54 protein-coding genes and 2 pseudogenes (1 of these 56 cut by a window edge) are annotated in these 57,671 nt (G+C 43.9%); 36 read left to right on the plus strand and 20 right to left on the minus strand.

Annotated elements, in window-relative coordinates:
• Window positions 1–658 precede the first annotated feature (658 nt).
• Together OYT88_RS14635 and OYT88_RS14640 are read left to right on the plus strand one after the other, a co-directional pair.
• A complete protein-coding gene (locus tag OYT88_RS14635; protein ID WP_274401067.1) occupies window positions 659–1,135 on the plus strand; it encodes a flavin reductase family protein in 477 nt (158 codons plus the stop codon).
• 69 nt (window positions 1,136–1,204) lie between these two features.
• Entirely contained in the window at window positions 1,205–2,251 is a 1,047-nt protein-coding gene (locus OYT88_RS14640; protein WP_274401068.1) for a threonine aldolase family protein, read from the plus strand.
• Between the two features lie 147 nt (window positions 2,252–2,398).
• Here OYT88_RS14640 and OYT88_RS14645 read toward each other — a convergent pair whose 3' ends face one another.
• Window positions 2,399–3,655, minus strand: a complete 1,257-nt coding sequence (locus OYT88_RS14645; protein WP_274401069.1) for an MFS transporter — start codon at window positions 3,653–3,655, stop codon at window positions 2,399–2,401.
• 120 nt (window positions 3,656–3,775) lie between these two features.
• On the opposite strand from OYT88_RS14645, the gene OYT88_RS14650 reads away from it, so the two are divergent.
• The 3 genes from OYT88_RS14650 to OYT88_RS14660 all read left to right on the plus strand — a co-directional run bounded on the left by OYT88_RS14650 (window position 3,776) and on the right by OYT88_RS14660 (window position 6,747).
• Window positions 3,776–4,735 carry a helix-turn-helix transcriptional regulator gene (locus OYT88_RS14650; RefSeq protein WP_274401070.1) on the plus strand — a complete coding sequence of 320 codons (960 nt, stop codon included), beginning with the start codon at window positions 3,776–3,778 and terminating at the stop codon, window positions 4,733–4,735.
• A 723-nt stretch (window positions 4,736–5,458) separates the two neighbouring features.
• On the plus strand, window positions 5,459–6,184 hold the full coding sequence (locus tag OYT88_RS14655) for an MBL fold metallo-hydrolase (RefSeq protein ID WP_274401071.1): 726 nt from the start codon (window positions 5,459–5,461) through the stop codon (window positions 6,182–6,184).
• The gene (locus OYT88_RS14660) at window positions 6,181–6,747 is read left to right on the plus strand and encodes a TetR/AcrR family transcriptional regulator (RefSeq protein ID WP_274401072.1); all 567 of its coding nucleotides are present in this window, start codon (window positions 6,181–6,183) and stop codon (window positions 6,745–6,747) included. Before OYT88_RS14655 ends, OYT88_RS14660 begins: the two co-directional genes overlap by 4 nt.
• Window positions 6,748–7,247: 500 nt before the next feature.
• On the opposite strand, the pseudogene OYT88_RS14665 reads toward OYT88_RS14660, so the two are convergent.
• The 3 genes and pseudogenes from OYT88_RS14665 to OYT88_RS14675 all read right to left on the minus strand — a co-directional run bounded on the left by OYT88_RS14665 (window position 7,248) and on the right by OYT88_RS14675 (window position 9,248).
• A pseudogene (locus OYT88_RS14665) lies at window positions 7,248–8,113 on the minus strand (pentapeptide repeat-containing protein).
• A 17-nt stretch (window positions 8,114–8,130) separates the two neighbouring features.
• Entirely contained in the window at window positions 8,131–8,658 is a 528-nt protein-coding gene (locus OYT88_RS14670; RefSeq protein ID WP_274401073.1) for an isochorismatase family protein, read from the minus strand.
• A 38-nt stretch (window positions 8,659–8,696) separates the two neighbouring features.
• Window positions 8,697–9,248 (minus strand): cysteine hydrolase family protein, encoded by a 552-nt coding sequence (locus tag OYT88_RS14675; RefSeq protein ID WP_274401074.1) that lies wholly within the window; start codon window positions 9,246–9,248, stop codon window positions 8,697–8,699.
• Between the two features lie 148 nt (window positions 9,249–9,396).
• Here OYT88_RS14675 and OYT88_RS20955 point away from each other — a divergent pair, with 148 nt between their 5' ends.
• The 7 genes from OYT88_RS20955 (at window position 9,397) to OYT88_RS14705 (ending at window position 13,124) form a co-directional block, all read left to right on the plus strand.
• Window positions 9,397–9,564, plus strand: coding sequence for an AsnC family transcriptional regulator (locus OYT88_RS20955; protein WP_443217519.1), 168 nt, complete (start codon window positions 9,397–9,399; stop codon window positions 9,562–9,564).
• Window positions 9,521–9,769 (plus strand): hypothetical protein, encoded by a 249-nt coding sequence (locus OYT88_RS14680; RefSeq protein ID WP_274401075.1) that lies wholly within the window; start codon window positions 9,521–9,523, stop codon window positions 9,767–9,769. Before OYT88_RS20955 ends, OYT88_RS14680 begins: the two co-directional genes overlap by 44 nt.
• A gap of 38 nt (window positions 9,770–9,807) precedes the next feature.
• Window positions 9,808–10,251: an aminoacyl-tRNA deacylase gene (locus OYT88_RS14685; protein ID WP_274401076.1), complete on the plus strand. Its 444-nt coding sequence runs from the start codon at window positions 9,808–9,810 to the stop codon at window positions 10,249–10,251.
• 121 nt (window positions 10,252–10,372) lie between these two features.
• On the plus strand, window positions 10,373–11,266 hold the full coding sequence (locus OYT88_RS14690; protein ID WP_274401078.1) for a carbon-nitrogen hydrolase family protein: 894 nt from the start codon (window positions 10,373–10,375) through the stop codon (window positions 11,264–11,266).
• Window positions 11,266–11,691, plus strand: coding sequence for a hypothetical protein (locus tag OYT88_RS14695; protein ID WP_274401080.1), 426 nt, complete (start codon window positions 11,266–11,268; stop codon window positions 11,689–11,691). Before OYT88_RS14690 ends, OYT88_RS14695 begins: the two co-directional genes overlap by 1 nt.
• Window positions 11,692–11,704: 13 nt before the next feature.
• Window positions 11,705–11,917: a hypothetical protein gene (locus OYT88_RS14700; RefSeq protein WP_274401082.1), complete on the plus strand. Its 213-nt coding sequence runs from the start codon at window positions 11,705–11,707 to the stop codon at window positions 11,915–11,917.
• Window positions 11,918–12,224: 307 nt separating this feature from the next.
• Window positions 12,225–13,124 (plus strand): DMT family transporter, encoded by a 900-nt coding sequence (locus tag OYT88_RS14705; RefSeq protein WP_274401084.1) that lies wholly within the window; start codon window positions 12,225–12,227, stop codon window positions 13,122–13,124.
• Window positions 13,125–14,121: 997 nt separating this feature from the next.
• Here OYT88_RS14705 and OYT88_RS14710 read toward each other — a convergent pair.
• Entirely contained in the window at window positions 14,122–14,526 is a 405-nt protein-coding gene (locus OYT88_RS14710) for a hypothetical protein (RefSeq protein WP_274401086.1), read from the minus strand.
• Window positions 14,527–14,900: 374 nt separating this feature from the next.
• Here OYT88_RS14710 and OYT88_RS14715 point away from each other — a divergent pair, with 374 nt between their 5' ends.
• Genes OYT88_RS14715 through OYT88_RS14730 form a run of 4 tightly spaced genes read left to right on the plus strand, consistent with a single transcriptional unit; the run spans window position 14,901 to window position 18,151 of the window.
• Window positions 14,901–15,284 carry a GntR family transcriptional regulator gene (locus OYT88_RS14715; RefSeq protein ID WP_274401087.1) on the plus strand — a complete coding sequence of 128 codons (384 nt, stop codon included), beginning with the start codon at window positions 14,901–14,903 and terminating at the stop codon, window positions 15,282–15,284.
• Window positions 15,277–16,140, plus strand: a complete 864-nt coding sequence (locus OYT88_RS14720) for an ABC transporter ATP-binding protein (protein WP_274401088.1) — start codon at window positions 15,277–15,279, stop codon at window positions 16,138–16,140. The genes OYT88_RS14715 and OYT88_RS14720 overlap by 8 nt, the downstream gene beginning before the upstream one ends.
• On the plus strand, window positions 16,133–17,923 hold the full coding sequence (locus OYT88_RS14725; RefSeq protein ID WP_274401090.1) for an acyltransferase family protein: 1,791 nt from the start codon (window positions 16,133–16,135) through the stop codon (window positions 17,921–17,923). Before OYT88_RS14720 ends, OYT88_RS14725 begins: the two co-directional genes overlap by 8 nt.
• 39 nt (window positions 17,924–17,962) lie before the next feature.
• Window positions 17,963–18,151, plus strand: a complete 189-nt coding sequence (locus OYT88_RS14730) for a hypothetical protein (RefSeq protein ID WP_274401092.1) — start codon at window positions 17,963–17,965, stop codon at window positions 18,149–18,151.
• Window positions 18,152–18,198: 47 nt separating this feature from the next.
• Here OYT88_RS14730 and OYT88_RS14735 read toward each other — a convergent pair whose 3' ends face one another.
• Both OYT88_RS14735 and OYT88_RS14740 read right to left on the minus strand, forming a co-directional pair.
• Window positions 18,199–19,401, minus strand: a complete 1,203-nt coding sequence (locus tag OYT88_RS14735) for a PrsW family glutamic-type intramembrane protease (RefSeq protein ID WP_274401094.1) — start codon at window positions 19,399–19,401, stop codon at window positions 18,199–18,201.
• Between the two features lie 69 nt (window positions 19,402–19,470).
• A complete protein-coding gene (locus tag OYT88_RS14740) occupies window positions 19,471–19,824 on the minus strand; it encodes a hypothetical protein (protein WP_274401096.1) in 354 nt (117 codons plus the stop codon).
• A 115-nt stretch (window positions 19,825–19,939) separates the two neighbouring features.
• On the opposite strand from OYT88_RS14740, the gene OYT88_RS14745 reads away from it, so the two are divergent.
• Window positions 19,940–20,257, plus strand: a complete 318-nt coding sequence (locus OYT88_RS14745) for a YqfO family protein (protein WP_274401098.1) — start codon at window positions 19,940–19,942, stop codon at window positions 20,255–20,257.
• A 39-nt stretch (window positions 20,258–20,296) separates the two neighbouring features.
• Window positions 20,297–20,746, plus strand: a complete 450-nt coding sequence (locus OYT88_RS14750) for a GNAT family N-acetyltransferase (RefSeq protein ID WP_274401099.1) — start codon at window positions 20,297–20,299, stop codon at window positions 20,744–20,746.
• A 31-nt stretch (window positions 20,747–20,777) separates the two neighbouring features.
• On the opposite strand, the gene OYT88_RS14755 is transcribed toward OYT88_RS14750, so the two are convergent.
• Window positions 20,778–21,671 carry an AraC family transcriptional regulator gene (locus tag OYT88_RS14755; RefSeq protein WP_274401101.1) on the minus strand — a complete coding sequence of 298 codons (894 nt, stop codon included), beginning with the start codon at window positions 21,669–21,671 and terminating at the stop codon, window positions 20,778–20,780.
• Window positions 21,672–21,801: 130 nt separating this feature from the next.
• On the opposite strand from OYT88_RS14755, the gene OYT88_RS14760 reads away from it, so the two are divergent.
• Window positions 21,802–23,007 carry an MFS transporter gene (locus OYT88_RS14760; RefSeq protein WP_274401103.1) on the plus strand — a complete coding sequence of 402 codons (1,206 nt, stop codon included), beginning with the start codon at window positions 21,802–21,804 and terminating at the stop codon, window positions 23,005–23,007.
• A 595-nt stretch (window positions 23,008–23,602) separates the two neighbouring features.
• Here OYT88_RS14760 and OYT88_RS14765 read toward each other — a convergent pair.
• Complete coding sequence (locus OYT88_RS14765; RefSeq protein WP_274401104.1) at window positions 23,603–24,850, minus strand: MFS transporter; 1,248 nt, start codon at window positions 24,848–24,850, stop codon at window positions 23,603–23,605.
• 232 nt (window positions 24,851–25,082) lie between these two features.
• On the opposite strand from OYT88_RS14765, the gene OYT88_RS14770 reads away from it, so the two are divergent.
• Complete coding sequence (locus OYT88_RS14770; RefSeq protein ID WP_274401105.1) at window positions 25,083–25,679, plus strand: winged helix-turn-helix domain-containing protein; 597 nt, start codon at window positions 25,083–25,085, stop codon at window positions 25,677–25,679.
• 285 nt (window positions 25,680–25,964) lie between these two features.
• On the opposite strand, the pseudogene OYT88_RS20960 reads toward OYT88_RS14770, so the two are convergent.
• The 5 genes and pseudogenes from OYT88_RS20960 to OYT88_RS14790 form a co-directional block, all read right to left on the minus strand.
• Window positions 25,965–26,270 (minus strand): annotated as a pseudogene (locus tag OYT88_RS20960) (transposase); the annotation flags it as partial.
• A gap of 124 nt (window positions 26,271–26,394) precedes the next feature.
• Window positions 26,395–26,574: a hypothetical protein gene (locus OYT88_RS14775; protein WP_274401106.1), complete on the minus strand. Its 180-nt coding sequence runs from the start codon at window positions 26,572–26,574 to the stop codon at window positions 26,395–26,397.
• Window positions 26,575–26,669: 95 nt separating this feature from the next.
• Window positions 26,670–27,578, minus strand: a complete 909-nt coding sequence (locus OYT88_RS14780; protein WP_274401107.1) for a carbon-nitrogen hydrolase family protein — start codon at window positions 27,576–27,578, stop codon at window positions 26,670–26,672.
• 171 nt (window positions 27,579–27,749) lie between these two features.
• On the minus strand, window positions 27,750–28,085 hold the full coding sequence (locus OYT88_RS14785; RefSeq protein ID WP_274401108.1) for a GlpM family protein: 336 nt from the start codon (window positions 28,083–28,085) through the stop codon (window positions 27,750–27,752).
• A 184-nt stretch (window positions 28,086–28,269) separates the two neighbouring features.
• Complete coding sequence (locus OYT88_RS14790) at window positions 28,270–28,776, minus strand: O-acetyl-ADP-ribose deacetylase (RefSeq protein ID WP_274401109.1); 507 nt, start codon at window positions 28,774–28,776, stop codon at window positions 28,270–28,272.
• Window positions 28,777–29,668: 892 nt separating this feature from the next.
• Here OYT88_RS14790 and OYT88_RS14795 point away from each other — a divergent pair.
• The 4 genes from OYT88_RS14795 to OYT88_RS14810 are packed head-to-tail and all read left to right on the plus strand — an operon-like array spanning window position 29,669 to window position 31,614.
• A complete protein-coding gene (locus OYT88_RS14795) occupies window positions 29,669–29,821 on the plus strand; it encodes a hypothetical protein (RefSeq protein ID WP_274401110.1) in 153 nt (50 codons plus the stop codon).
• Window positions 29,818–30,447, plus strand: a complete 630-nt coding sequence (locus tag OYT88_RS14800) for a cytochrome b N-terminal domain-containing protein (protein ID WP_274401113.1) — start codon at window positions 29,818–29,820, stop codon at window positions 30,445–30,447. The genes OYT88_RS14795 and OYT88_RS14800 overlap by 4 nt, the downstream gene beginning before the upstream one ends.
• Window positions 30,428–31,393: a hypothetical protein gene (locus OYT88_RS14805; RefSeq protein WP_274401114.1), complete on the plus strand. Its 966-nt coding sequence runs from the start codon at window positions 30,428–30,430 to the stop codon at window positions 31,391–31,393. Before OYT88_RS14800 ends, OYT88_RS14805 begins: the two co-directional genes overlap by 20 nt.
• Window positions 31,390–31,614: a hypothetical protein gene (locus OYT88_RS14810; RefSeq protein ID WP_274401115.1), complete on the plus strand. Its 225-nt coding sequence runs from the start codon at window positions 31,390–31,392 to the stop codon at window positions 31,612–31,614. Before OYT88_RS14805 ends, OYT88_RS14810 begins: the two co-directional genes overlap by 4 nt.
• Window positions 31,615–33,029: 1,415 nt before the next feature.
• On the opposite strand, the gene OYT88_RS14815 is transcribed toward OYT88_RS14810, so the two are convergent.
• Window positions 33,030–34,787, minus strand: coding sequence for a GGDEF domain-containing protein (locus OYT88_RS14815; protein ID WP_274401116.1), 1,758 nt, complete (start codon window positions 34,785–34,787; stop codon window positions 33,030–33,032).
• 519 nt (window positions 34,788–35,306) lie between these two features.
• Between OYT88_RS14815 and OYT88_RS14820 the strand changes: the two genes are divergently transcribed.
• Complete coding sequence (locus tag OYT88_RS14820) at window positions 35,307–36,218, plus strand: proline-specific peptidase family protein (protein ID WP_274401117.1); 912 nt, start codon at window positions 35,307–35,309, stop codon at window positions 36,216–36,218.
• A gap of 417 nt (window positions 36,219–36,635) precedes the next feature.
• Here the strand turns inward: OYT88_RS14820 and OYT88_RS14825 are convergent, their stop codons facing one another.
• The gene (locus OYT88_RS14825; RefSeq protein ID WP_274401119.1) at window positions 36,636–37,337 is read right to left on the minus strand and encodes a hypothetical protein; all 702 of its coding nucleotides are present in this window, start codon (window positions 37,335–37,337) and stop codon (window positions 36,636–36,638) included.
• 409 nt (window positions 37,338–37,746) lie between these two features.
• Window positions 37,747–38,058, minus strand: coding sequence for a hypothetical protein (locus OYT88_RS14830; protein WP_274401121.1), 312 nt, complete (start codon window positions 38,056–38,058; stop codon window positions 37,747–37,749).
• A 219-nt stretch (window positions 38,059–38,277) separates the two neighbouring features.
• Here OYT88_RS14830 and OYT88_RS14835 point away from each other — a divergent pair, with 219 nt between their 5' ends.
• Window positions 38,278–38,580, plus strand: a complete 303-nt coding sequence (locus tag OYT88_RS14835; protein WP_274401124.1) for a hypothetical protein — start codon at window positions 38,278–38,280, stop codon at window positions 38,578–38,580.
• Window positions 38,581–38,643: 63 nt separating this feature from the next.
• Here OYT88_RS14835 and OYT88_RS14840 read toward each other — a convergent pair whose 3' ends face one another.
• The 3 genes from OYT88_RS14840 to OYT88_RS14850 are packed head-to-tail and all read right to left on the minus strand — an operon-like array spanning window position 38,644 to window position 39,897.
• On the minus strand, window positions 38,644–39,018 hold the full coding sequence (locus OYT88_RS14840; RefSeq protein ID WP_274401126.1) for a transporter: 375 nt from the start codon (window positions 39,016–39,018) through the stop codon (window positions 38,644–38,646).
• Window positions 39,019–39,035: 17 nt separating this feature from the next.
• Window positions 39,036–39,614 carry a hypothetical protein gene (locus OYT88_RS14845; protein WP_274401127.1) on the minus strand — a complete coding sequence of 193 codons (579 nt, stop codon included), beginning with the start codon at window positions 39,612–39,614 and terminating at the stop codon, window positions 39,036–39,038.
• 49 nt (window positions 39,615–39,663) lie between these two features.
• Complete coding sequence (locus OYT88_RS14850; RefSeq protein WP_274401128.1) at window positions 39,664–39,897, minus strand: hypothetical protein; 234 nt, start codon at window positions 39,895–39,897, stop codon at window positions 39,664–39,666.
• A 367-nt stretch (window positions 39,898–40,264) separates the two neighbouring features.
• Between OYT88_RS14850 and OYT88_RS14855 the strand changes: the two genes are divergently transcribed.
• From OYT88_RS14855 to OYT88_RS14900, 10 genes are all read left to right on the plus strand, one after another.
• Complete coding sequence (locus OYT88_RS14855) at window positions 40,265–40,855, plus strand: YdaS family helix-turn-helix protein (RefSeq protein WP_274401129.1); 591 nt, start codon at window positions 40,265–40,267, stop codon at window positions 40,853–40,855.
• Between the two features lie 15 nt (window positions 40,856–40,870).
• The gene (locus OYT88_RS14860; RefSeq protein ID WP_274401130.1) at window positions 40,871–42,394 is read left to right on the plus strand and encodes a class I SAM-dependent DNA methyltransferase; all 1,524 of its coding nucleotides are present in this window, start codon (window positions 40,871–40,873) and stop codon (window positions 42,392–42,394) included.
• The gene (locus tag OYT88_RS14865; RefSeq protein WP_274401132.1) at window positions 42,384–42,980 is read left to right on the plus strand and encodes a restriction endonuclease subunit S; all 597 of its coding nucleotides are present in this window, start codon (window positions 42,384–42,386) and stop codon (window positions 42,978–42,980) included. The genes OYT88_RS14860 and OYT88_RS14865 overlap by 11 nt, the downstream gene beginning before the upstream one ends.
• A 17-nt stretch (window positions 42,981–42,997) precedes the next feature.
• Window positions 42,998–43,729 (plus strand): restriction endonuclease subunit S, encoded by a 732-nt coding sequence (locus OYT88_RS14870; protein WP_274401133.1) that lies wholly within the window; start codon window positions 42,998–43,000, stop codon window positions 43,727–43,729.
• 68 nt (window positions 43,730–43,797) lie between these two features.
• Window positions 43,798–44,793 (plus strand): site-specific tyrosine recombinase/integron integrase, encoded by a 996-nt coding sequence (gene xerA / locus OYT88_RS14875; RefSeq protein ID WP_274401134.1) that lies wholly within the window; start codon window positions 43,798–43,800, stop codon window positions 44,791–44,793.
• 55 nt (window positions 44,794–44,848) lie between these two features.
• Window positions 44,849–46,048, plus strand: a complete 1,200-nt coding sequence (locus tag OYT88_RS14880; RefSeq protein WP_274401135.1) for a restriction endonuclease subunit S — start codon at window positions 44,849–44,851, stop codon at window positions 46,046–46,048.
• A 352-nt stretch (window positions 46,049–46,400) separates the two neighbouring features.
• Complete coding sequence (locus OYT88_RS14885; protein WP_274401136.1) at window positions 46,401–49,667, plus strand: type I restriction endonuclease subunit R; 3,267 nt, start codon at window positions 46,401–46,403, stop codon at window positions 49,665–49,667.
• Window positions 49,668–49,757: 90 nt separating this feature from the next.
• Window positions 49,758–53,501, plus strand: coding sequence for an nSTAND3 domain-containing NTPase (locus OYT88_RS14890; protein ID WP_274401137.1), 3,744 nt, complete (start codon window positions 49,758–49,760; stop codon window positions 53,499–53,501).
• 103 nt (window positions 53,502–53,604) lie between these two features.
• On the plus strand, window positions 53,605–56,442 hold the full coding sequence (locus OYT88_RS14895) for a DEAD/DEAH box helicase (RefSeq protein ID WP_274401138.1): 2,838 nt from the start codon (window positions 53,605–53,607) through the stop codon (window positions 56,440–56,442).
• A 481-nt stretch (window positions 56,443–56,923) separates the two neighbouring features.
• Window positions 56,924–57,671, plus strand: the 5' portion of a protein-coding gene (locus OYT88_RS14900) for an AAA family ATPase (protein ID WP_274401139.1). The gene runs 560 nt beyond the window's last position; only the first 748 of its 1,308 coding nucleotides appear in the window; the start codon lies at window positions 56,924–56,926; its stop codon lies beyond the right edge, outside the window.

Raw genomic sequence — 57,671 nt, forward strand, 5'->3', positions numbered from 1 at the left:
TATTTCTCAGCGGCTTTTTGCAGACGTTTATGGCTATGCTAAAATCTGTCGTATTGGAGCCGGTCCCGGCCTTTAAACGGCCGAATCATTTCCGGTGCAGACATTTACGATTCTAGATATTTGATTGATTAGAAATATATCAATTATTCTCTATGGATGGCATTCCATCCGGAAAATAAATCTGTCCCGAGATAATGATTAGGACGTATATTTTTAATCCGGACCACGCTGAAGGGAAACCGCCGGAGCGGTCCGGCAGCCAGTCCGCAGATCAAGGCAAAAAATAATCCATCTTGCGCCTAACAAAGGATGGAAGACGGAATCGGACTTTCACATTTTGGAATGAATCCACAGCTGGGAAAGATGCCGTGGCCTTTTGTCTTTCTAATAGGGTATGTCGGATGCATGAACCTGGTTCAAAGATTATATTGGCATTAGCCGTGGCGCGCACGGCCAGGTTCACTATTTTTAAAAGCAATGCCTTCATGACCTGAAACACTTCCGCCGTTTCTGCGCGCCGGTTCACCGCTTCTTTTGAAAGAAAGCGCTCGCATGCTGCCGGCTGCTGCGTAGCATTGGACGTATCGGGAAAGTTTGCCCTATAATGATTTTATGAATAATTTGTGAAATCTACATGCTGAGAAAAGGGGAAACCAAGATGGATGCAAAAGCAAAGAAAACGGCTCTGCGCGGTATTACGTACGGTTTGTATCTTGTGGGGACAAAAGATGAAAAAGGAATCAACGCTTTCACAGGAAACTGGCTGACACAGACCTCTTTTGAACCGCCGCTGGTCGCCCTTGCCGTCAAAGCGGGCACACGTTCCCAGGAACAAATTGCGGCCGCCGGCGTGTTCAGCGTCAATATTCTGGAAACCGGACAGAAGGATATGGCTACCGCATTTTTCCGGGCTTTGGAACCGGAAGGCAATAAGCTGGCCGGATATGAATTTTATACCGAAGAAACGGGCTGCCCGATCTTCAAGGATGCGCTCAGTTATTTTGAATGCAAAGTTGTCGAGAAGGTGGAAAAGGGCGACCACTATCTATACATCGGCGAAGTAATCGGTGCCGGTGTGCATCGCGAAGGCGATCCGCTGACGATGAAGGAGACCGGCTTTTATTACGGCGGCTGATCATATCCTTATTTTCTGATTTTAGAAAAGGGGGTACAATGGTATAAAAACCTGAGGTGGAGGCAGCGAATGTACAGCTTTAAGAATGATTACAGCGAAGGGGCACATCCAAGAATTCTCAATGCGTTAATTGAATCAAATCTGGAGCAGGAAGAGGGCTATGGGGAAGACCATTATTCATTAAAGGCGATCGATCTGCTTAAGCAGAGACTTGGGCGGCAGGATGCTGCCGTTCATCTGATCCCGGGCGGAACGCAGACGAACCTGATTGCGATATCCGCTTTTTTGCGGCCGCATGAAGCTGCCATTGCGGCAAAAACCGGCCACATCAACGTGCACGAGACCGGTGCTATTGAGGCGACGGGGCACAAAGTGCTCATCGCCGAATCGGATGAAGGCGGGAAACTGACCCCTGAAGCGGTTCAGAAGGTACTCGATGCGCATCCCGATGAGCACATGGTGAAACCAAAGCTGGTCTACATTTCCGATACGACCGAAATAGGAGCCGTCTATACGAAGAGCGAATTGGAGCAGCTAAGCGAATTTTGCCGTACACATCATCTGATTCTGTATATGGACGGCGCCAGGATCGGATCGGCACTCTGTTCAAAGGGCAACGACCTGGAACTGGCCGATCTGCCCGGGCTTCTCGACGCTTTCTATATCGGCGGCACCAAGAACGGCGCTCTGCTCGGCGAGGCCCTGATCATTTGCCGCGAGGCACTGAAAGAAGACTTCCGGTACTACATAAAGCAAAAAGGGGCACTGCTTGCCAAAGGAAGGATCCTCGGGATTCAGTTTCTCGAACTGTTCAAGGACAACCTGTTCTTTAAGCTGGCAGCGCACGCCAATCAGATGGCGGACAGACTCAGAGCCGGGCTGTCGGAAGCGCATTTTGCTTTTCTGGCAGATTCTCCGTCCAATCAGATCTTCCCGATCCTGCCCGATTCACTGATCGCCGAGCTCCAGCGCAGCTATGAATTTATTATCTGGGAAAGGGTCGATGCGGCTCACTCTGCCATTCGCCTCGTCACCTCCTGGGCAACGAAAGAAGATCAAGTCTCGGCATTTCTGGAAAATATCAAAAAAGGCCTGCAAGACGCCGGTCGAAAATAAATATCGATTGTTGGAGAAGCAGAGGCCGGGCTTTTCCGATAAAGTGATGATCCGGGGAACAATCGCTTTCCGGATTTTTTTGCTGCAATCATCCGGAGTATCTTTCGGCCTTCCGGCGATGGGGGTGATTACATAAAAATGACCGGATCAATCAGTTTTACATGCTTTGTTAATTTCAATCGGAATGATACGCTCTAAAAGAATCAGGAAGCAAGCTGAAAATACCAAAATAAGAATAAAGGTCAGAAACAGCGGAACAGCCAGATGCATATTCAATCCGGCACCTGCCAGAACAGGTCCGAGAATCGAGCCGGTCTGCCATGCGGCATTGATGACACCGTTATATCGCCCCCGGGTCTGTTCAAGAGCAAGATCGTTAGCCAGCGCAGGGAGATCTGAGAACAGAACGGTTTCTCCGACGGCAGTAATTGCAAATGAAGAGACGAGGCTCAACGAGGAAAGTTTCGGCTTCAGAAAACCGGAAATAAAGATAATGAAACATCCCACAGCGAAAAATAGTGCGGCAGCGGCTATGGCACGGGTTCTGCGTACATTTTTAATCGATTTCAGGATAAAGGCCTGTCCTAAGATGATGACAAGGCTATTCACAAAGAAAGCATCACCGATAATATGAACCGATGCATGAGCCTGATCGGTTGTCCATTGAGGGAAGGCTGTTGTTGTCAGTCCGGACATGACTATTGCGATCAATGAATAAACGAGTGACAGCCCACTAAGGACTTTATCGTTGCCCGCTTTGTCGAGACCGAAAAAATGATGAATTTGTTTTTCAGAATGGTGAACCTGTACATTTTTGAAATCGTTCATCAGCCATTTTTGTCCGGACAGAGCAAAGAGAATAAAAGTTGCCGCATCGAAAATGAAGATGGACTGAAAAGAAAAGAGAGAATAAGAATGAATTACCGTGCCGCCCAGCGCTGCGCCGAGACCCGAGCCGAGATTTTGCAAGGCAAAGGCGATGCCGAAGATGCTGCTTTTTGCTGTATCCCCGGCGGAATCAGCCAATATCACAGAGAGGGTATTCCACGATCCTGCAGCACCGGCTCCCGACAGCATACTCGCAAGAAATGCCGTCTCTTCATTCGAAGCAAAGGCAAACAGTATCCGGCCTGCGGCGTCAAGGATCAACGTGCAAAGGAAAACGCGTTTTATGCCGGCCCGATCGGCCAGGATTCCCGATAACGGCACAGCTATAACGCCTGCAAGACCGCCTGAACCGACGATCATACCGGAAAGTGACAGCGGAATGTCCCGTAATTGATGCAGATAAAGAATGAGATAAGGCTCGGTCATCCCCGTCCCAAACAGAGAAAGAGTATACCCCGATAGAATCTGCCACGTCCCTTTTTCAAAAGGGAGAAGAGCGCGCTTTGACCTGAACAATCTATGGTCTTCCTTTCTTTTTATTTTAACTGTCTGAGTTCCATCTTAATGAAAAATCCTGACATCTTCTGTCATCTATTAGTGTTATACTTATAAAAAAACAGAACAGGGCGGGATTCCATGCGTGCGGACAGATTGTTGTCGATTCTTTTGTCTCTGCGGGCCGGGGGTGTGACATCTGCAAAAACATTGGCGGAAAAACTGGAGGTTTCGGAACGCACGATTTACAGAGATATCGATGCTCTGAGTTTCTCGGGATTTCCAGTCTATGCCGTGCGGGGAGTGCAGGGCGGTTATGCTTTAGACAAACATTTTCGTATGGATCTAACGGATGTTACTTTGTCGGAAGTAAAAAATCTGCTCATTGTCCGATCGCCGCGCCCTCTTTCTGATCTTGGATTCGGCTCAAATCAACGAACGATTCATAAATTAATCATGAATCTCCCCGGCTCCCGCCGGGCGGAGATCAACCAATTCAGCAAACGGATTTATCTTGATTCTGCCTGCTGGTTCGGCATACATGATAAGGTCCCCTGCTTAACGGCGATAGAGTCGGCCATGAAGAGGAATCTGCAGATTCATATTGATTATCAAAAAGGGAATGGGAAAATCATCTCAAGAGAAATCGCTCCCTATGGTCTGGCTGCGAAAACAGATTCCTGGTACCTGATCGCCAAACATGAAAATGTATTGAGGGTCTACCGCGTGTCCAGAGTCCAGAATGTAAAACCAACCGGACAATCATTCCTTTTTCCAAAGGACTTTAATGTTGCCCGGTTTTGGAAGGACTGGTGCCGCGAGTTTGAAGAGAGCCGGCCGATCTATTCGGTTATTTTGCGGATGAATCCGGAAAATGTGCCGGAATTGCAGATAAATAAAAGCAGAATTCAAGACTTGAATCAAGGGGAACGGTCGCTCTTCAGGATACAATTTGAAACGTTCAAACAGGCAGAACGGGAAATATTAAGCCTGGGCCCAAAGGCTGAAGTGATACAACCGGCCGATTTACGTGAGAGGATCCGGGAGAAAATCTTACAGTCGGCAGAAATATATCGAGAAAAGGCTGCTGATCGAAAGTAGGCAAATTCAATCGGTGAAAGCTAAGTTTTATTCTTGAGACATCTAATAAACGGTGCTTCCTGTATCATCTTTTCATAAATCCACGACAACAAATTAAAATAAGAACCTTTCTAACGTTCGAAACCAAGGGTGATCTCAATAACGGTAATGGGTTTCGATAGAGTGTACCGATTATTCACACTTATTAATTTTCAGAAGTCGACTGCAGATTTCCCACCCTTCAGGGACGATTCCTGACAGCTTACTGATTCTTTAACTGTAACTGTTGATATTGAACAGTTCACTGACGATTTTTTCGACTTTGCTGATGATATGCCGACGTGACTGCCGATTTTCAGCACCGTTCATGTGAATCTGCGGCAAACCGAAGAAAAACATCGGGCGCTCTCGAATTTTGCACCTGTCCGCGCATGATATCGCCTTTCAGACCGCTTGCACAAATGTTTTGCCCTTCAAAAGCATAGAGATTGCCTTTCAGAGGAGGGCATGACGCATTCATGCCACGACTGGCTAGATGAACTGAGAATTTTTCATCTAAATTGTATTTCGTTTATTGATTTCGGGCTGTTTACGGCTTTTTGAAAGTGGAAATCAGTGTTGTGCATGATTGATCACCGACCCGGTGTCGATTTTCAGGTGAGCTCCCAGACTAACAAACTTATTTACATAACTAATATTATTAGCTATAATACTAATGAGAATAGTGAAAGGGAGTCTTGTACAATGAAAATTACGCAGGAAGGTTCCGTTTATCAGCTTACTTTCTTTCCGTCCTGGTTTCCTGTCAATTGTTATTTAGTGGATGAGGGGAATGGATTGACGCTCATCGATGCCGCCTTGCCGTTTAGCTATAAAGGAATCCTGAAGGCTGCAGAAAATATCGGCAAACCGATCACGAGGATTCTGCTGACACATGCGCACAGCGATCATATCGGATCCCTGGACAGACTTAAAAAACTGCTCCCTGACTGCGAAGTGGTGATTTCCGCGCGGGATGCGAAACTGCTGAGAGGCGACGCGGCATTGGAGGCGGATGAACCGCAGACGCCTGTCAAAGGCGGCGTACCGAAACCGGGTCAGATTGAAACGACTCCCGATACTCTCGTTTCCGAAGGCGATATTGTCGGATCTTTTCAAGTCATTGCATCCCCAGGGCATACGCCCGGACACATCGCCCTCTACAATGAAAAAACGAAAGCGCTGATTGCCGGCGATGCCTTTCAGGTAAGGGGAGGGGTCGCTGTTTCAGGAAATCTAAGGCCCCTGTTTCCTTTCCCGGCCTGGGCTACCTGGAATAAAGAAGTTGCTGTTCAAAGTGCGTTGAAACTAAAAAAATTGTCTCCAAGCTTATTAGCTGTCGGGCACGGAAAACTGCTGCATCATCCTGAAAAAATCATGGCGCGCGCCATTCAGCAGGCTGAAAAAGCTTTGAAAGGGGGAACGAAATGAGAGAAAAGGTTACTAGGCAAATGATTCTCCAAGTCAGCGAGGAAATCGTCAATCAAGAAGGATATGAAAACCTGACGCTCGCAAAAGTGGCAAAGGCATTGGAAATTAAGACGCCGTCACTGTACAATCATATTTCGGGCCTGAACGATCTGCGAAAAGCCCTGGCCCTGCGTGCTCTGAAACGGTTTAATCATCAGATCATGACCGCAGCCGTCGGCAGGTCGGGTGAGGAAGCGCTGAAAGCCATCGGCTTCGCGTACATTCATTTTATGAAAGATAATCCCGGATTATATGGGACGGCTTTAAACATGCTTGATTCGCAGGATACGGAAATCGATCAAGCGGGTTCGGACGTCATCGCCATTATTCTGCGGGTGCTGGAGCCGTATCATCTGAGTAAAGAGCAGGCGATTCATTTCGTCAGAGGACTGCGTGCGCTGTCACACGGTTTTGGGACACTTGAGAGACAGGGCGGGTTCAATATCGACGTGCCTCTCGATCAATCGATTTCCATCGCCTTTGATATCTTTATAAAAGGCATGGTTGCGCTGTCGAAGGTGTAAATGGAAGCAGAGCGGAAAAAAGAAAAAACATGGCCGGTGGATCTATCGCTGCTGATAATTGCCATGGCCCGGGATTTCAGCTGGTCAGACCGGCCGAAATATATGCTGACGTTCTTCCTCGCACTATTATCCTTAACGGAATCGAAGAAAAACCGGCATCTATATTTTGAAGGCTGAAAAAGTTCAGGATCACTTTGCAAATTGGAAAGAAATAATGCCGGTTCGGGCCGGAATGACCCATCGTGGAAATTTCCAATGAACAGTCTGTTCATGTCCCTTTACTGAATTCCCGTATTTTCAGACGTTCCGTTCTCTGTAGATTGTTTTTGTCATACTTGTTCCCGATAATAACGGCTGAGAAAAGCCCCGAATAGAAAGAGCATGTTTCAAAAAATGGATTGAAGCATGCTCTTTTATTGATGGTCGGACCTTTCTATTATATATAAAAGTGGAACATTTTTATTTTTCTTGTTCAAATCGACTGTTTTTAGTCTCCTTTTTTATTTCCCTAAAACAGACCAATGTTGCGGGCGGGCAAGCCGGTGCGGCAGTTCAGTGTGTACATCGCCTTCAGCCGAATTGATCTGCGCCTGGGTAAGAAAGATACTGCCGCTGAGATCGGCACCGCTGAGGTCGGCGTCTCGTAAATCGGCACCGATGAAATCGGCCGCCCGCAAATCGGCGCCCCGGAGATCGGCGGCGATTTGCGGGCGCCTCTTAAGTCGGCTCCTTTGAGATCGGCCCCTCTAAGCTGTGCGCCGATAAGATCGGCACCGCGCCGGTTGATTCGTTTATTTTTCAGCTGCCGGCATGACTTCGCCCATACGCGTTCGCTTGTTTCTAAAAGCAGAGTGTTAATTTTTGACCGGTGAGCGGGAACGTCGAGTTTCAGGAGCGAATCGGGATTCAGCTGAGCCAATTGCTGCGTTTCATCGAGTGCGAGGCGAAGTTCTCCATGAAGCGGCAGCGATGTTTTTAAGGCAAGAGCTTCCGTCAGATAGCGGAGCATCTCGTGAAGCTGCAGCATAACCGGAAATACATCGAACATTCTCCCGGCTGTTTTCTGATTGTCATGCCAATCGATCCCTTTGAATGTAATTTGAGAAACCTGTTGTCCGGCACCGAAACAATCGAAAGCGGTACATCCTTTAAACCCCTTATGTCTGAGATCTTTATGGATGCTGCAGCGAAAGTCCGTCTGCAGATTCGGGCAGGGCTTGCCGGACTTTTTTTCAATCGCGAAATCCGCTGATGCCGCGAAAGACAGTGCGACACAGCACAGGCCGAAGCAGTGCCTGCAGTCGGGGCGCAGGCTGCCGCCGCTTCTATCACGTCTGCAATTTGGCTCATCATCATTCTCAAACAATGGGTGCTGCTCCCTTTTTACAAATTAATATCGCCGTCGGCCAGGGTCAGAAACCGATGGTTCCAGACAGATTCATGATGGGCGATGATCTCCTGCGCTTTCAGAACGGAACTGTCCAGGGTACTGTGCGTGTGCCGAAATAACCTGTTATGCTGCAAGCCCAGGCTGTATGCCGCCCGGATGGTCGTATCCAGGCAGAATTCGGTCTGCGCGCCTGCGAAAGTTAACCGGTCGATTTTATTTTTCTGTAAATAGTTCAGAAGATCCGTCCGGTAAAATGCATCCCAGCTCGTTTTTCTGATCACGGGGTCCGATTCCGACCGGTTTAAATTCTGATGGAGCTGCCAGCCGGGTGTCCCTTCAAAGAGTTCATCGTCGGGATCCTGGCTTGTGTGCTGGATAAAGATCACCGGGACATCCTGGTCGTGGGCCTGATCGATTAAGCAATTGATATTTTTCAGTACACGTTCTTTTTCATACAGATCGTTTTCCGGGCTATTAAAAAAGATTTCCTGCATGTCGATGACAATCAATGCCTGTTTCATACAGCCGGTACCTCCCCAGTTTTATCAGGTAAAACCGCTTATTTACAACAGTAGGCTGCTGCCGATTCCACTTCGGAAAAACCGGACAAAGCTGAAAGGAAAGCGTTCTGCACATCCGCCGCGGATACTGTGGATCGGCCGAACGAAAGATCGCGCGTCGCGCACGCGTCGGAAATCAGTTTGACTGGATAGCCCAGTTCTTTAGCCTGCCGCGTCGTCGAATCGATACACATATGAGTCATCATACCACAGATGACCAGCCGATTGACTCCCTGCTCCTGTAATTTTTCCTGAAGGACTGTTTGTAGAAAGCTGTTTGGATAGGCTTTTTCAATAATATACGCATGCGGACCGGATAAGAAAGGGTCCAATGACGCATGGAACCGGGCGCCGTCTGTGTCCGCCAGAAAGAAGGCGGCATCTTTTGAACGGCTGATATGCCGGATAAAAAAGACGGGACGATCTTCGCTATTAAATTTTTTTATTAAGAGAAGAATATTTGCCAGTGCTTTTTCCGGCTGATGGAGCGGATAGGCTCCGCCTTCAAAATAATCATTCTGTACATCGATAATGATTAGCGCTTCCTGCATGGATGGCCCTCCCTTGTATTGCTTATCCTTAATGATAGCGATTGATAGACGGAAAAAGAAGATGCTGATGAAAAAAGATTCTGCGGAATCACTTTCACGATGGAAGGATGATCGGATTTGGATGCGATCGATAAAAAAATAGTCGGGAATAAAAGAAAACAGCCGTTTGACCTGGAAAGAACTTGGCGAAAGGGTGCATTTGACCGGTCAGCCAGTCAGGGCACGCGTCGAACGGCTCGTTGAGGGAAAGAAGATCCGGAGGTTCACGATGCATGACGAAACAGCATTTATCACGATGTATGGGTTCTCAGAATGACGGCATTTTTGAAAGCACAATGGCCGCCGATCCGTATGTCGAATCGCTGTACATAATTTCTGGAGACGGATGCTGCCTGCTGGCCGTGCATTTTTCACCCGGTGAACCGGACCATTTTTGCAAAAAGTTGTTGAACTATGGACGCTGCAAGGTTAACATTTCCATAAAGCAAGTCAAGCAGGTTGAAGCTGACCGCTGGTGGTGAACGGAATAAGAAGCTTATTCAGACCGGGGAGGCGCAGAATGAATTTAGCAGAGATTTTGAAAGACACGCAATATAGATATGAAATCATTCAACATGAGAAGCCCATCCTGACTCGGGAAGAAGGCTCGGATTTTTTGGGTATTGAAGTCGGCCAGACGGCTCCGACGCTGATTCTTAAAACAGATCAAGGATTTTTAGGAGCCATTATTTCGGGAAGCCGCGAAAAAATCAATTTTGATAAATTGGCTGATCTGCTGAATTACAGTAAGGTAGAATTAGCATCTCCGAAGGAAGTTCGGAAAACAACGGGATTTGATGTTGGGAGTGTTGCCCTGATAGGGTTCGGTTTACCTTGTGTGGCAGACAGGCGTCTGTTCGGCTATGACTTTATTTATGGCGGAACAGGGCAATCAACGTCTACATTAAAAATCGAGCCGCAGGCTTTAACTGAACTAAATCAAGTGCTTTTGATGTTTGATTAAGAGGCAGAAAATTATTCATCCGTCCGCAAGCGGCCTATAGCAAGTGATAGGTACAGGCTAAATGGCTTTCAGTAACAAAATCCAAAGAATAATTGACAGGATATGAGGGGGGCAGGGCCTAGTGGATTCATTCAGAATAGCGATTGTACAAAGTAAACGCGATCCCTATAATTGCCGGCTGAACACAGAAAAAGGGTTAAAGATCGTCAGGGAAGCAAAACGGCGCGAAGCAGACATTGTCTTGTTTCCCGAATGCTGGATTACAGGCTATGAATTTCCCGATTTTGATAAAGACCTGCCGTTGAAAGAAATCGAGAGAATGCCAGAATATCAGCAATGGTTTTCCCGCTCTCTGGATGAGGGAAGCCCGTATATCTGCAGATTTTGCGAACTTGCGAAAGACCTGCAGATAGGTGTTGTGATTACCGGATTCACACGGGGCCGTTCAAGACCGCAAAATTCCGCTTTCGTCATCAATAGGAATGGGAAAATCATCCTGAAATACAGCAAAGTACATACGTGTGATTCTGCGGGTGAAAGGCTGCTGGAAAGCGGCAGTGACTTTAAGGTCTGCGACTTCGACGGCGTAAAAATCGGGATCATGATCTGCTATGACAGAGAGTACCCTGAAAGTGCAAGAATCCTCATGTTGAAAGGCGCTGAGCTGATCTTGGTGCCGAATGACTGCGGGGCGATGTTTCCGCGGGTACAGGCCTTGTCAACGAGGGCGTATGAAAATATGACGGGTGTCGCGATGGCCAATCCGCCCGGAGAAAACGCGGGCTGTTCCTGTGCATTCAGTCCGATTGTCTGGGATGAAAAGGGCTTGCCCGTCGATAACAGGATCGTGCTGGCGGACGGCATGACCGAAGCTGTTTACATTGCCGAATACGATCTTAGACGGTTAAGAAACTATCGCAGCCATGAAATGATGGGAAATACATTCCGTAAAGTGGAAGCGTATGCTGAATTGCTCAATGACGAAATAAAAGAGCCGTTTATACGGAAAATTTGATGCTGCTTCAAGTTCCCATGCAGCCATTTCCACAGCATATCATAAGCACGAAAGAGGAAGAGCTGCCATCAAATCTGGATGTACCACTTTACAAGGAAGAGTCACCATCAAATCTGGATGCATCAATTTACAAAGAGGAGTCACCATCAAGTTTTGGCGTACCACTTTACAAGGAAGAGTCACCATCAAATCTGGACGCGCCACTTTACAAGGAAGAGTCACCATCAAATCTGGGCGTGCCACTTTACAAGGAAGAGTCACCATCAAATCTGGATGCACCACTTCACAAAGAAGAGTCACCATCAAGTTTTGGCGTACCACTTTACAAAGAAGAGTTACCATCAAATCTGGATGCACCACTTTACAAGATACTGTTACGTACACATCTGTACGATGAAGATTTCACGCTCTTAATCAATCGCTAAGGAGATGACTAGAATGCCAAAGGGTTTTTTAATGGCTTTCAGGATAATTACAGTTATATGCTTAATTTTATCTCTTAAAGTATTTCCTGACAGTGAGTGGATGTCACTTGTCCTTGTAATCCTATTCTTTGTCAGTTTTTTCATCGATAAATTCAAAACAAAGGATGAAACAGATAAAAAAAAGAATAAAAAAATAAAAGTCAGCCTCCGCATAAAGCGCAGCTGATTTTTTGACGATATATCACATACTTTTTTAAGTCCATATTCCAATACGTCATTGCTTCAATTCGCTGTTTTCGTCACAGGCAAAGGAGTTTTCCGGTTGCCTCTTGTGTTCACCGCGAAAGAGCTGCCGCTCATTCAGAACCTGTAAAACGCCATAAGGAGATCATTCCGGAATTTCTATTTTACTGATGCTGCCGGGCTGTCTATAATGAGGTTTACAGAGAAAAAAGGCGGAATGTTCTTTTTTATTCGGGACAGAAGCGATCCGCCTTATTTTATCGCTTGATCTTAAAAGAGGTCTGTTTGCCATGAATAAATCTGCGTTTATTAAGTTGAGTATTGCCATGGTGATTTTCGGCTCAATCGGCTTCTTCTCGCGGATGACCGGACTCCCGTCATTGGAGCTCGTCTTCGTCCGCTGCGTCAGCGCGTCTGTTTTTCTTGCCGTCTACTGGCTGGCCAGCGGACAATACAAGAAGGAAACGTGGCAGCTCAGGGAGCTGGCTGCAATTGCCGGCGGCGGGGTGCTGCTTGTTCTCAACTGGATATTATTCTTTGCTTCATTTGAAAAAACATCGATCACGGTTGCCATTTCAATCTACAATCTGGCTCCGGTTATTGTCCTGATCATCGGCTGGATTTTTTTCAAAGAGCGCGCCAAGCTGCTCGGCATCGCGGCAGTTATCCTGGCTTTTATCGGTACGATTCTCGTTTCAGGCCTCAATCCTGAAACTCTGCATCATGGACTGTCTGAAGGACCGTTTTATGCGCTGATGGCAGCATGCCTCTATGCATCCGTAATCATTGCCGGAAAATATATAAAACAGGCGAGCCCTTATTTGGTGACCCTGATCCAGACTCTTGTCGGCGTGATCATGCTGCTGCCTTTTATCCGTTTTTCCTACTATGCCCACTTAACCGCGGCCAACTGGTTTTACAGCGTGTTCACGGGTGTCGTGCATACCGGCTTTGTCTATCTGCTCTTCTACGGAAGCATCCGCCTGCTTCCGACACCCACTATCGCGGCACTTCTCTATCTGGATCCGCTCGTTGCCATCCTGCTCGACGTGTTCGTAACCGGTTTTATACCGACGTATCTGCAAATTGCCGGCATTCTGCTGATTTTCATCGCTGTGTCCTATACGTCCCTGCAAAAATCTGGACCGGCGGATTCTCAAACCGAAAAACCATGTCGGGCTTCATCATGATTTCATGAAATGGAATTTGGTTCTAATCATATTTTTTACGGAAATCCGGCGTTTCAAAAAAGATCTCATAAAATAAGGCCGGGGCCCAAATTTTTAAGTGCATCCCTTTAACTCATGAATAGAACCGACTATGAAGTGAATTCATTAACAACCTTTTGGCCGGCCGATAGCCTGCTACTAGCGTCGGCACCGACCGATAAACCGAACGTTATGACCGATAACCTGGCCGCATTGGTCGATAAACAGCCGTAGCTGACCGATAACTCGGCCGTACCGACCGATAAAGCTCTTCGTTTGACCGATAAACTCTCAAGACCGGTTGATAGCCTGCTACTGACCGATAACCTGGCCGCATCGATCGATAAACAGCCGTAGCTGACCGATAACTCAGCCGCCCCGACCGATAAAGCTCTCCGTTTGACCGATAAACTCTCATGGCCGACCGATAGCCTGCTACTGACCGATAACCTGGCCGCATCGGTCGATAAACAGCCGTAGCTGACCGATAACTCAGCCGCCCCGACCGATAAAGCTCTCCGCCTGACCGATAAACTCTCATGGCCGGCCGATAGCCTGCTACTGACCGATAATCTGACCGCATTGGTCGATAAACAGCCGTAGCTGACCGATAACTCGGCCGTACCGACCGATAAAGCTCTCCGCCTGACCGATAAACTCTCATGGCCGACCGATAGCCTGCTACTGACCGATAATCTGACCGCATTGGTCGATAAACAGCCGTAGCTGACCGATAACTCAACCGCACCGACCGATAAAGCTCTTCAAATGATCGATAAAGATCCTAAGTAATTTATCGGCAGTCAGGAAAACGGCGGTTGAGATGGCATCAGGTCGGCCGCAATTAAATAAGAAACATATATTCGGAAAAAATGAAAAAAAGGGAAATGAATCCTGTCGGGATCAGATTCATCTCCCTTTTTATCCTGGTCATATGTTTCGTCAATAAAAATAGCGGGCACAGATTCATTGAATTCGTTTAATCGTGAGCCGTTTTGCTCGGATCAATTTGTTTTTTCCTTTTTTTAAAGTTATTTCTTCCGACAATGCCGGTCAGTACCAAGGCGATGATTGCCAGGATCAGGCCTGCCACATCAACGGCCAGTCCGAACGGGCCGCTTTGAAAATTTCTTGCTCCCCCCATTTCACCAAACGCGCGTCCTCCGCCTTGAAAGTTGCTGCTGCCGGACTGAGAAGCATTGGATCCCGAAGTGGAGTTTCCGGAATTTGAAAAGGTATTCGGCATATTCTGCGAAAAAGTCCCGGACTGAAAGGACCTCTGACTTCTTTGGTAGTACGTATAAAGGCCATAACCTGATTCAATCAATAAGACAATAGAAACAAGGATGCCAACCCAGAAATTGAATTGTTTCACACGTTCCACGTTAAGCTGTCTCCTTTCATATTTTTAAGAGTCCACTTACGCAAGTATAGGTGCCAATTCTTAAAGAATGATTAATACCTTCAAAAAGTCAGTGAAGTGACCGGTTTTCGAAACGGTGTAATTTCAGGACGATCGTTGTACAGGGCGGGCCAGATCTCCGGACCGAGCACGATCGTCCACTATGATAGATGAAAGGTCTTTTGCTGTAAAAATTTTTTGTTGGATGCAAATCCTGCTTGGAATCATTTACAAATCATTTTTTAGTAGATCGAAAATCTGCTGCTGCAGGAATTATATTGACGTATGGTGTTTATACTGATAATATCAAATATGATCAGTAAGCTAAATATTATCCTATTTGGAGCGATTTATATTTGCGTATTATTATTACAAATACATCAGGAAAGCCTATTTATGAGCAGATAGAAGAACAGATCAAAGAGGCGATCTTCAGTGATGAAGTGAAAGAAGGCGATGCGCTGCCTTCGATCCGTCAGCTTGCGAGAGAGCTGAAAATCAGTGTGATCACCACGACCAGAGCCTACACGGATCTGGAGCAGGAAGGATTCATTGCGATCCAGCAGGGCAGGGGCTGTTTTGTGTTGCCCAAAGATAGCGAGCTCGTACGGGAGCAGTTGCTGCGCAAGATTGAGGAAAGTTTTGGGGCGGCTGTAAAGGCGGGCAGAATTGCAAAGTTATCGCGGCAAGAGCTGATGGATATGCTTCAATTTATCATGGAGGAAAGCCATTATGAATAATGCTCTGGAAGTATCTAATTTGCGTAAAGAATTTAGGGATTTTACTTTAAATAATGTCTCTTTTTCCCTGCCGATGGGCTATATCATGGGATTTGTCGGACAAAACGGAGCCGGCAAGACCACTGCGATTAGCCTGATCCTGAATATGACCGGGCGGGATGGCGGTGAAGTCAAAATATTCGGCCTTGATAATATCAGGGATGAGAAAAAGATTAAGCAGGATATCGCCGTCGTATTTGATGATATCTATTTTGTTGACAGTTGGAGAGTCCGGGAAGTTGAAAAAGCCCTCAAAAATTTTTACAACGGCTGGAGCAGCGAGTTATACAGCCGCTATATAAAGAACTTCAATCTTCCCGTCAATAAAAGGGTGAAGGAATTATCCCGCGGCATGAAAATGAAGCTGATGCTCGCGGTCGCCATGTCGCACGGGGCAAAGCTGCTGATTCTCGATGAACCGACGAGTGGGCTTGACCCGGTCGCCCGTGATGAACTGCTCGAAATATTGGGCGCCTATATTGAAGACGGCAAAAAGAGCATCCTTTTTTCAACCCACATTACGTCGGATCTCGAAAGAATTGCCGATTATATTACAGTGATTGATCACGGGAACATCTTCTATACCGGGACGAAGGATGATCTGCTCGAAGGCTACAGTATCGTCAAAGGCGGCCCTAATGACCTGTCCGGACCGCTGCAGAAAAAGTTAATCGGGCTCTCGAAGACCAGCACGGGTTTTTCAGGTTTAATCCGTTCTTCGGAAAAAGGCCTGGTATCTTCAGAAATGATTACAGAACAGCCTTCTATAGACGAAATTCTGGTATTCATCAGCAAGGGAGGCGTGCGGTATGAGTGACGTATTAAAATCAGTCAGGCTCGATTACTACATTCTGAAATCATCTTACAAGGCATTTGTTCCGCTTTATGTTATTGCGGCAGTGATCGGCATGCTGACGCGCAAACCGGCTATAACGATTGCGGTTGTCATGATCATCACGGCGCCCTTTATCGGCACATATTTCTCACTGTATGAAAAAAACAATCTTAACCGGCTTTATGGAATTCTGCCATTGGGTAAACTCGAAACTGTGGCCGGCAGATATCTGTATGCTTTGCTTCTTGGTGTTGTCAGCGGCATCATTGCAGGAATTCTGGCAACTGTTTTTTCGTTGTTTACGGGAAATGTAATGAGTTATCTCGATTATTTGGATTATTTATCTTTGTCTTTCCTCGGCTTTTGCCTGTTTATCAGCATCGTGTTTCCAATATATTTTAAATTTCCCTTTTCAAAAGTTTACATTTTGGCCAATCTGCCGCTCTATCTCTGCGGTGTGATTGGCCTTTTTATCATAAGAAAGACAAACTTTTTAAAATACGTGGGACTGATTGTTTACTATTTCTCGTCTCATCAATATATGATCTGGATATTGGGATTCGGCCTGGGGCTGGGGCTGCTTTTTATCTCGTTCCTTTTATCCTATGCTGTAAGCAGCGAAATACAGAAGACGGATCTGCCGGCCGGCAAGCCGGGCAGGCGTCTGTTTTTTGCCGACAACCTGCGTACGGCGCTGATTGTCCTTGTGATTTTGCATCATTTATCTGTCATCTATGCGGCAAACACACCTTTCTACTATTTGGAGCCTTCAAAAGATATTACGGCAATCGTTCTATTAATTTTATTCCAGTTATTCAATCAAGCCTATTTTATGGGGTTCTTCTTTCTCCTCTCGGGTTATTTTACACCGGGCTCTTTTGACCGGAAAGGGCCTGTTTCCTTCCTGAAAAACAGGCTTCTCCGTCTCGGCATTCCGATCATTGTTTTCGCCTTTGTCCTCAATCCGCTGACATCCATTCGGATTTATCAAAAGCCGGTGTCGCTCACCCACATGGCGATGCCGTTTACCTGGGATCAATATTTCAGCCGGGTCAGGATGGGGCCGGTATGGTTCCTGGTCATGCTGCTCGTTTTCGACCTGTGCTACTGGCTGTGGCGGCTTGCAACAAAGAATCGTGAGAAAAAGACGGCTGCTGGAAACGATTCTCTGCTTACATTTCGTACCATGGTTATCTTTATTCTTGCATTGGCGCTGGCCAGCTACTTCATACGGATCGTGCTTCCGTTCAGCAAATATGTCCTTGGTTTCCCCTCACTCGCTTATCTCCCGCAATACATCAGTTTCTTTCTGATTGGGATTGCGGCCGATCGGCGGAACTGGCTGCGTAAAATTTCCGACCCGCTCGGCGCGCTGGGATTTGTATTGGCAGCAATCGCGACACTCACCCTGTTCCCCGGTGCGATCATCGGTTCCGGCGCCGCTTATCTTGGCGGCGGGACATGGCAGTCGGCTATTTATGCACTTTGGGATTCGATCTTTTCGGTTGGAGTCTGCCTTGCCGCCCTGACATTTTTCCGCCGTTTCTTCGATCATCAAAATAAACTCAGCCGGTTTTTGTCCCAGCACTCATTTACCGTTTATATTATTCATGCGCCGGTCATTGTCTTCCTTGCCCTCGCACTGCGCGGCGTACAAATTGAGCAGCTGTTAAAATTTGGGCTGATGGCTGTTGTCGGCGTCCCGCTCTGCTTTGGAGTTGCATATCTCGTGCGAAAAATACCGTATGCGAAAAGGATTCTTTAAATTATATGTATAGGATTCATCTGAAACGGGTGGAGTAAAATGATAAAAGATACCCACCGTGAATGGAAAAATGCAATTGAAAAAATTTTATTGCAAGACATTAATATTCGCCGCAGGAAATCGACTGATGGCGTAAAGAGCAGCCTCAGTCGCATCGGTACGTTTACAAGAACGGTGCATGTCATGATTTCGGATCTGCGCTCAATTCTGCGCATCCGGGAATCGTGATTTTATCGCTGCCTGATTGGGCGCGTGCTTTTTAAAATCTTTCATATCTACTCACCGTTTTCGGAAGCTGCCCTGACGATCCGGGTCACCTGACGCAGTCCGCTGTTGATCAGCACGAGAACAAAGAGCCAGCCGATGCAGATCAGGACGGCCGGTTTCAGGACGGGCGAGTTGAAGACCGGCATATCCCAGACAGCATGGAGGGCGACAGCTACGGCGAAGAATTTAAGAAAGCGCGGCTGTTTCAGCATTCCGACGCTGAACGGCCGCTCCTGCTTAACAATGACGAGCGCCGCACCGGCGATGGCTGTCCAAATCGTGTGAGTACCGACGCTGGTCCAGGCGCGGTTAAAGATCACTTCCAGAAATGTTCCGTCCTGAAGCGCTCTAAGAGCGTATCCGGCGGATTCAAAAGCGGCAAACCCGGCGCCGATAACGGCACCGATCAACAGCCCGTTCAAGATAAATTTTACATCCATCCGGCTGACAAACCAGGCGACAATCAGCAGTTTCCCGGTTTCTTCGATCAGGCCGATTTTCAAGGCGCTCGTTACGGTAATCTGGTTGAATGACACCGTGCTGTAGAGAAAAAGTGTAACGAGAATTGCAGCCGCTCCTCCGATGAAGAACATCCGGACAACGCTGAAAATACTGATGTTTCGCGGTGCGTTGGTTTCGAAGAAAAAAATGACCAGTGAAAACGGAACGGCGAAGGATCCGGCAAAGATCAGACCGGCGAGAGAAAAATAATTTCCCAAATACGCTGCAAAATAAAGCAGCGCATAGACGAGCAAAAATACCATAAAAACTCTGAAAAACAGCCACGGTTTCGGCCATTCCGAAGATATATCTTTTATATCAGGCGTTGTCTTAGCCGTTCCGACAATAAAAATCTGTTCACTTTCTTTTTTACTGTGCTTTTTCAAGACTTCTGAGAAGATGTCTCCGAGGCTCAGTTTGACCGGGCCTTCATCTCCGGCCATCGCACTGATTTTCTCCGCGGCGCTGCCGACAAAGCTTCTCGTTTCCCGCACGGTCTGCCGGGCTGCCTCTTTATTTCTCTCATTTTCAAACAGTTCCTGAAGCGGCGAATCTTTGAAAATCACCCATTCCGTCATGCCCCGCCCGATCACAGGCGTTTCTCGGCCAATCTGCTTCGCCTCAGCCATTCTGAGCATTTCTGCAACCGGAAAGGGTCCGTAAGTTTCCCGGCCCTCCGCATAAAACCATTGCGTCTCCAAACGCTCCATCCCCTAAAATGTCCACCTTAACTATCTATAATTATACAATATTTTGAAACTATCGAGGGAACACGTGCTTCAGGCCGACCAATCAGAAAAACCGAACATCTGAAAAAGGATGATCCATCGGGTGCGACAATTCGAACGTGCTGCCACGTTCAGCAAATTTGATCGGTTGATAATTGAAACGATAAAAAACCCGGCGCCGACCGAAAAACCATGAGCGCCGACCGATAAATCGTCGGCATTGACCGAAAAACTGTTGCTGCCGACCGAAAAATCGTTGGCATTGACCGAAAAACTGTTGCTGCCGACCGATAAATCGTTGACATTGACCGAAAAACTAGTGCCGCCGACCGAAAACTTGCCTGCAATTGATAAACTCAGCGCAGTGACTGATAACTTGCTGGCACCGATCGATAAATGTTGCAAGCGGCGATCACCGCTGCATCCTTCAGGCACGCGTCAATCCGTGAGCAACGGGTTGGAAAATCAAATCATCTGGGTTACGATACTGGTGTTAAGCATTCAGACGGGAGAAGAGAAAATGGAGATCAGATATTGTAAGGTCGAGGTACTGATACCTGAAGAGTTTATTGTTAAACTGAGAAACGGATTAAATGAAATGGGTGTTCTTACCGTAGGCCGTTATGATCATGTCGTCTCATATTCAAGAGTGCGGGGCTACTGGAGGCCATTGCAGGGAGCCAATCCTTATGATGGAGAAGTCGGCGGTCTTTCATCGGGATCGGAATGCAAACTGGAATTCAGATGCCGTTATGATGAGATAGCCGACGTGAAAAAGGTGATCAGGGGGATCCATCCTTATGAAGAACCGATAATCAATGTGCCGCCTTTACTGTAGGGCCGGGATTGGTATAACTATGAAAGGGGAGCGGAAGTCATGGAACTGAATTGGAAAATCAGGAAATTCTCACAGTTGACTGTACGGGAATTATATGAAATATACAAAATAAGGGAAGCTGTCTTTGTTGTTGAACAAAACTGCCCCTATCATGAAGTGGACGAAAACGATTTGAAAAGCATCCATGTGTATGCCCTGGATGATCGCCGGGAGATCATTGCCTACGCACGTATTTTTCAGGCAGAGGATGCTGTCACGTTCGGGCGTGTCTTAATCAATCGAAAATACAGGGGAAAAGGCCTTGGCAAAGAGCTGGTTTCAAAACTTATAGAAGTCATCGGAGACACAGCTCCCGGAGCAAAAGTGGTCATTGAGGCTCAGGAGTATATACAGCCGCTTTATGCATCGTTTGGTTTTAAAAGAACCTCGGAGGTTTATCTGATCGACAATATTCCTCACGTTACGATGGAACGCGTTCAGAGCCGTTGATGATTCATTCGCGAATTTATCCGGAAGGTGATCATGAAGTCTGTTTTGAACGGCCGGAAGCAATCTGTGTCCGCATCATCTGTGGTGTTATGCCTTTTTGCCGCTTGAATACGCGGCTGAAGTAGTTGGCGTCATTAAATCCGACAGCGAGGGCGATCTCTGTGATGTTTAACGGGCTGTTCTTCAGCAGTTCGCCGGCCTTATCGATTCTTAACGAATTAATATAATTAACGACGGTCTTGCCGTATATTTTTTTAAACGTGCGGCAGAAATGCGATTCGCTCATTAATGCCCGACCGGCAAGCTCGGCAACAGTCAGCGATTTCTGATAGTGCTCGTTCATATAGAGGATGACCGACTTCAGCCGGCTGAGGCTATTCATCCGTGTGTCGAACCGCTTTTTTGTGTAAATTTTGCTGACATAACTGCGCAGAAGCAGAACAAACAGTTCGAGAACGGAAGACTGAACGGCAAGTTCGAAACCGCCCCTGCGCTCCTCGTCTTCCTGAATCAGGCTGCGGATGCAGCTCTGGATCTGTCTGTCTCCTCTTACCAGATGGCTGAAGCAGACCAATTGCTGTGAAAGCAATACGGCAAACTTAAGGGTGCTTAAGCCGGGCATCAGGCTGAACATCGCCGCCGGATCAATTCGGATCACATAGCAGCTCAAACTGCTGGATCTGCTTTCCAGGACGTGCAGTTCATTACTGTTGATCAGCGCGACGTCGCCGGGGCACATGTCCATTTGCTCTGAGTCGCATCGAAGCAGCCCCGTCCCGGAAGTCAGATAGTACAATTGGAACTCTTCATGCCAGTTTTCTTTGAAAGTCGGTCCGGATCCGAGATGCACACGTTTTTGGATATCAACATATGGGTGCACGTCCGGTTTGGGCTTGCTGTAGTGATTGGCTTCGCTCTTTATCATCCGAAACCCTCCCGATCAAAATTGTGCTATAGATGAGCAAAATCGTTCATGAGCTTTATGGATTCTTCTGATAGTATAGAAGTATTCATCTTTTGTGTAAAAGAATGCGGCTTATCGGGAGGCCTGAATAATGAGTATGGCAATGCAAACGGTTAAGGCGGGGGCCAAAAGGCATCTTGCTTCGAAAAAAGCACTGGCCGGTCTCAGCCTGACACATTTTCTGAATGATGTAATGACGACCGGTATTGTACCGGCACTTCTGCCGCTTTATAAACAGGCGTTTCATCTTAATTATCTGCAGGCCGGGGTGATTTTACTGGTCTCGATGCTCACGTCTTCGATCTCACAGCCATTGTTCGGTATTCTTACCGATAAAAAACCGAAGTCGTGGTTCCTGCCGGTCGGCATTTGCCTGACCGGCCTCGGCCTGACGGCTTCAGGTTTTGCGCCCGTTTACTGGCTATTGCTTGTTCTGGTTGGTCTGTCTGGAATCGGCTCCGGCATTTTCCATCCTGAAGCGATGCGCGGTGCTTACATGGCAGCCGGCAACGCCCGGGGAACGGCGCAGGCGATCTTTCAGGTCGGCGGCAACTTCGGCCAGGCCGTCGGGCCGCTGCTCCTGCCGCTTTTTTTGATCGCAACCGGTCTGCGCGGACTTGGCTGGTTTATCCTGGCGACTATCCTCGGCTTCATGATTGTGCTGACGATCCTGCCCTGGTACCGGCGGAGTCTGGTACGGCACCAAGCGCGCCAGGCGAATATTAAAGGGCGGAATCATCCGGGCGGTCTTATTCTGCTGACAGTCGTGGTTATTCTCCGCTCCTGGACACAGATCGGCGTCGCCGGGTTCCTGCCCTTTTTGTACCTGCATCAGGGCATTGCGCTGAAGTACGGCGACCTGCTGACCTTTTTGTTTCTTGCTGCGGGAGCCGCGGGGACTTTCCTGGGCGGAAGGCTTTCCGACACAGTCAGCCGCAAGTGGCTGCTGTTCGTTTCGATGGCCGTTACCGTTCCGTTCGCCTGGCTGCTGCCGCACGTTCACGGCATTTTCTCGGTCATCGTGCTGTTTGTCTTCGGCCTTTTTGTTCTGTCTTCATTCGCCGTCACAGTTGTTTACGGACAGATGATGTTTCCGAAAAACATCGGTCTTGTTTCCGGGCTGATGGTCGGCTTCGGAATCGGTGCCGGCGGAATCGGCGCAACGGTCATCGGCTGGCTTTCCGACCTGTACGGCGTGTACGCTATCTTCAATCTGTTCGCAATCCTGCCGTTGCTGGCAGCGGTCCTCACACTTTTCCTGCCGAGCGAACGCGTGCTTCTTCGCACAGAAAAATAGAAGAAGCCGCGAATAAAACGGCAGTAACGCATTCCGCACCTTTTCAGGTGCTTTTTTTCGGACAAAGTTTGGAAACAGACTACAGCGGCAGAGGCATAAAGCGGCTGTGCAGCATCCAGGTGCGAGGCGATGATGGAGGGAAGAGCTGGCGGGTGTTTCTCCATAGAAAATCCGCTACTTAATATAAAAAATACGCTCCGTCTGCAGGGCGAAGCGTATTGCTGAGTTTCTATTCTTATGTGCATGCGCTGTTACTTGCCCGGCAAGAGACCTGTTTTTTCATTCAATGCGGCTGCCGATGCCGTGAAAAAGCGGTATTTTGCTTTTAGTTTTAAGAGTATTCTTTTAGCTCATTTTCCTGCTGTACTGTCAGATGATGATCGCTTTTTTCCTGAGACTGTCAATCGCTCGAAAAAGTATAGTAAAAAAGTTTAATTGATTTAAATTTTTTTTGATATATATAATTTTATACGTGTTCAAGCGCTTTTTAACTAGAATATCCCTGTGATTCTTTAAATATTGATTAGTACAGTAGATTTATCTACCAACTTGAGATCCAAACATCGTAAAGGTGTACACGCATCAGCGTCTGAATTTATGCAGGCGTCGTTGTCTCACCCCAATCTTTATTATCTCCTCTAACGTCTCTGTAAATTAATGGATAGAAAGAAAAAACATATAATAACAGAATAATGCCATTCGCGATAAAAATATATGTACCGTTCAGTGTGCTTTGAAATAAAAATGTGTAAAATAATGTCCCTATCGGCATTATTGAAGATACGGCAGTAGTTAAGGTGGCCATTACCCTTCCCAGAATATGAGTTGGTACGGTAGATTGTAACCGTACATTGATCGATATATTTAAAATGGCGTTCATAAATCCTGATAATGTCATAATAAGGAACCCGTATAAACCAATCCTTAAAGGATCATGAAACAGATATACCAAAAATCCTAATAAAACCATACAAATACCCATGATGGATAAGGGTAGAAAAAGTTTTAAAGAAAAGTGTTTCTTGCTGGGTAAAATGGTCATTAACAAGCCTCCAATTAACAGGCCAACCGAAAAACCAGTCTCAATATATCCAATGGGACTATTTCCTGCATGAAGACGGTTGATTATCATAAAAGGCATACCAATAGTAACAGCTGTAAAGAGAAAATTGATGACAACAGCCATAATAATGATATCTCTGATAAGATGACGCTTTTTCATGTATGCTACTCCATTTTTGAAGTTTGAGAATTGTGTTGATAAGGTATTTGTTTTTATGTCAGGAGTAGCATTATTGCTTTCATAGTAAAAATGCATCGTTAATAATATTAAGAAAGAAATAGCGGTGGCTATTATTTCGATGAAGATAAATGCATTAAAACCTGTTAGAGCATATAAAGCGACACCTAACATTGGAGCTAAAACAGAAGAAAGGGCTGAGGCTGATTGTGTTAATGAACTCAGTTTTTGAATATTCCTATCGTTAACCAGTTCATGAACAGAAGCTGAATATGCAGTGGTACTAAAACTGTTTGAAATAGAATCCACCAACACAAAAATAGCTACTGGAATAAGCTTATAAATACCAGAAACTAAATTAATGGAAAGAGCAAAAATGAGCAAAAAAACTAGTCTGGTTAGGATACTAAACATTAAAATATTTTTATGCCGATATTTATCAACTAAGTTGCCAACGGGTATCAAAAACAACACATTCACAAGAGGTGAAATAATAATTGCAAGTCCAAAACTAAGGGGAGACTTTGTGTCATGCATAAGCATCAACCCCATGGCCATTGAAAACATCCCAGCACTTAAGGCACTAATTAAGTTACTGGACACATCTTTTATTATTTGAATATTAGATTGATGATCTGTGATTTTAGTTTGTTCATTTGTGGCTGCCGATGTTGTAGTTAAAGAATTATTATTTGCCGTAACAAAGCCTCCAATTATTGGATATTTATATAAAATAAAATATAATCAATTAAATTTATTTAGTCGATATGCAAAATATAACCAATTGATTTCATTCTGTCAAGACTTTATGATAATTATCATGGGGTGAATAGAAATGATGAAAAACGTAATCTCACAATTGGCGAAACTAATGGCAGATGAGAAAATTATTGCTATTTTGAAGGCAACAAAGGACAAAAAAGGGTTGACTTCAAAGGAAATTTCTAAAAAGGTTAACATCCCCACGAATCAACTTTACTATTCAGTTAAAAAAATGGTGGATGAAGGATTATTAGAGGTTACTCAAAAGAAAAACATAAAAAATTTTCAGGAGTTTTATTATTCCAGTTATAAAATGACTCATCACAGTTCAAAAACACTTTCCGATACCATTGACGGTATTGAAGATGGCGTAAATATCTCGGCAAAATGGGTCGAGCAACATAGCAAAGAAGTTGCACAATGGATTTTATATGAAACCCAGCAGTTTTTAGAATCGATGCAAGCAGACATTAAAGAGTATGGAAGTGATCCTCAACAGGAAGTTAATATTCATGCTGGGGCTTTTAGCAGTTCTCCAAAATTATCAAGAGAGGCCGAAACAAAGCTTTTGGAAGACATACTGCTGTTAATTGAAAATGCCCCCAAAAATGATCAGGGGAAAGATAAGAAAACGATCAACCTATTAGTTGAAAAATGGTCACAAAAATAATATAAATCCTGCATTCCCGTGTTTTTATACTAAGGTCATGAGAATCCTTGATTTAAAGGGATTTATCGACCAAGAGCTTCTTGTATAATGATACCCATGAGAAAACGGCATTAGGCTAAAGATCCTTTACTAATGCGGACTTGGGGGCACCTTGGTATAATTTTCCGGGAATCTAGGATAATTGCACAATGTTTGGAGGTGAGTTTGCAAATATGGAAAATTGGAACTCAAGGAATTCAAAAGGGCTCAGAAAAGATTAAATAATAAAATTATCTGATTATCCCGTTAGCTCAGGTTCCTCGATAAATGCTTTAGCGTTGGAGATAGACGCAAGCAGCCAGTGTGCAGATGATCGGGATTGTTTTTCAGATCAAATTTTATGCCCTGAACCTCAGACCCCTTCTCTGACAAAGCGTGATAGGAACTTAAGTCATCCGTATGGATCACGGCATCGGGTGCCAATACTTTTTCCGCCAACCCCTTGAGGGTTTGGCCTTTAACATCGGGAACGACCCGCATCCTGGCATACTTGGAGTGACCTTTAGTATTGAAGGAAATGCCCACAACGACCGTTGCCTTCTCAGTACCCCGTCCGCATTTCCCGCCTTCAGTGGGTCACCCAAAAGGGCATCATCCCGTGCGGACATCGCACGCCGGATCTTGTGAAGCATCAGCCAGGCCGTTTTATGAGTCACACCGTTCTGATAGGAAAGCATCACGGCAGAGAGCCCCCCCCTTTATTCTGACACGTCATGTAGAGAGCCCAGAACCACTTTCTCACAATGGCAGAGGAGCGTTCCATCACGGCCGTTGTCTGGCGGCCACAGTGCTTGCACGTATAAAGCGGAAGCCGTTTCTGACGGTGAAAAAAGCTCATCGAATTCTGGTTTTCCATAATGAATCGCCCCCGAACATACACTCTCTATAATTCAATGATATCGAATATATGTTCGTGAATCAAAAAGGAAATAAGTCAAGGGGATAATCAGATTATTTTTTTATAAGCGTCGAATCTTTTAACGTATCTTTGAACATTTCGATATATTTTTCCGGTCTCCAGTCGGTTCCCCCGACTGACGCGTTGTATTTGAACAGAGACCGGGAAGCGAGGGACAGGTCAATGGTCGCAGTGAACATCTCCGACTCGCCGGCGACATCATCCGTAAATTTGTGCCCTGCAAAGTAGTACGGTTCCCATGTCTTCCGGCTCGGCCCGATAATGCTGCTGCCTCCCCAGAAGTCATTATACAGATCCCTGCCGCCCAGGTTGGCAGACGCGATATAAATGCCTTCGCGGATCACCCCGGCTTCCAGCGTTGTCGTGCCCAATCCTTTGCCGTGGCATTTGGCAAGCGCCGTACTATTGATATAAAGCCGGCAGCCTTTGGCAGCGTAATAGCGCATCAGTTCGGGGAAACAGTAGGAGTCGTAACAGATGGCGCAGCCGACGGGCCCCCAGGGTGTATCTAATATAAAAGGCCGATCGCCGCGGGCCGCCCAATTAGGCTCCGGGGCCGGAAGATGCATTTTCCGGTAAGAACCGACCAGTCCTTCCGGTGAGAAAACGGCCAGAGCGTTATAGAGCCTGGACGGATCCGCCGTGTCTTTTTCAGGCATGCCGAAAACTGTGTAGATGCCGTATTTTTTCGTCAGACCGGCGATTTCATAAGTGGACTCGCCCGGTATCGTCTCGGAAAGCTTAAACTGCATTTTTTCTTCAAGAGGTTTTTCAGCTTCGTCGTCATAACCCGTCAGAGCCATTTCAGGAAAAACAATAAAATCGCTGCCTCTTTTGGCGGCACTCTCGATGTACCCTTTTATACGATTCAGGTTCTTTTCCTTATCTCCCCAGACAGCGTTAAAGGTGACAACGGACAGGTTCATCACATCTTTGAACATGTGTTACCTCTTCTTCCTGTAGTAAATTTTGTACATATAAATGATATCATTATATTATGAAATGTCAGTTTATTTGTCAGATAATGTTCCATAAAAAATCTGAATCAATAAAAGAGAAATCCCTTCTTTAGATCGGAAAAGATTCCCCAGTGTGCAAGGGTTAATTAACCCTTACAGAAAATGTTTGCAGAGCAGCATATAGATAATGTAGAGCACTGCAGCAATAAACGCGGCATATACCGGCTTGAACCAGTTGGTCAGGATAAAAACAGAAAGAATCAAAACAACAGCACCAACAGCGCCAAAGACCGCATTAAATTCAGTCGCCCGGAATTCTTTCAAATCCATGTATTTCATCTGCATGCGCATATTTATCAGTGTCATGACCGGTATAAAGGTGATGACTCCTGATAAAAACAAAAATTTGGACTTACTAAAATAGGACATGAGTACAAAAAGCGTGCCGCCGATAATAAACTTTAAACCGTCGTCCAAAACCGTCTGCAATCACATTCACCTTATCAAAAAAGAGATTTTTCTCATTATAATTCAGATTCTGGTTCTTGGGCTGGAAATCAGACGAACTTCTGATGGAATTTGTGTGAATTAGTTTTCTGCAGACTAACGAATTGGAGATATCGGCCGCCTTGCGGTCATAAAAGGAACAACCGTCCGGTGAAAGAAATTTGAATCAGCCCTCATTAGCCTTTTCATAGGCTCTTCTTGTTTCGTCATCAAAGCACACCATCATCACTTTTTCGACATGGTTCGAATGATCCAGAAATCCGCGAATCGCCTGAACGGCAATGGGGGCCGCCTGTTCCAGCGGAAAATGATAAACCCCTGTGCTGATAGAAGGAAAGGCAACTGTCCGGCATCCATAGCTGTCGGCCAATTTCAGGCTGTTGACATAACTGTTTCTCAGCAGATCGGGTTCATGACGGTTGCCGCCCTGCCACACCGGGCCGGGAGTATGGATCACATATTTTGCCGGCAAACGATAGCCCTTGGTGATTTTTGCCTCGCCGGTCGCACATCCATGCAGCGTCCTGCACTCTTCCAACAGCTGCGGCCCGGCTGCGCGGTGAATGGCACCGTCTACACCGCCGCCGCCGAGCAGCGTTGTGTTTGCGGCGTTGACAATGGCATCCGCCTTGACCGTTGTAATATTTCCGAGAACGATAGCGAATGATTTCATAGATCGTGCCTCCCGAGTATCATGATTAAGTCTATTATAAAGCACAGAGAAAAACAGTGTTTAACCAGCGGGCGCGGAACTCAGGGAGGATGGGACGTTCGTCAAACAAGCAGGAAACGCACGCCAGTAAATCGGCGGACAGTGTGAAAACGTAATATTTTGCCGTTCGTGTATCTGCCTTTCTTAAGTCCGCAACTGGATACCGGACATACAAAATGCACCTTGCAAAGGGCGTTTTTTTAATGATGAAAAGGCCGTAAAATAACCATGCATATCAAAAGTGCGAGACTAGATGGGGATATATATTCTTGCTTTTAGGTTAAACTTTTTATTCCAATCGTATCGCTAACCTGCTTTCGCTGAATTTTTCTCCTTTACCAAAATTATTTTTGCCTTTTTTTTCCCAATGGATTGCCGCATGTTCAAGGCGGACATCATTTCTGCTTTTCCTTGAGAAATGATCCTTTTCTTTTAAAAATGTGAGCATCTCAATCAGCCCATCGAGATATGGACTTTTTAAAAAATAATATTGCCCGGGACAATCTTCTTCGAACCTCAGTAATCGTCTCTAAGATCGAAGCAATTTTCCCCCTGATTCTCGGATGATCGTTTTCGAACCCGAGGTGAGTGTCTCTGAGTTTAAGGCTGACAGGAGTTTCAGCATTTGCCTATCGGCTGTGCAGCGACAGTGACTGTTAAGATCATCCATTAAAAAAATGTTTAAAGCAATAATTTGGCGAACATAATCGTCAAAATAGGAGAAAATCAGGAACAGATCAGACGAAAATGTCGATTTACAATAATTTAATAGAGGACCTATTGATTTTGCAACGCTTACATATAAAATAGGTTTGTACCTATAAAATTATTAGTAACAGGGGAGACGTAACTAATGAATCAATTACAACCTCCAATTCACGCGGGCTGGGCTTGGCATTTCAGTTGGTTGAATCTATCTGTCGCTGACATCGTCGTTGTCGCTCTCATGCTGATCATATTTGTTCTGGCGCTTGTTATTCCGTTTCCTGGGGGACGAGAAAAATGAGCAAAAATATGACACGCGGTGTTCGGAATTGGATTGACAGAAATCTGCCGATGAAGCATTTGCTTCCCGACACTATGCCCGCTTATGTAAACTCATACGTCTATTTGTTCGGCATTCTGACACTTGGATCATTTGTCTGGCTGATTGTGACGGGAACGGTACTGGCTATTTTCGGACCGCAGTGGTGGCACCTGTCGGCTGTCGGCCATTTTTTCAACAGTATGCATTTCTGGTGCGTGCAGGCATTCTTTTTCTTTATGGTACTGCACTTGTGGGCCCAGTTCTTAATGGCTTCCTGGCGCGGCGGACGTCACTGGATCTGGATCGGCGGCTGGTTAATGTTTCTCGTATCCCTCGTTGCCGGACTGACCGGCTATCTGTCGCAAAACAATTTTGATTCGCAGTGGATCGGCGTTCAGGGCAAAGATGCGATCAACTCAACGGGGTTCGGAGGATTCTTCAATGTACTGAACTTTGGCCAGATGTACGGACTGCACATCTTTGTCATTCCATTCGTGCTCTTTTTACTGCTGACTTTCCATATTCTGCTTATTCGGATACATGGCGTTGTTGAGCCGATGGCGGGCAAGAAGGGGGACGAAATACGTGGAAAAGCCAATTCGTGATTATCCGAACGACCGCTATCCGCAGATTCAGTACGACCTGGTTCGTGAAATGCTGATTGCGCTCGGTGTGGTCGGTGTATTGATTATTATCCTTGCAGCGCTCTTTTCTTCTCCGGACGTTCCGGCCCTGACGTCGAAACAAGTCACCCAGCAGGCGCCGAAACTGCTGGTACAGACGGCACTTGACGATTTATCAGGACAGGATCCGATTTCTTCATACGGACCTCCGTATAATAATACGCCGGACGCCTCTCAAAAATTGGGATTTTTCTCCCCGCAGTCATGGGCGGGCGTCCGGATTCCGGTCAATTCGGCCAAAACAGAAGTCCTCGGGCCTCTTGAAAAAATTGTTCCGTTTAAACCGGCCTTGAAAAATTCACTCGATATGTGGAACACGGCTTCGTCCAAACAGCAGACAGCCTGGACGACGGCCGCCTCCAAAGGCCTGGACAAGGCGTCCGTCACGTCTGCCAGCATTCACTGGGCCGGGAATCAGTCGGACTACGGGCCTCTGCCGCAGATCATCAATGAATATCTGCTGCTTGGTCATAGCGGTCTTCTCGAATCTGCTGTTGACAGTTCCGGATCGCCGATGCCTGAGACCGACCGGACGATTTCCCTGCTGCTCTTGCAGGATCAGCCCGACGCACAGTATGCCGATCAGCTGGACATGATGGGAGACCAGTGGGGCATTATCAAAGAAACCGGAAATTACCCGGGAGCTGTGTGGCTGTGGTTTTACACGCTTTTGTACCAAATTCCTCCATTTAATGGATCCAGCTCGGCCGATTTGCTGGTTGTCATGACAGTGGTCATTGTGACACTGATCCTTATGCTCATTCCGTTTATTCCGGGTCTTAGATCACTGCCCCGCCGACTTGGTCTGTACCGTCTGATCTGGGGCCGCTATTACCGGGAAACAGCGGCGGAAAGCGTAAAGAAATGAAACGGCGTTCGGTATTTTTGCCGCCGATCTGGCTGGCCTTACTTTTGTCTGCTGTCGGGATCGTCGGTATGAATCTACTCTACACAAGTATCACAGACGGCGGATTGATAAAAGGGATGATCGGCGCGGTTCTTCTTGTTACAGCAATGGTTGCAGTGGGGACACCGCTTGCATTTGCCCGAATGCTTCGCAAAGAGATTCGCGAAAAGCGCAAGCTGTAAAAGTCGTTTGAACAAGTTCCCCACTTATAATTTAAATATTCGAAGCATTTTAAAAGGCATTCGACGCACGTTAAAGCGCCGGGTGCCTCTGTTTTAGACGGATGATTCTGCCTGCTCATGACTCGGCCGCTGCCCTATTGTGATACAACCGAAAAGCGGATGATGAAAAGGTTTCGAAGCGTTCCTATTCAGGGCTGAACGTCATGACTAGTAATGAGAAGCGGATCTAATCAAAGGATCGACTATCATTTATAATAGTTTATTATCGAACAGTCTATTTCTAAACTATCTAACGGGGGCGATTGGCATGGACTTAAATTTTAACGATCCAAAGGTCAAACAGGCAATAGACGTTTATCAATCGTTTTGGGCTATAAATAAAACGACAGCTCGAAAGACGGAGAACGTTGCACGATTGATAAACCAGGCGTGACAACCGGTAAACGGTTGCTAACAGTCGATAAACCAGGCATCGCTCCGAAAAAAGAATGAATCGCCCTAAAACAGTGAACGATCGCCCCGAAATGGTCTCGATTCGCCCTATTCTGGCAAAGTATCGCCTCATCAAGGGTTTATCGCTCCGAAAAAAGAATGAATCGCCCTAAAACAGTGAACGATCGCCCCGAAATGGTCTCGATTCGCCCTATTCTGGCAAAGTATCGCCTCATCAAGAGTTTATAGTTCCGAAAAAAGAATGAATCGCCCTAAAACAGTAAACTATCGCCCCGAAATGGTCTCGATTTGCCCTATTCTGGCAAAGTATCGCCTCATCAAGAGTTTATCGTTCCGAAAAAAGAATAAATCGCCCTAAAGTAGTGAACTATCGCTCCGAAATGGTCTCGATTCGCCCTGTTCCGGCAAAGTAACGCCCCATCAAGAGTTTAAACCGAAAAGCTCCCCGTAATGGTTGATTGAATCAATCTGATAGAGCCTTCTGTTCTGATTATTTTCACTTATCCGTTTACTGCCGATTCTTTGACCGTTACTGCCGATATTCTGCTAATTACTGTTGATATTCTGCTAATTACTGTTGATATTTTGCTTTTTGCTGATGATACACCATCGTTTCCCGGCGATTTTCACCACGATTTACAGGAATACACGGGCAGGCTGAAGAAAAAGATCGGGCCGTTTCCGCCATTTAACGCCTGTCCACGCAGGATATCCCCCTTTTCAGAAGAATAAACCGCCGGCCACGTGAACATTCAGAGGAATAGATTGCCGCTCGTGCAAACCGATCGCTTTTCAGAAGAATGGACAGCGCCTTCACGCCGCGGCCCGGCTGGATACATGAACCGAGGGGATAATCGAGTAAATAATTAACAGAACCACTAAAAAGATAGATGAATCACAAATGGTGCCTGCCTATTCAGTTGAATAAAACAGAGATTACGGATCTAACGGTTGTTTTGCCGTTAAGTCTGAATCAGTAAATAGTTGTCGTCCTTCAGCTTTTTGCATTTTTTCTTCAATTGGGCCAGCTTTTCCGTTAAATCCGGCACGCTGGCAAAGTCCCGGCTTTGCACACGGATTCCGGCGACAGAAGTGGTGATCAGTGAGAATCTTTCAATGACGCCCCAGCGGTTTTCGGCGATAATATAGCCGTTTGCTTTGTCGCTCGGGTTATAATAATGCAGAACTTTCCGCTGAAATTCTGAACTGACAGCGTCGCAATAACCTTTCAGATCCTTGTCATCGAGAATGGCGACGAAATCGTCCCCTCCTACATGTCCGACAAACTGGCCGGGAGGAAGGTGAAGCACAAGAATATCGGCCAGAAGCTTGATCACACAATCGCCGTTTTCAAAACCGTAGATATCGTTGTATTCTTTAAAGTGGTTAATATCGAGATAGAGGATACCGAAAGTCTTTTTCTCGGAAAGACACATTCTTATTTTTTGCTCGATCACGAGATTGCCGGGGAGACCGGTCAGCGGATTTTCATATTTAGCCTTGACGACTTCTATCTCCGTCGTCTTCTGCAGAAGGTTCTTGATCGTCACCGTCCCGAGATATTTGTCGTCCTTAGTCACGACAATGAAATCGTACAGTTTTTCCTGCGGACGCGACATGGCCGCCTTCGATACTTCGTTAATCGGCGTCTGATAGTCGACCGCTATAAATTCAGTGTCCATAAGCAGCGATACCGGCTGATTCTGATACAGACTGAATCCGAATTGCCCGCTTAATTGCAGGGTCAGATGCGATTTGGTGATGATGCCGATGACGTGCCCGTTTTCTACGACGCAGAATCCGAAAGCATCCGGATTTGCCTTTAATTTATTATAAATGTCCTCCACTTTCGTGTCTCTTGAGACGATCTCGGATTGTGTGCAGATGTTTGAAATGTAGCTATTTGCGCTTGGCGACCCGAAAACATTATTTTTTCTTTTATGGCAATCGATAATCAGAACTCTGATATCGTCGTCGACAGCTTTAAGCTGTTCGTCCGGTTTCCGCAGAAAAAATCCCTGTGCATAAGGAACCCCCAAATCAATCAAAATCGTCAGTTCCGATTCCGTTTCAATTCCTTCGGCAATCAGATGGATATTCGAAAGGCGGCAGAATTCGGTCATGCCTTTGATTAAAGCAAAGTTAAGCCCGCCGAGGTCGATGTCGTGAATCAGGCGCCGATCCAGTTTAATATAATGGGGGTGAATTGCGTTTATTAAATTTAAACCGGAGTACATTGCCCCTGCGTCGTCAATGGCGATCTGGAATTGTTCCGATTTAGAATGGTCAATGGCTGCTTTGAATTTTTCAATATCCGAGATGGAGTTGCGCTCTGTGATTTCAAAAACAATCCGGTTCGGTTCGAGGCCGTATTGTTTCAGATAGTGCCTGGTAAAGCTGAGAGAAAACTGCTCATGACTGATGATGATCGGGCTGACATTAAGAAAAAGTTTCGAATCACCGGAGAATGCCTGCTTGTCGCGGAAACTCTGCAAGGCTGCCGATCGGCACAGCTGATCCAGTTTCCATAAGCGGTTGCATGTCCGTGCTGCGCGAAACAAATCTTCGGGATTCGTCAAATCCGTCGGGCAGGTGACCCGGCTCAGTGCCTCGTAACCGTATACCTCTCCGTTACGTAAAGAAACAATCGGCTGGAAAACTGTTTTGATGTGTTTCCCGCGAATGATTTTATCCAATTCTCCGACAAATTTTTGCTTCATGGTTCATCATTCCCGATCTTTCCCCTTTTTTAATCATAATTATACCCCAGTAAGTAAAATTTACTAATACGAAAGATGTTAATTTTATGTAAACTGGGCCATCACTTTCGGTTCGCCATGTGTGAGGAACCAGATCGCTTCGGTCATTGTACTCATCGGATCATTGAGTCGGATATTTAACAGTCGAATATTGGAGAATCATTTGACAGGGGTCATGGTTCCTGAAATTTTGAAACCTACTGATTCATTCGATCGTTTTTAAAAAGGCACGGTCGTAGGTAATCGTTTTCTGATTCGATGAAGAAAGCTGATGCCATCCGTTTTTTCGTTCTGTAAAGGCGGAATTCGGTTTACGGTAATCGTGATGAAAATTTTAGAATACTTTTGGGGAAAATAGCCGGGATGCCGATTCACGGGTATGCCGTCCCAGATCCGCTGCTTCTAAATCTCACTCAATTTAAACCTGAACGCTTTAGTGCTATGATGACATTAACCATTTAAAATTGGGGATGATACATAATGAAACAGGGAACAACGATCCTAACCCTGGATAACGGCTACCACCTTTGGACAAATACTCAGGGGAACGGCGATATCCATTTGCTTTGTCTGCATGGAGGCCCGGGCGGCACGCATGAATACTATGAAAATTTTGCCCGGAAACTGGCGGAACAGGGTCTGAACATTCAGGTTCACATGTATGACCAGCTCGGCTCTTTTTATTCCGATCAACCCGACTATTCCGATCCCGGGACTGCCGGGAAATATTTAACCTATGATTACTTTTTGGGCGAAGTCGAAGAAGTCCGGCAAAAAATGGGCCTGGATCACTTTTACCTGATCGGCCAAAGCTGGGGCGGCCTGCTTGTTCAACTGTACGCTTTAAAATACGGCTCGCATCTCAAAGGTGCGATCATTTCATCGATGACGGATAACATCGACGAATATGTTGCAAACATCAACAGGATCCGGGAAGAAGCCCTGCCCGCCGATGCCGTCGCGTTTATGAAACAATGTGAGGCAACAAATGACTATGATAACGAGCGTTACCAGGGCTACGTTGACATTCTTAACCGGGGCTACGTCGACCGCCGCCAGCCGCCGGCCATTTCCCATCTGATTGATACGATGGCGGCCCCTGTCTACAACGTTTTCCAGGGCGACAACGAATTTGTAGTTACCGGGAAACTGCGGGAATGGGACGTACGCGATCGGCTGAAAAACATAACCGTTCCCACACTGGTAACATTCGGAGAGCACGAAACGATGCCTCTTTCTGCCGCCCGGCGGATGGCTGAAACGATTCCCCACGCCCGGCTTGCCACCACACCGGATGGCGGGCACCACCATATGATCGACAACGCTCCGGTCTATTTCGATCACCTGGCCCAGTTCATTAAAGATGTCGAGGCGGACCGCTTTAACGACTGACGGATAGCTGAAAGAAGAGGCTGTCCCCAAAGGGCGGCCGCCGACGGGATTCAAAAGGCCGGCCGGTCCGTGTTTTAAAAAATTAACGACACTGCCTCATCGTTGATAGATTTCCCTTTAAGATTGACAGATGAATCATAAAATCTGCTCATCTAAAGGGAAATTTTTATGTTCACAAGAATTTTTTATCCATGCGAAGAAAGATCAGGCCCCGTGCTCCGTGTATTCTGCTGAGCGGTTAAGCCGTTGGCAGGGGAATTAGGAATGCGGTGGAAAAATACAGCCTTTTAGGAAACTATCGGCCATCAAGTCGCCTTAAAAAAAAGCCATGCTGCGGTTTGCTTAGAAAAGTTTGCAGCCGGTCCCGGGGATTCTTCAATAAGCTGTTCCATTAAAAAAGGAAGATCGGCAGGCTTTTTATTTTATCTCGTGATCTTTATTCCAGACGTAAGGACAGAATAATGCCGGATTTCCGGGAGAAACATAAGCGCAGATTTCATTTGCCTCCTTTTTCGATATAGTTCTGTTAAAATGCTGAGACAGCCATTTCTCCATATGTGTATCGAATAATACCGAACTTTCTTCTGTATTTTTAAATGAATAATGGAAGTCCAGTGATAATGTCAGAAAAAGAAAATTTGCTTTTTTGTCGCTGATTCCCGAAACTTCTTTAACATTGGCGACAAAAACGTGATAATCCATCGAGCTTCTCAACAGGCCGGCTGCAGAAGAGTACTTGTTTTCTATGATCGTCGACAGTGAAAAAATGTAATCGGTCATCTTTTGCGGGAAACGGTGAAGCGCCGGTTTTTGTGCAATCGCATCTTTGACCTTTTCACTATTCCGTGTGATCCATTGCGGATGAAGACGCTCCATCCCGATTCTCTTTCCAAGCTCATAAGGCAGATTCCAGGCTACTTCCATTTTTACCGACTGATCGGCAACAATGGCTATCAGTAGTGCAAAACTGTTATTTTCCACTAATTTCCTGCTTTCCGGGGACATGTGAATATGATTCAGCAGGGATTCAGGCTTGTCCCTTTCAAAGCTTTTCTTAAGTTCCTCTAATTCAATGGACGGGATCGCACGATTTTCTTCTGATCTTTGATTTGTTTTCACATGATTGCCTCTGATCGAAAAATCTCTTCAAGTCAGTAAGGAACAGATAAAATTGAAAAAATCCGAGGGCCGGCGGCTGTGCCGCAGCAGCGATTCAGTCATCGGTTGAAATAACGGGCTTTGCATGGCTGCCCGTCGCGGAAAGATATCTTCCGTCGTGAGACTGAATCGGCTTTTGTGAAAAGATTCTGCCGCCGGCCGCCGCAAGAATTGTTGGCTTTCATATAGGGACGTTTTAGAAGTCGGTCAGCCTTCCCGGCAAGATACCGGCCGTTGAGAGAATAGATCCGGTCTTCGCGGAAATGTATGAACCGCCCCAGGAATAGATCCGTCTCTGCGGCGTCCGTTTAATGATACAGAATCCATCTTCAATACCGGCAAATGGTTCTTTAACTGCCGCTCCATCCGATCAGCGAAGCAGTAAGAATGCGACAAGGACAAACAGCAGCCAGTAGGGGAACCAAAGCACTGCGTACAGAGAAACGGCCAGTGCCGCTTTCCAATCATGCGGTTTTTGTTCGGCCAGGCGCGGCATGAACCCCATATAAAGCACGACTGATAAAATGGCCGCCCAGAAAAATCCCTTGGAAATCCATTCAACCGGTACACGCAGCAGGATTGCCGCCCTATAAGGCTGAAAAATCATAAACGTCATCACAAACAGAAGAAAGCCGTACAGGCAACTAAACAAATTGAGCTTCAGCAATGATTTCCGGTGCATGGTAGATGCTCCTTGAAAACATACTTAGATTCATATTGGTTCTCATACCAAGAGTATACCCGATAGTTAATGGCTTGCATAAATAAGAAAGAATAAAGCGGAATCTAAAGAAATTATGCAGGGAAAAGAGAACCCACTCAAGTTTACAACTTAATCCGAACATGCTGCTGAGATGCTTCTTTGCGCAGCCGATCCAGAATAGAAGAAAGGCTTCATGTCGTGCTGAATAAACCGAGGCTTCATGTGACATTAGAAAATTATAAATATCTTCAAGCATTGGATATTATTGAAAATGAAGGCAAGTTTTATCTGAATGATGAAGATCTTCAACAAAAGGTCAACCCATTTATGATCGATAATCATATGGATTTTGGAAAACTGGTTGGGCTGGCGAGCAAAGGGTATCCCAAATATCTTCTTAACCCTAGCTGTGGAGACACGCGTATGAAGCTTCATCTGGATAAAGGGTATTCAGGAAAACGAGTAGATGGTACGGAATCAAGTTTTCTTCACAAACAATAACCCAAAATGCAATGAAAAGCTCAAAAGGACTCGGCGAAGAGTCCTTCTGAGCCTTTCTATTTTTTATTTAGGGATGGATGTCGAATCACCGACATTTTTCTGAAGTAAGGAAAAAATTGCAGCGAGAATGGCCAGGACGAAGGCCGGGAGTGCCAGAAACATCGTAATCAGAAAGCAACCCATACCGATGATACCAAGAACGTGACCGACAAGCGAAATACCGGATTTTCTGGATCGAATGAGTGCAATAACATGAATGATCAGAGCAATTGCGGCGCAGATATAGAAAAATGTTCCGACGCCCCCGGTTGCATGCGTCCCTGTTGTCGCGTCGCCGAAAGCGGCAAAGATGACGGCGAACCAGGAAATCATAATTAAGAAAGCCATGACTATGTCGACAACTCCGGCTAATACATTAATTTTTAATTTTCTTTTCAATTTCGTTCCCTCCAAGATTAAAAATTGATGGCGACAGAATAATGTTCCTGCGTCACCATTTCGTCTCCGGCCGTGACGTCGAATTTAAAAGCGCCCTTTTTAAATTTCCGGGCCTGATCTTCTTTTAATGGAAAGACGACGTATCCCGATTTTGTTGCCCCATTGGCCACTTCTCCATCTTTAAACGCATCGTCAATACCGGCGTCCGCACCAATCAGTCCGTCGATCTGCGTACCGTCATCCAGGACAACGTGTCCCTGGGAAGGGTACGTTTGGGCAGGCTGCGTCGCACTGTTTGAGACGCTCATGTGGATAAGGAGCGCATATTTAATGGCATCAAACTGGTTATCCGCGAGATTCAGATCAGAGACATCTTTGATCTCAGCTGAATCTATCTTCGTTGTTTGTTGAGCAGATGTGTTGGAGAAGTTCAACTTTGCCTGTTTATGAATCGCCTCTTTCGCTGCGGGACTGCTCGTCGGATTGGATGTCGCTGCGGAACTTGATACTCCGCTTCCAACATTCACATCCCCGGAACAAGCGCTTACGGCGATTAGAAGAATAAGAACAAAAGGCAGGAATAGCAGCTTTTTCATAAGGATCCCCCTATAGTGAGCAAATTTAATGATTTTTACCGAACCAAATTTATTGATAAGTCAATGTATGTCCTGTTAGGGCTATGGCCATTTTCATCCCTTTCAGCTGCTCGATGATCACGATCTTCTTTGCTTCGTCGAGAGCCAGCTCGGATCCTTTTAGGCGGTCGATCTCAAGTTCCATATGTTCGATCGTTTTCAATAAATCTTTTTTTGTGCGATTCGTAAGTGCGGATGTCTGTTTACTTTGATTGAGTGGAACAATGGTCAGCTGCATATTCATTCATGCCTCCTTCTTGAATTGCCTGGATTTAATGTTCGTCTGATCACCCGAACGCTATTTTAACCGGCCAATCGGCAGGGCGAACCGGGCAGGCAGATTGGAATCAGAAGTCCTTTCAGATAAAAAATCTGACCCGCCGTGTTGAGTCTTATCGGCATTTTGACCATAATAGAGTTAAGTCTGTGCTCACTTGCAGCTAAGTAACCAAGATGATTCGGGATTGCTAATTTTGCCATAGAGCTTTCGAAGAATAACCCCGGCAGCCTCTCAACACAATAAAAATAGCAGAAAATATTGACTCAGTCAATAAGCAGAATTAAAATAATATTAACCGAGACAATATATGATGCCCGTGGGTGGTGATGGATTGATAGGCTTGGAATATATTCTCGGGCTATACAATATGCAGCAGCTGGAGCTCGCTGAACGATTGGGAATTAAGAAACAAAATATAAATTTATGGATCAAAGGCAAGCAGCATATACCGAAAAAATATTTGCCTGTACTTGAGAAATTATTTCATGTCAACGGTGCGTATTTCTCAAAAGAATTGACCGACATTGAAAAACTGGAAATTCAAAAAGAAAAATTGAAGCATGAACTGCAGCCGATTATTAAGCGGCATGAACAGGTGCTCGGCCAGGGAGGTGAAAAACTGGAATCTGTGCCGGTTTACGACCGGGAAGAGATGAATAAAATTGAGCGGGCTATTGAAAAAGAGAAACTGATCCAACGGTTTAAAGCAACGCTGGAACGGGCCGATAAGCTTCCTTACATGGACACTTATCGAATCATCCTGGAACTGCTCGAACAGGCCGGATCGGAAATTATTTTGCAAAAAACGATTCAAGGTCTCGCTCACTATTTGAATGTGCTGCCCGGCGACATTACGACCGGATCAGAACAGGAAGAATTCGAAGCGGCGCTTTTTGAAGTGCTGGATGATTACAATTACTAAGAGGGGAAAACAGATATGGACGAGTCAACGGCGAACATCGGTTTTGAAGAAACATTATGGAAAGCGGCGGACAAGCTTCGCGGCAGTATGGATGCGAGCGAATACAAGCATGTCGTGCTCGGTTTGATCTTTTTAAAATACATATCGGATAAATTCGAGATGAAATACAATGCGCTCGTCGCCGAGGGAGAAGGTTTTGAGGAAGAGATTGACGAGTACCTTGCCGAGAATATTTTCTGGGTGCCGAAAGAAGCCCGCTGGAGCCATATCCGCGATAACGCCAAAAGTGAAAAAATCGGTCAGATCATTGACGACGCAATGATCCTGATCGAAAAAGATAATGAAACGCTGAAAAATGTACTCGAAAAGCGCTATGCCCGGCCGGAAATTGACAAACGAAGGTTAGGCGAACTCGTCGATCTTGTTTCGACAATCAAATTGTACACGAATGAAGAAAAAGATCTGCTCGGCCGTGTCTACGAATATTTCCTGGGAAAATTTGCCGAAGCGGAAGGTAAAGGCGGCGGTGAATTCTATACGCCGACCGGCGTCGTTAAAACGCTCGTGTCGATGATTGAACCATTTAAGGGCCGCGTTTATGATCCGTGCTGCGGTTCCGGCGGCATGTTCGTCCAGAGTGAAAAGTTTGTCGCAGAACATCAGGGGAGGCTGACCGATCTGGCTATTTACGGGCAGGAGCTGAATGCGACCACCTGGAAAATCTGCAAAATGAACCTGGCGATCCGCGGCTTGTCCGGTGATATCGGCTCCCACCATGACGACACCTTCCACAACGATCTTCACAAAAACCTGAAGGCGGATTTCATTCTAGCCAATCCGCCGTTCAACATCAGCGACTGGGGCGGCGGCCAGCTGACGGAAGATGTCCGCTGGTCCTATGGCATTCCCCCGGAAGGCAACGCCAACTATGCCTGGCTTGAGCACATGATTTATCATCTGTCTCCGAATGGAGTGGCCGGGGTCGTGCTTGCCAACGGTTCGCTCAGTACGAATACGTCGAATGAGGGTGAAATCCGCAAAAATTTGTTAGAAGCCGATCTTGTCGACTGCATTGTTGCCATGCCGGACAAGCTCTTCTATTCCGTCAGCATTCCCGTTTCTTTATGGATCCTCAACCGGAATAAAAACGGCAGTGCAAAACAGCGGAGCAGAGCACATGAAATCCTGTTTCTCGATGCCCGTCATCTCGGCGGCATGATCGACCGCCGCCATCGCGAACTCAGTCAGGAAGATATTGATAAAATTGCCGGTACTTATCATCAGTGGCGCGACCGTGACGGAAAATATGAAGATGTCAAGGGCTTCTGCAAATCGGCAACTCTGGATGAGGTCAAGGCTAATGACTCTATTCTGACACCCGGCCGTTACGTCGGTATCGAAGAAGAAAAAGATGACGGCATTCCATTCGATCAGAAAATGGAACAGCTGACCAGTGAACTGAGTGGACTATTCGACCAATCTCACAAACTTGAAGAAGAGATAAAAAAGAATCTTGGGGGGATTGGGTATGGGGTTTAAAGAAATGAGAATAGTGAGATTGGCAGATCTTTCTATTGATGGAAAGGGTAATTATGGGATACCTGCACCAGCAGTTGAGTACTCAAATAATCTTTTTACCTATTTGAGAATATCAGATATTAGTGATGATGGGACCCTCTTAAAAGATAACTTAAAATCAGTAGATAGTGAAAACGCTGGAAAATATTTGTTAAAGCCCAATGATATTGTTTTCGCAAGAACTGGAAACAGCACTGGTAGAAGCTATTTCTATGATAAAAGTGATGGGGAATTAGTATACGCTGGTTTTTTAATTAAATTTAGTTTGGATCCACATAAAATTAATCCAAAGTTTATGAGATATTATACAATATCAGATAAGTATAAAAATTGGGTTGCTTCCTTTTCAACTGGAAGTACAAGAAAAAATATGAATGCGAAAACGTATGGAGATATGACAATTGAACTTCCTCCAAGACATCAACAAGACTTTATGGTTAATATTTTATCTGCATTAGACAAAAAATTTGAAGTCGACGCTAAGATAAATCACAATTTGGATGATGTGAGAGATGTGGTTGAATCTAAGTCTGAAATAGCAGCATAAATCACAATTTAGAAGAAATGGCTCAGACAATTTTCCAACATTGGTTTGTCGATTTTGAATTTCCTGATGAAGAAGGAAATCCGTACAAATCAAGCGGCGGCGAGATGGTTGAAAGTGAACTTGGGTTGATTCCAAAAGGGTGGGAAGTTGGAACAATTTCCGACATGGGAAAAGTTATAGGTGGTGCAACACCATTAAAAAAGAATGAATGCTTTTATTCTAAAAATGATATCCCATGGATTACCCCAAAAGATTTATCCCAAAATAAAAATCGATATATAAGCCATGGATCGGTGGATATTTCTGAAGAAGGATTTAATCATTCAAGTATAAAAATGCTGCCTGAGGGTTCAATTTTATTTACTTCAAGAGCACCAATCGGATATATTGCAATTGCGAAAAACAAAGTAACGACAAATCAAGGATTTAAGTCAATTGTGCCAGATATAAAACAGGGCTTTGGAAGTGAGTTCATTTATTGTTGGTTAAAAGATAATTTAAGGGCTATTGTAAACAGGGCATCGGGTTCAACTTTTAAAGAAATTTCAGGTTCTGAAATGAAACAAATAAAAGCTATTGTGCCAGACATGAGAGTGCTAACTTCTTTTAGAATTAAGGTGTTCAATTTTTTTAGAGTGATAGAAGTCAAAGAGACGGAAAATGCAGTATTGGAAAACATTCGTGACACCCTTCTCCCCAAACTGATGTCCGGAGAGATTCGGGTGCCGACGGAAAAAACAGTAGGCTAAATTATTATTTTCCTCCATTATTATGCAGAATAAATTAAAATTATAGAAAATGCATACGGGAGGAAATCATGAAAAACGAAATGATCAATGATGTATTAAACAGAATGGCGTCTCATCTTGATAACTATCAAATGTTAACATTGAAGAATGTTTTACTAGAGTGTTTTGCAGGTGTTTCTTTAGAAATAGAGGCAAGTAGTAAGACAGATGATTTCATTTTAAATAACGCGACTAAGGTGAATAATTTCCTGTCCTCTAAGAAAGTGGAAGGTTGCTCAAACAAATCGTTAGGATATTATAAGAAGACAATTGATCACTTGCTTCAATCAATTGCAAAAGACATTACGCGTATTACTACTGAAGACTTAAGAACATATTTGGCAGAGTATCATGATTCTCGGAAAGTCAGTAAAGTAACGATTGACAACATCAGAAGAATCTTCTCGAGCTTCTTTTCCTGGTTGGAGGATGAAGAATTAATTATGAAAAGTCCGGTCAGGAGAATTCACAAGGTGAAGACAAATAAACTTGTTAAAGAAACATACTCTGATGAAATGTTAGAAAAAATGAGAGACTCTTGTGTGAATACGAGAGATCTGGCATTAATTGATATGCTCGCATCAACCGGAATGCGAGTTGGCGAATTAGTCAAATTGAATAAAACAGACGTTAATTTTAATGAGCGTGAATGTGTTGTTTTGGGCAAGGGCAGCAAAGAACGGCTTGTTTATTTTGATGCGCGGTCAAAAATTCATTTGATGAACTACCTCAATGAAAGGCATGATAATGATCCGGCATTATTTGTTTCAATAAATTCACCCCATCGTCGCTTGGAAATCGGTGGTGTGGAAGCTAGATTAAAAAAGATCGGGAAAACCGTGACCGATGAAAGAGTGTATCCTCATAAGTTTAGAAGAACTCTAGCAACTGCGGCAATAGATAAGGGCATGCCGATAGAACAGGTTCAGCACTTATTAGGACATCAGCGAATCGACACAACGCTGCAATATGCGATGGTTAATCAGGTCAATGTGAAAAATGCGCATCGTAAATATATAGGTTAGATAGCATCAAGAAGTACTTTAAATTGATTTAGCGAGTGAATAGAGGTGCAATAGAGTGAGTCTTAGCGCATGGCGAAAGGTCAAGGTCTCGGATTTTATTAAATTTAATCCAAAAGAAATATTGGAGAAGAAATACGTAGGGAAAAAAATAGGAATGGATAAATTAGCACCTTTCACAAGAAAGATAGAAGGATTTGAAATTGCTAAATTTAGTGGAGGATCTAAGTTTAGAAATGGCGATACCCTCGTAGCAAGGATATCGCCATGTTTAGAGAATGGGAAAACGGCACAAGTTTCTATTTTAGATCGAAATGAAGTGGGATTTGGTTCAACAGAGTATATTGTGTTAAGAAAAAAGGATGGACTTTCTGATGAAAATTATATTTATTATTTCGCAATAAGTCCTTATTTTAGAAATACTGCCATAAAATCAATGTCTGGAACTTCAGGAAGACAAAGAGTACAGCAAAGTGAACTTGAAAATATTGTGGTTTCGATTCCGAATCTTAGTGAACAACGGTCGATAGCAGCGACACTTTCTTGCCTTGACGATAAAATTGAGGTTAATGCTAAGATAAATCACAATTTAGAAGAAATGGCTCAGACAATTTTCAAGTCATGGTTTATAGATTTTGAACCTTGGAATGGAGAAAGGCCAACAAATTGGTTTCAAGGTCGATTAGGTGATTATGTTGATGTTAGGAGAGGTGGGTCACCTCGACCGATTCAAGCATATTTATCAGAAACTGGCTTCCGATGGCTCAAAATTTCGGATGTTACGAGGTTAGAAACTCCATTTGTACTTAGAATAAAAGAACACATAAAAAAATCAGGATTAAAGAAAACAGTTTTTTTAAAAGCTGGTTCATTAGTCCTTTCAAATAGTGCAACACCAGGGATTCCTAAAATACTTTGTGTTGATACTTGCGTGCATGATGGATGGCTCTATTTTCCTACTTCAATATTTTCTAATGAGTTTCTATATCTGTTATTCAAACATATCAGACAAGACTTGCTTTCTCTTGGAAATGGCAGTATTTTTACCAATCTTAAAACAGATATTTTGAAGAATTATATGATCTTGGTTCCTGAAAAATCCGTACTGTTTCGATTTAATAAACTAGTTTTACCATTATTCCAAGCTATGGAAAAATCAACTAGAGAAATGGCAATGCTTGAAGATATTCGCAACGTACTCTTACCCAAACTGATGTCCGGCGAGATTCGGGTGCCGACGGAAAAAACAGTAGGCTAAATTATTATTTATCTTTTTATCCACAGGATATAGCTTTGTATGCTGAAATGCTGCACTCAAAATAAACAATGCACTATAAATTTTCAGTAAAATTGAAAATGATCCGATAAAGAGGATGGAGTGCAATTGAATTTGGAATGCGAAAGCCGAAATTTAATAAGCAGATTGTGGTATGGACAAGCATTAAGCGCTAGATCATCCAATGGGTGGGACTGAAGATGCCTAGAGACTGCGGCTGGGACAGAAATCTGAAAAAGTACGTTTAAAACAAGGTTTATCACAAAACTACTTTTGAAATTTTTTTCTTTTTAAGAAATTATTCAAGTGAGACTGCGATAGGGGGAAGGTACCCATGAGTGCGGCGGAAAGTTTTACAGAAGATGTTTTGGAAAGGGCTTGCATTGAGATATGCCAGGAGCTTGGCTATGACTATCAGTTCGGGCCGGATATTGCCTGCGACGGCGGAAGCCCGGAACGTGGAGACTATAAAGAGGTCATTCTTGATCATCGGCTTAGGGATGCGCTGTTTCGTCTCAATCCGGAAATCCCGCGTGAAGCGCTGGATGATGCTTATCGTCAGGTGATGACGTTCAATAACCCATCGTTGATCGAGAATAATCACCATTTCCATCGGCTGCTGACCGAAGGCGTTGAAGTTTCTTTTAAGGAAAATGGTTTGATCCGGACGAAACGGGTTTATCTGGTTGATACCGCTCATCCTGAGAAGAATGATTTTCTTGTCGCCAATCAGTTTACCATTCTCGGGATTGAGAATCGGCGGCCGGATCTGATCCTATTCATTAATGGCCTGCCGCTGGTTGTCGTGGAACTGAAATCTGCTTCTGACGACAATGTCGGGATTGAAAATGCCTACAATCAGATTCAGACCTATAAAAAGGACATTGAGGATCTTTTTAATTACAATGCCTTCTGTATTATTTCCGACGGAATCAATGCCAAAGCGGGGACCATTACCTCTAATCTCGAACGGTTTATGAACTGGCGCAGCGCGGACGGGGAACATATTGAACCGTTGTCGATGCCGCAGTATGAAACGCTGTTCCGCGGCATGCTGGATCCATCACGCCTTCTGGATATCGTTACTCACTTTATTCTCTTTCAGACTTCTAGCTCGGAAAACTACGACCGTAACGGAAAAAAGCTTGGCGTCGGGAAGTCGTTGATCAAAATTCTGGCTGCTTATCATCAATATTTTGCTGTGAAGAAAGCCATCGAGAAGACGAAAATGGCGACCAGTGCCACAGGCAACCGGAAAATAGGAGTTGTCTGGCATACCCAGGGATCCGGGAAAAGTTTTACGATGGTCTTCTATGCGGCGGCACTGGTCCGACAGCTGAACAACCCGACAATTATCGTGATCACCGACCGCAATGATCTCGATGATCAGCTCTACACAACATTCGCTAAATCCCAGGAAATTCTGAGACAGGAGCCGAAACAGGCAGATGTGCGAAAACTCAGTGGGGAGCAGAAGAGGGCTCAGACCGGTGAGAATGCACATGAGGTGAATGGACTTTATGATCTGCTCAATGACCGGGTGTCGGGTGGGATCATTTTTACAACCATTCAAAAATTCAAGCCGGAGGACGGCGATATGCCGGTGCTGACCGACCGGCGCAATGTGATCATCATTGCTGATGAAGCTCATCGCAGCCAGTATGGACTCGAAGCTAAGACAAACCTGAAAACAGGGCATGTAAAATTCGGCTATGCCAAGTACATGCGTGACGCGCTGCCGAATGCCTCCTATATCGGTTTCACGGGGACACCGATTGAATATGAAGATAAATCGACTCCGGCGGTATTTGGTAACTACATAGATGTTTACGACATGACCCGTTCGGTTGAAGATAAAGCAACAGTCAAAATTTATTATGAAAACCGGATTATCAAACTTGAGGCCGACGATGATGTACTGAAGAGTCTGGATGACGAATTCGACGAGATTACCGAAGGGCAGGAAGAAGCCGAACGAGAACGGACCAAAGCGAAATGGTCCCGTCTTGAAGCGGTCGTCGGCTCGCCGAACCGAGTCAAAAAGCTGGCTGCGGACATTGTTCGGCACTTTGAAGCCAAGGAAAAAGAGATGGCTGGAAAAGCAATGATCGTCTGCATGAGCCGGCGCATTTGCGTCGATCTTTATGATGCCATTGTCAAACTGCGTCCGGAGTGGCACAGCGATGACGTGGATAAGGGAAAGATCAAAGTTGTCATGACAGGAAGTGCGGCCGACGCCGAACGGTTTCAGAAGCATGTCGGCGGCAAGCAGCGCCGCGACACACTGGCCAAGCGGATGAAGGATGTGAACGATCCGCTGAAAATCGTGATTGTCCGCGATATGTGGCTGACCGGGTTTGATGTGCCGTCGCTGAATACGATGTATATCGACAAGCCGATGAAGGGGCATAACCTGATGCAGGCAATTGCCCGTGTTAACCGCGTGTTCAAAGATAAGGAGGGCGGTGTCGTTGTCGATTATATTGGAATCCTTGAAAGCCTGAAAAAGGCCTTGAATCAATATACGGATAGCGACCGAAAAAATACCGGGATTGATACAGCGGCGGCGATTGCAGTCATGGAAGAAAAGTTTGAGATTATCAAAGGCATGTTTCATGGCTTTGATTACAGCGGTTATTTTGAAAAATCACCCGTGAAACGCCTCCGGACGATTACCGGCGGTATGGATTTTATCCTGGAAAAAGGCGAACAGGATCAGAAGGAGTACATTCAGTTTGCGACTGAACTGGGCAAGGCGCACGGACTTTGTGCGGCCACGGAACAGGGGAAGAAGATCGCTCTGGAAGTCGGCTACTTCAAAGCAGTAAAGGCCAGCCTCGTGAAGTTGAAACAGCGGGATTCAAGTGATCTGGCGAAGAAGACCGTTGAGCAGCGCGTGAACCAGATGCTCGAGCGATCGATTATTTCGGAGGAAGTTATTGATGTATTCGATACACTCGGCTTGAAACAGCCGGAGATCTCCCTGCTTGATGAGCAGTTTCTGCAAGAAGTCAAGACGATGAAGACGAAGAATCTCGCCCGCGAAATGCTGAAGAAGCTGCTCGAAGGCGAAATCAAAACCATGGCTCGGACGAACCTAGTCAAATCCGAACTCTTTTCGGAGAAACTGAGAAAATCACTCAACAAATATCGCAACCAATCAATCACCAATGCCGAGGTTATCGAAGAGCTGATCAACCTGGCCAAACAAATCCAACAAATGAGTGAAGATGAAGAAAAACTTGGCCTCAACAGGGATGAAATTGCTTTTTATTATGCTCTCTCCAAAGATAAGGTTGCCAGAGATTTTTACGACGACGATACCCTGAAGAAGATTGCTCAGGAACTAACCACTGCCATCCGCAGCAACGTCACTGTTGACTTCAACGTCCGTGTCCAGGCACAGGCCATGATGCGCCGCACCATCCGCCGGCTCCTGAAAAAGTACAACTATCCGCCGGATCAGGCCAAAGACGCACTGGAAATCGTTATGAAACAGGTCAACCTGATGTCAAGCCATGAAGCATCCGAAGGAGAGACGTATGATGGGATGCTCGGGGCACAGACGGCGGCGGAGGAGAAGGGAAAATATCGTTTTTAAGACGAATCCATTTTTACTAATATTTTTCATTTAACACAAATTATATATATGGACGATAAAGATTGAGGCTTTTCGGGAGGTGTAAAATATATGTCAAGATTGACTGAAATAAAGCAGAGAATTCTTCAACTTGATGGTGGACAATTTCAGAATTTATGCGACGCTTATCTTTCTCAATCAGGATATAAAGATATTTTGTCTTTCGGCATGCATCCTGGAACAGAAAAAACAAAAAAAGGAATCCCAGACACCTATTTTAGAGACCAAGAAGGAAAATATATATTTGTGATGTATACAACACAACATGATAGGCTTTATCAAAAGATAGAGAAAGATATTCTAGATTGTTTTGATTTCGAAAAAGTCAAAGTGCCAACAAGCGACATATCAGAGATAATCTATTGTCATACGTCATCTAATTTATCCGCAGGCGAGGATAAGCATCTAAGAGAGATCTGTGAAAAAAATAAGGTGCTTTTAAGACTAAACGGTCTTGATAAGATTGCAGATGACATTTACAAGAATTATCATGAAATTGCTAGTGATTTTTTAAATATGCCTTTAGATACAGGTCAAATCTTTAACATTAAGGATTTTGTAAGGTATCACGATTCAAATCCTATGGCTGCGCCGTTATCTACGACATTTCATTTTAGGGAAAAAGAAGTCCAAGAAGTTCTGTCATCGTTGAAGAAAAATAATGTCACAATGATCATAGGCAATGCAGGCGTTGGTAAAACGAGACTGGCTCTTGAATGTTGTGAAAAATTTGCTAATATAAATAACTATAAATTGTTATGTATTAAAAGTAATGAGTTACCAATCTATGAAGACCTTAGACAAATCCTAGACGTATCAGCCAATTATCTATTGATGATTGATGATGCGAATGAACTAACTGGATTAAAAAATATATTTCAGTATCTTATAGTACATCAGAAAAATTTCAATATTAAAATAGTACTTACCGTCAGAGAATATGCCAAAAATAGTGTTTTTCGAAGTGTTTATGAGTTTTCAGAACCAAAAATAATTAAAGTAGTTGGATTTAAAGATACTGAGATTATAGATATCTTAAAGAATAATTTAGGTATTATGAACCCAGATTATTTAAACCAGATTGTTAACATAGCTGAAGGGAATGTGCGAATTGCTTTAATGGCAGGAAAGCTAGCTATTAAAACGGAATCTTTAGGAACAATCGCTGATGCAACTCATCTATATGAAAAATATTATGGAAACTTTCTTAGCGAAAATGAACTTAACAAGAATCATGAGTTGTGTGCAGTTGCAGGTGTGATTGCATTCCTTTCCACGATTAATCTTGAAAATGTAGAAGATTCATGCCCTTTTATTAAGATAACCGGATTATCAAGAGAAAGATTTATTGAATGCGTTAATAAATTGCATGAATTGGAAATAGTTGATATTTATTATAACAAAGTTGTTAAAATTTCTGATCAATGTTTTGGAAATTATTTGATTTATTTTGTTTTTATAAAAAAGAGAATAATCGCCTATTCGAATATTATACTTAATTGTTTTAAAGACTATGAATCGAGAGTAATAAATGCAACAAATATATTAGGAAACGTATTCGCTTCAGAAAGTTTGTATAATCAACTAAAACAAGAAATCGGCATTGTTTGGGAACAGTTTGAAAAAACAAATGACCCACTGTTTCCTAAATTTGTAAAGGCATTTCATTTTTTCAGACCCACTGAAACATTATTAATGCTAGAATCCCAAATAGAAAAATTATCGCAAAACGAAATAGATATTAGTCGAAAAGATTTTAGTGAAAAGAGCAGCATAGTAAACGATGATATCTTAAGCATTTTGGGACAATTTTCTTATAATGAGAATTACCCAGCAGCATTAGATCTGCTCTTGAAATATTTTATTAAGCAGCCTAATAAGTTTATGGAATGTTACCAAACCATAATCAATTCGTATAGTATTACAAAGCAATCCGAGTCCGAGAATTATTGTATTCAGGTTGAACTTGTGAACAAATTTATTGAGTATTCTAATCATTGGACAAACAATAATGCTTGTAAATTATTTATCGAAGTCGGGAAACAATTGTTGAAACTTATTTTTTCACCAGCAGAAACAGGAAGAGGAAATCAGATTATCTTATATCGAATTCCTGTTCAATTTAAGGATGGATCAAAAAAATATCGTGAATCAATATGGAGTAGTCTTCTAGAAATATACAAATTAAATAAGTTCAATTTGGAAATTGAGAATTTAATAAAAGGTTATGGTAATGACTTTGATGAATTGATTGATAAAAAAATCATTGAATTTGATCTCCAAAACATTTGTAAATTTTTTACTGATGCATTTACACCAACCAACTTAGCTAATTGTATCGTAGGAGATTACGTTTCGGTCATTGCTAAAAGAGAAGAGATAAATCTGGATCATGAATTTAATAGCTATTTTTGTAACTCAGATTATAAAATTTATCAAATATTAAAGGGACAAGATAATCTCAACGTTAATTGGGAGAAAGAAGAAGAATTAAAGAAAATAAATATCCAAAATTTTCTAGAAGACATTGACTCAAGAAAAATAAATCAAATAATTAACGTATGTAAACAGGTTGAGACGTGTGACAAAAGTAACTCAGGGAGAATTCGAGATGGATTAATTACAGTTTTTGATAATCTTTCATCAAAGCCTCAGAAATATCAATATTTAGTTAAAACTTATCTTTTATATAACACACCTCTAGATCTTAATCCGAATTTTATAATAGTGACTTTATTTAAAACGATAGGGGCTAAAGACATTAAGCTTATTATAAATAATGTTGATTACCTTCGAAAAAATTCTTGGCAGTTTTCTTATTTTGCTAATTTGCCCTCAGTTTATATTACAAATAAAACATTAAATGAATTATATGAGTATTTATCAATGGATAATCGTGGTGAAGTATATTGCAGGAATCTTGAATTTCTAATGGCATACGAGGATCTTGATAAAGATGTATTTCTGAAATGCTGTAAAATCATCGATAAGCACTCCAATGATCAAATGTTTATTGCATATTTTGTTTCATTGTTTAGAATCGATTCAAAACCGGATAAACTAATTGATCTTTTTAAAGATGATTTGTATTTTTTGAAAAAGGTATATTTGAAATTGATATCATTAGCAAAAAATGTTGACATTAAAGGAAATTACTTAATATATTTCTCTGAATATATTTCTACAATAATTGAAGATTATATTCAACTATTCACTTGTGATCAAAATCAACTATATTTACCGGATAGTGCTAGCCGCTTTTCCGTTATTTGGAATCAAAAAAATTATCTTCAGTTGGCTGACAAGATATTCAGAACACTTTTTGAGAATACAAAACAGAAATCATGGATTGCAGCTCACACTGTCCAGTATATATTTAATAACCCATATCGAAATATTGAGAGTAAAGATCGTCAGGATAAGTGGATATCAAATTTTATTGATAATAATTTTAATAAGAATAACTTGATGGTATTTTTATTTAAATCCATTATCATGATTTCGTCTGATCGAAGAAGGAATCATATCTTACATCTAATAAAACTTAATAAGGATCCTAAACTTTTTAATGAACTAGAACTTGTTTCTACTAGTTGGGGTGGAGTCAATGGCAGTTTTGTATCACAAATGGGTGATAAAATATCATTTTTAAAATCCCTACTTCCTCATTTAAGTGGTTTAACCTATTTAGCACAGAAGAAGAATGTAGAAGACAGAATTGATTGGTGGAAACATGAAATAGAGCAACAGCAGATAAATGATCTGTTAATAAGCCCTCTTCTGATGATGAATTAATTAGATAGTTTGAGTTATCTTGATATCAACAAGCATCTATTATCTGAGATCACTTATATACTATAAATCACTGTGAGATAAGAGGAAATTAGAACAATACATTATGATTAGTCCCACTAAACTCATCACCAACTCCAATGGACAAACATTTCTATATGAACTGCAGCAGGCATTTTCCCAATGCAGGCGGTTCTATTTCAGTGTGGCTTTTATTAACTATAGCGGGCTTCAGCTGCTGCTGGATAATCTGAAAGAATTGCGCGATCGTGGGGTCCGAGGAAAGATTATGACTTCCACCTACCTTAATTTTACAGAACCAAAAGCGCTCAAAAAAATCAGGACGTTTGATAACGTGGCACTTAAGGTGTTTGAGACGAATCGTGCTAAGGGGTTTCATTCGAAGGCGTACATTTTTGAGAACGATGAGGATTATACGATCATGATTGGTTCTTCAAATATTACCCAAAGTGCGCTGAAAAGCAATGTCGAATGGAATATTGAGATCGTATCAAAGGATGAAGACGCATTAGTTCATCGGGTCAGAAAAGAATATCAGGAATTGTGGGATCAATGCACGGTGGCCGATGATCTTTTTCTGCAAAACTATCAGCGATTTATTGAAAATCTGAGATTCCATTCAGCACATGTCAGTGAGCCCGCATTCAGTTATGGCGATGCGGCAATGCAGCATATCGTTCCGAATCAGATGCAGATACAGGCAATGGAAAATCTGCAGCGGCTGAGGCGTCATGGCGAGAAGCGGGCTTTGGTTATTTCGGCAACCGGTACCGGCAAAACCTATATGGCGGCGTTTGATGTCCGGCAGTTGCATCCGGATACCCTGCTCTACATTGTGCATCGGGAAGAAATCCTGGTGAGGGCAAAAGAAACTTTTGAACGTTTGCTTGGCCGTGGAAACATGGGCCTTTTCACGGGCAACGAGAAGAATTACAAAGGCAAGAAATACATTTTTACGACCATCCAGACGATCAAAGATCATTTTAGTGATTTTCCTCCGGACTATTTTAAGTATCTGATCGTCGACGAAGCCCATCATGCGACCAGTCCGAGTTATTCAAAGGTGTTGGCTTACTTTAAACCCGATTTTTTGCTGGGCATGACGGCAACACCTGAACGGTGTGACAATGGCGACATCTTCGGTCTGTTTGACAATAACATTGCTGTTGAGGTCCGGCTCAACGAAGCGTTGAAAGAAGATTTGGTGCTTCCCTTTCACTATTTCGGGATTACAGATGTGGAAGGAATAGATCTTTCAGATATATCCATAGATGACGTTGCCGAGGTGGCGAAACGTCTGAAAATTAATCGGCGGGTCGATTTCATCATCAAAAAGATGAACTTCTATGGCTACGATGGAGAAACATGCAAATGTCTCGGATATTGTGTGACAAGGGATCACGCTCAATATATGGCAGATGAATTTAATAAACGAGGGATCAAGAGTGTCTGTTTGACGGGTGACGATTCTCAGCAGTGCCGCCGGGAAATGATCCGCCGCCTTGAGGACGATTTTGATCCGCTTCAAGTGATTTTTACGGTTGATATTTTTAACGAAGGCGTTGATATTCCATCGGTTAATCTGGTGCTGATGCTTCGTCCGACAAACTCGCCGATTATTTTTATGCAGCAGCTGGGACGCGGTCTGCGCAAGTATCAGGGACAGTCATTTCTTACTGTTCTCGATTTTATTGGCAATCACAGCAAAACCTTTCTCATTGCGATCGCACTGAGCGGAAAACGTTTCTATGATAAAGACAGCCTGAAAGTAGCGGTTAAAAGAGGTTTCCCTGACTTGCCCGGGGCGACGCATATTCATATGGATAAAATCTCACAGGAACAGATTATCAAACAGCTGGACTTGGAGAATTTCCGTACAATGAAATATTTGAAAGACGAGTATTTTGAATTCAAAAAGGAATATATCAGGGCTGCAAAGCGTGATATTCCTTACTATTTGATGGATTATGTCCCCTTTGAGAATGCACCGGATCCTGTAAAATTCATTGATAATAAGAAAAGTTACCTGGCTTTTCTCTCATCAGTGGAGAAAACGGATGAATTAAAACGCTTAAATAAAGCAGAACCGTTTGAGCAGTTATTGCGTCAGTTATCCGCTTTACTGCCGATTAAAAGGCCGCATGAATTCAGCATTTTACGTTACTTGGCCTCTCATAAGACGATCTCTTGGGAAACAGCTGAGAACGAACTCCTTAAAATAATGGATTCAGTCACAAAGGAAACACTGCTCCATGCTTTCGAGAGATTGAATCAAACCTTTGATGATCGGGCACAGATTGCACGGGAGATAAAATTATGTGCCTATGACCGGTCACGTCATCAATTAATTCGTTCGCAGACTTTTAATGAGATATGCGGAGATGCAACGCAGAAATCATCTATCATGGATGTGCTGAATTACGGGCTTTACCGTTACAGCCGGCAATTCGGATCTGAAAATTATGGCATTCCCTTTTTGAAATTGTACGAACAATATAGCACGAGAGATTTAGGACCGTTGATTAATTTTGAGAAAAAATTAAGTGCCTTCAGAGGATCCACGATTCCAAGTGGAAACAACTATTATCTTTTTATTGATTTAAATAAGGATGAAAACCTAAAAGACAGTATGAAATATAAAGACAAGTTTATCAGTCCAATGGTTTTTCAATGGGAAACGCCGAATTCAAACAGTCAGGAGAGCAAACAGGGACAGAGGATCATCAATAATAAAAAATACGGGATCAATCTTTATCTTTTCGTTCGAAAGTTTAAAGTCATTGATAACAATACTGAGCCGTTCATTTATCTTGGCAGGGGCGATATCACGGCTTACCATGGCAATAAGCCGATCACGACAGAAATTACACTGCATCATGAAGTGCCAATGTCCTTATATCTGGAATTTACTACAAAAGTATAATGGATGAATTGATATCCATGATAATTTGCAACTGAACAGATCGGTGAAGATCCCGGAATTGGGGGCTTAAGAGATAGGGTGATAACATTTCAGGCAATGCCCCCCATGATTCCTTTTAGAGCGCCGGCGCGAAGTGATCGGTTTGATAGCTGATGTCCTTAAATGGTTGCTGCTTCCCGTTCATGTGATATTAATTGACTGAAGCCGTTCGGCATGATTGTGGCAGCGGAATATTCAAAAGGATTAAACGAGATTTTGGATACCAAACAGAATAGTATTTATTTCTGCAGATGTTGGAATTAATGATGCCTGCTTTTATTCGTTAAAAAAACGGTTTTTTCGATAATATTAAATAAAAAATAGATAATGGAATAAATAATTGTACAGAAGTTACGGAAATATCGTTTTTATGGATTGTATTTTAAACGAATTGTGGATATACTGTGAATGAAGAAGCATTGGATACGACGGAGGCCTTTCTATGCTGATTATGTTTAAAGTAAAAAATTACATGTCTTTTAAGAACGATGTCATCCTCGATATGCGGGCGACTTCGTACAAACAACACCCAGGCCATGTTTTAAATATTTCACCGAATCTTAAGCTGTTGAAAACGGTTGCCGTTTATGGTGCTAATGCCTCGGGAAAATCCAATCTGATTTCAGCGCTGTTCTTTTTTGAACAATACATTTTTGAACAATTCATTAATAGCCAGGAAAATGAGAAAGTTGATTTTGCAGAAAAAAAATTAAAAGTAAAGATGGAACCGTTTCTTTTGGCTGATAAAATAAATGCTGCTTCTGAATTTGACATTATTTTCTGCCACAATGGAAAACGGATTCAATATGGGTTTGAATGCACCTCAAAGGAAGTACTGGAAGAATGGTATTACATTAATGACAAGAAAGTATTTGAAAGAAAAAAGGATAAGCTTACGTTCGGAAAAAGTTATGAAAAAATGTTGAATATTTATTCACGGGTACCCTCTGAACGACTGTATCTTTCAGTGCTCGATTACTTTTTGGAAAAACAGGAGAAAGAGCGAGTTCTTAAAGATTTTATTGACTTTTTTATGAATGAATACAATGTCTATTTAGAAATCTTATTTGAAGCAAGTGTAAAAAAGGTTGCCGGTGTGGTTCGTTTAAATAAAAAGTTAGTGAATAGTCCTGAATTCAGAGCGAAAGTAGAAAACTACCTGAGAAAAATTGATGTCGGCATCCGCGGGC

This window comes from Sporolactobacillus sp. CQH2019 (assembly GCF_028765345.1).
Classification (GTDB): domain Bacteria; phylum Bacillota; class Bacilli; order Bacillales; family Sporolactobacillaceae; genus Sporolactobacillus.

Excerpts from the sequence above, each read along its gene's own strand:
- OYT88_RS14635 (WP_274401067.1), top strand. The coding sequence starts at position 659 with ATGGATGCAAAAGCAAAGAAAACGGCTCTGCGCGGTATTACGTACGGT.
- OYT88_RS14640 (WP_274401068.1), top strand. The coding sequence starts at position 1,205 with ATGTACAGCTTTAAGAATGATTACAGCGAAGGGGCACATCCAAGAATT.
- OYT88_RS14650 (WP_274401070.1), top strand. The coding sequence starts at position 3,776 with ATGCGTGCGGACAGATTGTTGTCGATTCTTTTGTCTCTGCGGGCCGGG.
- OYT88_RS14655 (WP_274401071.1), top strand. The coding sequence starts at position 5,459 with ATGAAAATTACGCAGGAAGGTTCCGTTTATCAGCTTACTTTCTTTCCG.
- OYT88_RS14660 (WP_274401072.1), top strand. The coding sequence starts at position 6,181 with ATGAGAGAAAAGGTTACTAGGCAAATGATTCTCCAAGTCAGCGAGGAA.
- OYT88_RS14670 (WP_274401073.1), bottom strand. The coding sequence starts at position 8,658 with ATGAAACAGGCATTGATTGTCATCGACATGCAGGAAATCTTTTTTAAT.
- OYT88_RS14675 (WP_274401074.1), bottom strand. The coding sequence starts at position 9,248 with ATGCAGGAAGCGCTAATCATTATCGATGTACAGAATGATTATTTTGAA.
- OYT88_RS14680 (WP_274401075.1), top strand. The coding sequence starts at position 9,521 with ATGACGAAACAGCATTTATCACGATGTATGGGTTCTCAGAATGACGGC.
- OYT88_RS14685 (WP_274401076.1), top strand. The coding sequence starts at position 9,808 with ATGAATTTAGCAGAGATTTTGAAAGACACGCAATATAGATATGAAATC.
- OYT88_RS14695 (WP_274401080.1), top strand. The coding sequence starts at position 11,266 with ATGCTGCTTCAAGTTCCCATGCAGCCATTTCCACAGCATATCATAAGC.
- OYT88_RS14700 (WP_274401082.1), top strand. The coding sequence starts at position 11,705 with ATGCCAAAGGGTTTTTTAATGGCTTTCAGGATAATTACAGTTATATGC.
- OYT88_RS14705 (WP_274401084.1), top strand. The coding sequence starts at position 12,225 with ATGAATAAATCTGCGTTTATTAAGTTGAGTATTGCCATGGTGATTTTC.
- OYT88_RS14720 (WP_274401088.1), top strand. The coding sequence starts at position 15,277 with ATGAATAATGCTCTGGAAGTATCTAATTTGCGTAAAGAATTTAGGGAT.
- OYT88_RS14725 (WP_274401090.1), top strand. The coding sequence starts at position 16,133 with ATGAGTGACGTATTAAAATCAGTCAGGCTCGATTACTACATTCTGAAA.
- OYT88_RS14730 (WP_274401092.1), top strand. The coding sequence starts at position 17,963 with ATGATAAAAGATACCCACCGTGAATGGAAAAATGCAATTGAAAAAATT.
- OYT88_RS14735 (WP_274401094.1), bottom strand. The coding sequence starts at position 19,401 with ATGGAGCGTTTGGAGACGCAATGGTTTTATGCGGAGGGCCGGGAAACT.
- OYT88_RS14745 (WP_274401098.1), top strand. The coding sequence starts at position 19,940 with ATGGAGATCAGATATTGTAAGGTCGAGGTACTGATACCTGAAGAGTTT.
- OYT88_RS14750 (WP_274401099.1), top strand. The coding sequence starts at position 20,297 with ATGGAACTGAATTGGAAAATCAGGAAATTCTCACAGTTGACTGTACGG.
- OYT88_RS14755 (WP_274401101.1), bottom strand. The coding sequence starts at position 21,671 with ATGATAAAGAGCGAAGCCAATCACTACAGCAAGCCCAAACCGGACGTG.
- OYT88_RS14760 (WP_274401103.1), top strand. The coding sequence starts at position 21,802 with ATGAGTATGGCAATGCAAACGGTTAAGGCGGGGGCCAAAAGGCATCTT.
- OYT88_RS14770 (WP_274401105.1), top strand. The coding sequence starts at position 25,083 with ATGATGAAAAACGTAATCTCACAATTGGCGAAACTAATGGCAGATGAG.
- OYT88_RS14775 (WP_274401106.1), bottom strand. The coding sequence starts at position 26,574 with ATGGAAAACCAGAATTCGATGAGCTTTTTTCACCGTCAGAAACGGCTT.
- OYT88_RS14780 (WP_274401107.1), bottom strand. The coding sequence starts at position 27,578 with ATGTTCAAAGATGTGATGAACCTGTCCGTTGTCACCTTTAACGCTGTC.
- OYT88_RS14790 (WP_274401109.1), bottom strand. The coding sequence starts at position 28,776 with ATGAAATCATTCGCTATCGTTCTCGGAAATATTACAACGGTCAAGGCG.
- OYT88_RS14795 (WP_274401110.1), top strand. The coding sequence starts at position 29,669 with ATGAATCAATTACAACCTCCAATTCACGCGGGCTGGGCTTGGCATTTC.
- OYT88_RS14800 (WP_274401113.1), top strand. The coding sequence starts at position 29,818 with ATGAGCAAAAATATGACACGCGGTGTTCGGAATTGGATTGACAGAAAT.
- OYT88_RS14810 (WP_274401115.1), top strand. The coding sequence starts at position 31,390 with ATGAAACGGCGTTCGGTATTTTTGCCGCCGATCTGGCTGGCCTTACTT.
- OYT88_RS14815 (WP_274401116.1), bottom strand. The coding sequence starts at position 34,787 with ATGAAGCAAAAATTTGTCGGAGAATTGGATAAAATCATTCGCGGGAAA.
- OYT88_RS14820 (WP_274401117.1), top strand. The coding sequence starts at position 35,307 with ATGAAACAGGGAACAACGATCCTAACCCTGGATAACGGCTACCACCTT.
- OYT88_RS14830 (WP_274401121.1), bottom strand. The coding sequence starts at position 38,058 with ATGCACCGGAAATCATTGCTGAAGCTCAATTTGTTTAGTTGCCTGTAC.
- OYT88_RS14845 (WP_274401127.1), bottom strand. The coding sequence starts at position 39,614 with ATGAAAAAGCTGCTATTCCTGCCTTTTGTTCTTATTCTTCTAATCGCC.
- OYT88_RS14850 (WP_274401128.1), bottom strand. The coding sequence starts at position 39,897 with ATGAATATGCAGCTGACCATTGTTCCACTCAATCAAAGTAAACAGACA.
- OYT88_RS14860 (WP_274401130.1), top strand. The coding sequence starts at position 40,871 with ATGGACGAGTCAACGGCGAACATCGGTTTTGAAGAAACATTATGGAAA.
- OYT88_RS14865 (WP_274401132.1), top strand. The coding sequence starts at position 42,384 with ATGGGGTTTAAAGAAATGAGAATAGTGAGATTGGCAGATCTTTCTATT.
- OYT88_RS14870 (WP_274401133.1), top strand. The coding sequence starts at position 42,998 with ATGGCTCAGACAATTTTCCAACATTGGTTTGTCGATTTTGAATTTCCT.
- xerA (WP_274401134.1), top strand. The coding sequence starts at position 43,798 with ATGAAAAACGAAATGATCAATGATGTATTAAACAGAATGGCGTCTCAT.
- OYT88_RS14885 (WP_274401136.1), top strand. The coding sequence starts at position 46,401 with ATGAGTGCGGCGGAAAGTTTTACAGAAGATGTTTTGGAAAGGGCTTGC.
- OYT88_RS14890 (WP_274401137.1), top strand. The coding sequence starts at position 49,758 with ATGTCAAGATTGACTGAAATAAAGCAGAGAATTCTTCAACTTGATGGT.
- OYT88_RS14895 (WP_274401138.1), top strand. The coding sequence starts at position 53,605 with ATGATTAGTCCCACTAAACTCATCACCAACTCCAATGGACAAACATTT.